A 57,671-nucleotide genomic window follows, 5' to 3' on the forward strand; every position below is an offset into this window, starting at 1 on the left:
CACCGAATACGGTAAAACACAACTCAATCTAGGGCATTTAGTTGATAATAAAAAAATCAAGCGAGGTGAAGGCTTTGAACTGCGCACCGATGAGTGGGGGGCAATACGAGCGGGTAAAGGGGTTTATTTAACATCATATAAACGAGAAGGTAACCAAGGTGTAAAAAAAGCCAGTTTAGATGGTGATGAAACAGCAATGTTATTAAAAACAGGCTTGAGTGTATCCAATCGCCTATCTAAACGTTCAGATAGCCACCGTGCAGGTAAATTGGAAGGCACAGATAGCTTTAATCTATTTGTGAGTTATACCGCAACAAAAATTGATGATAATTTATCATTTACTCAGCCAAGTATGGTGTTATCTAGTCCAAAAGGTATAGCAGCAGTCACTCCTGATAGTATTTATCAATTTGCTGAACAAAACATTTTGCTAACTAGCAAACATGATACGAATATTGCAGCCAATAATTCAGTGCATGTTAGCGCAACTAAAGATTATTCCGTTTTTGCCAAAGAAAATATTAAATTATTTAGCGGTGAAGCTAAAGTCCAACTGCAAGCCCATAATGGCGATATAGAGGTAATAGCCGACAAATCACTCAAAATAGTCAGCAACGACGATAAAATTAATATTAATGCTAAAAAAGAGATAACCATTGCATGTGGTGGTGCTTATATCCGTATTGCCGATGGCAATATTGAACTTTATGCACCAGGTATAATTAAACATGGTGCACAAGCCTTTCCATACTCTGGCCCACAAAAAATGTTACCAACACTTTATTCATTCCCAAAACAGCAACCACAAGCACCTTACGTTAGAAAATTTATATTGGTTGAAGAGGGAACCGGCAAACCGATTATGAATAGAGAATATCAAATCGTAAATAAAGATAATCAAGTAATTGCCGAAGGCAAAACCGATGCACAAGGTAAAGCGCAAATTGTAACATCAGGATATGAAGAAGATAAAGTAACATTTCGGTATAAATAGGTATAAAAAATTAGATTCTAGGAGTATTTTATGTATTGTACTGGAGCAACATCAATAACATGTGAATCTTCAAGCAACGATAAAACGATAGAAACTACGGTAAAAGCAGGAACACGAAAATTAGAAAATATTTTAATACGAAGAATTCCTAAAACAGCATGGAACAAACCAGGTCATTATTGGATAGAAATTGTTCATAAAGATGAAAATGAAATGGATGATTTTATAGTAGAAGCCAAACAGCAAGGCTTAAAAGAGGAAGATTTAATAAAATTTAATAAAACTCCGACTAAAATAAACGGTTTCCGTGAAAGCTATGGTTGGTATCCAATATCCAATAATGGTCTTCACAATTTTAGTATTAGAGGCGCAGTTACATTTAATTCTAGATTTATAAAAAATGATGGTTGTCTAAATGGCGATCATATTGATAGAAGAGAAAAAGACAAAAACCTTGAGCTAGATTATAAAATAGAACGAACTGCAGGTAGGAGCAAACTTAATAATGAACTGTCAACAATTGCGTTTGATTGCATGCAATATCGGCGTTTCGATTTAGATAATCCCATTTATTTAACAACAAACCCTTACTTATTACCTAGGGATTTACGAACAGAAAAACAGGTTATAGTAGATATTAGAAATTTTGTCGCTAAATTTGAAAGAGATGAACCTGAATGGAGTTGGAATGGTGATGGGTTTGATGAAACCAATTGCCATACCCTATTGTTTTTATTGCTAGCTAGTTGTGGTTTGGCTGATCCAGATGGAATCGGACAAGGTTATGATCAGCATTTCATAGATTATAAACAATCTTTAGATTCTAAATCAGAACCTGATGAAAAATATGAAAATAGAAAAAATTTAATTGATAAGTTGTTAAAAATATCTCAATCATTAAACAGTGTTTATTAGGGTTATCAATTCTATACTTAAAAATAATTAAGGATTATATGAAAACTTTCCACAAAATAAATTTATTACTCTTAGTAGTTAGCATAACAATTATTAAACCAGTTTTTGCGGAGATAACAATGAAACAACAATTTGAAATTATAAACCAATTAAAAACACAAGAAATTGAATCAGATAAAATATACTACCAGATAGATTTTAATTACTTTAGTAATAAAGAAAATAGTTTTCCTCAACAAAAATTATATTCCACGATTGATAATGCTTTGGATATTAATTCTTCAAAAAATCCTATACCAGCACACAAGATTGCACAGATTAAGTTAAATAATAATTATCAATATTATGATGTATTAAAACAAGATAGAAATATTATAGAAATCTTATACCCGACTGAAACTTTTCAAACTATTGAAGATGGTATTCATTATTATATTTTGGATAAATATAATCGATTACAAAAGAAAGAAAACTTTAAAGATGTCTTTGAAGAACCATGCTACCTTCGTGTTGAAAAACTAAATGGAAAAGTGATTAGTATCCAAAAGCGACCTATAAGTTCGATTAGTCATTTTAGTTATGATTATTGGCCTAATCAAAACCTAAAACACATTAAATTAGAAATATTTAATAATCAAAATAATATGATCTATCTATCGGAAAAATTTTATGATGAAAACGGAAATAAGTTAAAAGGTAATCAGAATAATCTATTAACTCAGCAAACCATGCGTTATACCGAAATCAACAAAGATCACATTGAACGTATTGAAGAATATTTTGATAATAATGGTATTAAAACCAACAGTGTTACTTATTTCGATAAATCTAAACCTTTTCCTCGAATTGAAAATAAGCAATTCAATAGCAAAGGAAAAATCATCAAAATAACAGGTCATAACCCAGATGAAATATTTGATGATGCCGCAAATGATTTAGTAGAGCCTTACCCTTATAATACATTAATGATGGATGTTGAAAAAACTAGCAGATTTGTGACAAGACAATTATTTAAACATACCTTAGATAAAAATACTAAACAATGGGACAATGAAGCAATAAACCGCACTAGATATTTAGAAATAAAACCGAATAAAACCTATTATGCTAAATTGCCTTATCCCTATTTTTTAGATGAACGTTATAAAAATTTCCCTCATCAAAAGCCGTTAACTTTAATCGAAGCCGAAAATCAACAATCTAACGCAAAATACTATGATTTAATCAAATTTGAAGTGGGCGATAACTATCAGTATAAAAATTTGATTAAAGAAAAGTGGCAGCAAACTCCAATCACTTTACCGTTAGAACAATTTAAACCGCTAGAAAACGGCATCTACTTTTTTGTTATGGATAATAATGGAAAATTATCTCCATTAGAAAACGTCGAACAAGCGGTAGAACAACCAAACTATATACGTGTTGAAAAAGAGATGGGTAAGATAATTTCGATAGTTAAAAAAACACGAATTTATAAAGTATTAAATGAGTTTGAATATCAAGATAATAGTTTGAAAAGTAGTAAATTTTTTGTGCTTGAAAGTTTGTTTTTGCCTCATTTTATTATTGAATCAAAATATGAAGATAAAAAAAATATTGTAACATATCAACAAATTAAAAATTCTCAAGGTATTATTATTAGAACTTATAATTATATAAACAAAGACCAACTTATTGCCGTATCAGATCGCTTTAATGATAACGGTATAAGAACTAATCATCTTGAGCTAAAACTATATGAATCATATGATAAATTTTATGAAAAAAATCAATTTTTTGATGAAAAAGGAAACTTGATATTCACTATTGATGATTCAGATAAGGAAAATAAAGATAACTCAATTATTAAAGGCAGAAATACGCCTCAACCATATGATAAATTACCCTTTATTCCTGATATGTTTGAGGAAGTTCTCTTTGATATTTATTTAGAACAATTAAAAGCAATGAACAACAATGAATATTAGAGAAAAGCAAGAAATCACCTAATAATTCAATGGAATATCAAAGATTACACAATCTAAATAAACTGGATTCTAAAAATTCGATTATGCAAATTTATACTAAAAATATTATAACAATTTCTATTTTATATTTTTTGGGTTCGGTCATTAATACTAATTTTACCTATGCGGATATAAACATGATAGTTCAAAAAACAATTATGAAAACACCACAACCTCTAGAAGCTAATAGAATTTACTACCAGTATGATTTTAAAAGTTTTCGTCATAAAGAAGATAGTTCTCCTGCAGAAGGAAAATTATTTTTATCTCCCGCAACGTTAGAAACAGACCCTGACGATGATATTGCATTACAGGAAATTTCTCAAATAATACTTAATGAAAATAAGCAATATCGTGAAGTTACAAAGATAAGAAGAAATATTATAGAAATACTCTATCCAACAGAGCCTTTTGAAACACTTGAAGACGGTATCCATTTTTATATTTTAAATAAAGACAACCAATTGCAAAAAAAAGAAAACTTTGAAGCGGTGTTTAAAGAGCCCGGTTATATACGTGTTGAAAAATTAGATGGAAAGGTGATCAGTATTCAAAAACGACCTATATATATGATTATCCATTTTAATTATGAATATTGGCCTAATCAAAATTTAAAGTATGATAAATTGGAGTATTATAATAATGAACATCAAATAATTTATTATGATGAAACATTTTATGATGAAAATGAAAAAATTATAGCGGGTAATAAAAAGAATCTGTTAACACGACGAAATATACGCTATACCTACATAAACAAAGATGGCATATCAAGAGTTGATGAATATTTTGATAGCCAGGGTAATAAAACCAATCATGTGATTTATTTTGATAACACTAATTCTCAACATAAAATCGAAAATCAAATATTGGATCATGAAGGAAAACTGGTAGCAATAAGTAATAAGGTGCCTGATGATATATTCGATCCTCTTAAAGAACAATTAGCTGAGAGTTATCCTTATAATAATTTATTAATGGATATTGAAAAAACAGACGAAGTTTTAACAGAGAAATTATTTCTTCATACTTTAGATAAAAATACAACACAATGGGATAACGAGGCGATAAACCGCACCAAGTATTTAGGAATTACCCCCAATCAACCGTATTACGCAAAAATGCCTTATCCCCTTTTTTGGGCTAATCGTTATAAAAATTTTCCCCACCAAAAACCTTTAACATTAATTGAAGCGGAACATCAACAACCTAATGCCAAATACAGTGATTTAATCAAATTTGAAGTGGGCGATAACTATCAGTATAAAACTTTGATAAAAGAAAAGTGGCAACAAACTCCAATCACTTTACCGTTAGAACAATTTAAACCGCTAGAAAACGACATCTACTTTTTTGTTATGGATAATAACGGAAAATTAATTCCATTAGAAAACGTCAAACAAGCGGTAGAACAACCAAACTATATACGTGTGGAAAAAGAGCTGGGTAAGATAATTTCGATAGTTAAAAAAACACGAATTTATAAAGTATTAAATGAGTTTGAATATCAAGATAATAGTTTGAAAAGTAGTAAATTTAAATTACTAGAAAGCACAATGTTACCAAACTTAGTCATTGAAACAAAATGGGAAAATTATTTGCCCAAATACCAAGTGATTAAAGATAATCAAGGAATAACGGTAAGAACAATTACAGTTATCAATCCAATAGATTTTCATGCTATTTTTGAAGAATTTAACTCAAATGGAATAAAAACCAATCGTATTGAAATAAATAAGAATAATAATCCTGACATAATAAACCAATATCTAGACGAAAAAGGACAACTGATTAAAACAACGGATGATTATCCCGAAAAAGATTCAGTCTACGATAAAATTTATAAAGAACCTTTCTATCCTATTTTTATAGATCAGCTGGAATATCAACTTTTTAAGCTTTATCAAAGAGAGTTAGAAAATGATTAATCCCAATCATGTCTACGGTAAATAATACAGTAACAAATTAGTGTAATTAATTTAAGTTATGTTTTTTTGGATAATTAGTACTGAAGTATAAAGGCATTACCATGTATAGCTTTAGGCAAAACCAATGCACAAGGTAAAGCGCAAATTATAACATCAGGATATGAAGAAGATAACGTTATTTTTAAATATAAATAATTAATGGAGAAAATATTTATGAGTGATTGGGGCGACTTAGGTACTGATATTATGGGGAATACTGTTCCTTATGATCCTAATAATCCTTGTACTTCGTATAAATATGTAAAAGCAGGTTATAGAGAACTTGATTGGATTCGGATATGTAGAATTCCATTAGCTTTTTTTGGGAAAAATGGTGCTTTTCCTGGTCATTATTGGATTGAAATTATCCATGATGATGAAGATATTATTGATAAACATATAAAGGTAGCTAGAGAAGAATATAAAACCGAAGCAGAAATAATTAGTTTAGGAAATGTTAAATCTGCTAATGGTTTTAGAGAAAGTTATGGATGGTATCCTGTTGATTTCCCTGTGACAATAACTCCTAATGAAGACCCTAAGACAACCGCTAATGTTCCTATCAAATTGATTGAATTTAAAGAAGCTGGGACTTTAAATGGTGATTCAACGGTAAGGCGAAAAAAAGACGAATCTGAATTTCTTATTCATATAACACCACGAGAAGCTGGAAGGAAAACAATGAATAATAACTTATCTATTTATGCTTTTGATCCTCATCAATGTTCACGATTTCATAAAGGTGAAATAAAAATGATGTCACACCCTTATTTACTCCCCAATGATAACAGAACGAAAGAAGATATTATTAAAGAAATTAGAGAATTTGCAAACTCATTTTACGATGAATATTCAAAAGAATGGAGTTGGTATAATGATGGCTATAATGAAGTCAATTGTCACACCTTTCTATTTTTATTATTAGGTCATGTTGGTTTAGCTGATCCAATTATTGCTGAAGATAAAGATAAACATTTTCGTAAATATTTTGAAAATATCAAAAAAAGGAAAAAAGAAAAACCTATTTATTTTCAAGTATTAACCAAGTTAGAGGATATTTCGAAAAAAATCAAAGAAAATTATGAGTATAAAGTTACTTGTTAAGTATGAAAAATAATGGCGTTACTGATGAGAAAAAAATTTCTAAAATTAATTTACCTTTTTATTTTATTACCAAATGTATTTTATTCGACTTTAGGACTAACAATGCAAAAAGAAAATTTATCCGATGATATCATCATTAACCAATTAAAAGCACAAGGAATTAAGCCCCATATCACTTATATTCACTCTGACTATAATTATAGTAAATATAAAAATTTTCCAACACAACCATTTATCACTTTGGCTGAAGCAGAAAAAATAAACCCCAACTCTCCTGATAATATAATTCAAATTATTGAATTGGATGATAATTATCAATATAAAAGTATTCTCGAAAAAGACAGAGATTTGATTGATATTTTATTTCCCATTGCCATGTTTGATGATTATCCAGATGGTGAACACTTTTTTACCTTGGACGAAAAGTATCAACTTCATCACTTAAACTCGGCTGAAGAAGCATTAGCACAAGACTGTTATCTCAAGGTAATCATCCAACAAGGTAAAGTGATAAAAATGCAAAAACGTCCTTTAACGTATATTAATAAAAATATCTTTACATATTGGCCAAATGGTAATATACAAACAGATATTAGTGAAAAACTCGATTTAAATAATAAGCCACTTGTTCGCTACGAAATTGAAAATGATCAAACTGGCAAGCGAATTAAAATGTTAAAACATAACCTAGTGACAAATTATAAAGCGGTTATGACTTATTTATATACAAACGATGTTTATTCAATAATGGATATTTTTAATGAAAAGGGGGTTAAGGTTAATCATACCATTATCCATGATAAAACAGGTAATGTTGAAAGCCAATATTTAGATGAATCAGGCAATATTGTAAAAACCACAAATTCTGAACCAGAAATTTTCTATGATCAGGATTTACCTCAACCCGCTATTTATCAATCTATTCCTATGGATTTTAAAAGGGCACATCATTTCCATATAAGTAATTTCATTCAACAAATGGCATTTAATAAAGATACCACACTAGCAGATCAAGAAGCCATCACTCGAGCCAAATTTTTAGGTATAAAACCGAACAGTAGTTATTACCACCCAACTCCATTTCCAAAATGGGCGGAAGAACGTTATAAAAATTACCCACATCAATTTGCAATGAGCTTATCTGAAGCTGAATTTCAGTATCCTAAAGAAGAGTATGTTGACTTAGTCAAAGTAACTGTGGGCGATAATTATCAATATCAAACAATTTCAATGGAAAAATGGCAACAAGTTCCGTTATCACTGCCTATAGAACAATTTAAATCGTTAGAAAATGGTTCCTATTTTTTTAGCCTAGATGATAAAGGTCAATTAATCCCATTAGATGGCATTGAACAAGCTATTTTGTTGCCTAGGTACGTTCGAGTAGAAAAAGTAATGGGGAAAATTGATTCAATACTACAAAAAACGAGGATACAAAAGACGTTACAGCAGTATGAATATAGTGATAGCAATCAAATGTATAAACAGATTTTGAAAGTATTAGAAAGCCCTGTTATGCCATCAATAACCATTGAAACGATCTATGATGATATTGGTTTATATGCAGTGTCGCAAACAATCAAAGATAATGAAAATAGAAAAATCGCAGTTTTTAGTAAAGTTCAGAAAGATAGGATTTATGGCGTAATAGAACGTTTTACCCCTGATGGTGTAAAAACCAATCATATTATTCGATATTACGGTAATGATGTTGAGAATCAATATCTGGATAATGAAGGCAATATCAAATTTACAACAAGGGATATTAAAAATAAAAATAATCCTCAACTTTACGATATGTTACCAGTTTATTCTGATGAATTTATTGGTCTAATGTTCAACAAATTTTTAGATAATAAATGAGTATCAATAAAAGATTAACAGCCATTTATTTTTGCAAAATGTGAGGTATTATTTTTGACTATTATTTAGAACAAAGGTAAACAAATAATAAAGCTCAGAAATATATGTAATATATTTATAAGGAGTAAAAATGGGTTTTGAGACTTGGACGCCACCTCCTGGTTGGGTTGATGTAGTTGGAAGAACGGTTTCTGATTCACAAGATAATCTACGCAAACAAATTGTTATAGCTGGCCTTAAAGAGTTAACACGGATCCGAATTTGTCACCTTCCAACCCTAATACTTGGTGGACGTATAGAATGGGATACAGAAACAGCACCTGGCCACTATTGGATTGAAATAATTAATGATTTAAGCAAAATGGATGGCAGCGAAGGATTTATTGAAAGTTATGGGTGGTATCCAAAAGAACCCGCAACTTTCTTAAAAAATTTTACCGCTGATGGCTGTTTAAATAATGATTGTAAATATTTTCGGGATAAGGATAGAAAAGGCGAAGGAGAAGGAGAGCCTAATGAAGCAGGCAGAGCAATCATTAAAGAAGAAGATAAAATTTATTCTTTATATCCTTTTGATCCCCATCATAATGGAAGATATACTATCCCTAATAGTGATAAAGGTGAAGTTAATCATCCTTATCTTTTTGTCAATGATCCTCGAACCGAAGAAGACGTCATTGAAGAGATAAGAAACTTTGCAATAAGTCATATTTCTGAAGAAGAAAATAAAGCAGTAAAAAAATGGTCTTATGCATTTGAGCGTTACACAGAATATAACTGTCATACTTTTCTATTTAATTTATTATATGAGGCAAATTTGGCAGATAGATATATTTTAAAAGATGTACATTTTATGAGGTTTTTAGCCTCAGCTAGTGATTACAAAGATGAATATCGATATACTACTGATTATCATGGACATGTAATTAAATTAAAAAACCCAGAAAGTATCAGAAAACAAGCTAATGAAATTTATAAAAAAATGAAGCAAGTTAATGATAATGCAAAAAAATTAGCTGATATACTGAAAGCGTAATATATAAAAAATAATATCTATGAAAAAAAAATTAACATTAACCTTAATAATGATGCCATTATTAATCTATGTATTAGGAGCAATTATGACTGGCTTAATCAATCCATTAGATGTTGCTAAATGCATTAAAGTTCGCACAATGGGGATTAAACCTCACGTGCCTTATTATGGCTCGACCAGAATAATACTTAATCATTACCGAATGCCTACCAATTATCCTGATTTTGCCCCAATTTCCCTTGAAGAAGCTGAAAATGCGCCCTATCGCGTTCAATCTCCGTTTAGTACTAAACTTAAAATCAATGAAGTTGGTGATAATTATCAATTTAAAGAGCGTTGGAGTTATAAACGTAAACCACAATATATTTTACTTAATGAGCGGCAATTAAACAGTTTAAAAGATCTTGAAAATGGCTCTCACTTTTTTATTTTAGATACGCATTTACAACTGCAACCGATCACCATTGAACAAGCAATTACATTACCCAATTATATTAAAGTAACAAGAGAAATGGGCAAAATTATTGCTATTGAAAAAAAACCTTTGCTTTCGATTTGTAAATGGGAATATGGTTACTGGCCCCATAGCGCTAATATGCGTTATTTAAGATTTTTTATCTATGCAATAGATAAAAAAACACTATTACAATCTCTTTATGTGGAATATGACGAAGAAGGTAATGATTTAATGGCCATAAGAAAAGATCAAAATAATAAACTAATAAGTGTGGAAAAATATTATCCCAAAGGAAGTCAATATTATTCTGAAACTACGTTATTTAATGAACAAGGTGATAAAACAGCTATCTTTTATACCCCTAGTTCTGGGAACAGCAAAATTGTTCATCTTGATAAACAAGGAAATATAACTGACGTAACATATGGCAGTGTTCCATATCATAGAATTCCTGATTTCCCTGAGGAAGAACGCTATAAAAATCTTACAATTGATACTAGTAAAGAGTACAAAGCCGTTGATAGATTAGAATCTGAAAAATAGATTTTTGACTAAATTTTAGAAATTATATGTGCTATTTTTTAATAAATTATCAAAGTCAAAGGAAATAAAATCATGAAAGGGGTAATTAGATTAGGCGATTTAACTAACCACGGAGGTAAAGTTATTTCTGCTTCATCAAAACTTGTCGTATTTAATAAAGGTGTTGCGCGTGTTGGTGATATGGTCAGTTGCCCAATAAAAAATCATGGTGTTAATCCTATAATTGAAGGAGATCCTCAATTTATAGAAAACGGTAAACAAGTTGCTTTTCATGGACATAGATCAGCATGTGGCTGTACACTAATTTCATCACTAACTAATTTTGGTAAAAATAATTAATGGCTATCGATTTAACTTTACTTCCAAAACCAATAGTTCTAAAAAAAGGGCTGTCTCGCCTATTTTGGTTTATTGCTTTAATTGTATTTATTGCTATTGGCTTATTTTTTACCTGCATGAAGCAACTCAATAGTAATTTAACACAAAAGCATCTAATGATTGGTATTACTTTTTCAGTCTTAAGTTGGTTGATATTATTATCCATATGGTTTTTTATTCAAGGGTGTAAAAAAAAATATGCTGAAATTTGGAATCAATTAAGAGAAGAACGGAAACAACAGCTCATTGAGTATGGTCAAAGACCATTATATGCTATTTTCCATCACTTGTTATCTGAATTTGGTGATGATAATCATGCGCAGGCGCTTGTAGGCGGTCTAATGTCACTTGAAACGAGAACGACTAACTTGTCAAATCATTATGAAAATCCAATGTTTTATTCAAAATTTCTATTTAATGATTTAAAATCAGACGATTTTAATCAAAAACTAGATAACTTATTTGATAAGTTGCATAAGACTTTATCAATTTTAAACGATAACGCTTTTAATGGCGTTCAAAAACATATTCGCTTATTTATTGATGTCCCCATATTAACCGAAGATATAAAAAAAATTTGGGAGCATAAACTCGGGAAAACAAACTTATTTGATTCTTGGCAGGTTATTGATGCAAAACAGAGTACTATTTTTTTAGATGACTGGTTAGATGATTTTGCAAATGATGATTATTTATTATGTTGTATTAGTTTGTATTTATTTGAAAAACCTGCAGCGTATAGTGCTGAGGCTATGACAAGTATGATTTTTTTAGGTAAAAATCTTATTAATAAACAAAATACTATTCAATATATACAAAAAAGCAAATCGGTGGTAGTTGCCTTGCATCGAACAGAAGAAGGTGAAAAACTTGAGCATGTTCTTGAGCACGCTGAATTATGGGGAAAATTAGACAATGATGAAAATAATAAAACTCAGTTAGGTGCTATTTGGCTATCGCAATTATCACCAGAAACTAACGTCAATGTTTTAACACGATATATTGATAAGCGGTGTTCAATTAAAAATATTTATAATGTTGATTCAGCATTCGGTAAATCCGGAGATTGTGATTATTGGGTTGCATTAGCTTTTGCTATCGAATATGCCTCTCAGATTGACAATAAACAAATGGTTATTGGTGAAAAAAATACATGTTTTAATGCCACCATTTTAGATAAAATAAAATTTGAGATAAAAAAGGACACATAATGGAAAGACTGATGCTTGGTTAGACTTTTATTTGTTATATTGTAGCAATTTGTTGTGTAGTATTTGTTTGGCTTTCAGATAATACACAGCTACTGACTGCACGCATAAAAGTGGAGTATTCTTTCAAAATATTATTTGTAAGTATGTTATTTAGCTTATTTGCCATCGTAATAAAATTGATTATTAATTTTATCGTTAAAGATATATTTAAAGGCGAAGAAGGAAACTATTTTGTGAAAAAACTAAAATAAAAATTTTTTATGTCAACAAAACCCCATATAAATGCCTAAGTGCTATCCCTATTAAAATAAATTTAATTACAAAACGTAATTATTTGCATTCAGTAAAGTATATAGGGATTCGTTAACTTTTTAGTTAAAAAGCAACAATTCCTAATACAACTTTTTTGTATTGGCTGGGGTACCAGGATTCGAACCTGGGCGTGGCGGGATCAAAACCCGCTGCCTTACCGCTTGGCTATACCCCACTATAGAAAGTGAAAATCACCTTTGATACGAGCTGTGAGATTCGAACTCGCACACATTTCTAAGCTAGACCTTGAATCTAGTGCGTCCACCAATTCCATTATGCTCACATAAAAATAGTGAATAATTAATACACCAAACATTGATACAAATCAAAGGATGAAATACCAAAATTATGCATATTGGAATGGCTGGGGTACCAGGATTCGAACCTGGGCGTGGCGGGATCAAAACCCGCTGCCTTACCGCTTGGCTATACCCCAATAAAGGATAGATATTAAGATTAAATGGTGCGGGTGGAGAGACTTGAACTCACACGCCTTGCGGCGCCAGAACCTAAATCTGGTGCGTCTACCAATTTCGCCACACCCGCACTGAACACTTTCGGTAAAAGTACTACCTAATCTTAATGGTGGCTACGACGGGATTCGAACCTGTGACCCCATCATTATGAGTGATGTGCTCTAACCAGCTGAGCTACGTAGCCATTTATTCGCAACGTCGTAAGCAACACTGCGAGGCGCATTATGCTTGTGTTACGCCAAATCGTCAACCCTTTTTTTAAGATATTTTGAAAAAAAGTGATGATTGATTAAGATGCAATCAAATCCAGTTTAATAACGCTTCAATTCTCCTTTTTTGTAACTCAACATGGATTTGTTTTCCTGTATAACCTTCCGCAATAATGTGTTGTACATTGACATTATTGGCAATTTTATAAGCTTCTTTCAAGTAATTTGCTTGTGCAAATGATGTTGTTTTGACAAACGCTTCGCTTGCAATAATTAATTGTTCAAGGTGCAAAGGATTGCGCCATACATCTATACTATTTAGTAAAGAAACAATTTGCTCAGCAGATAGTGTCTGCACTCGCTCAAAATCGCTATGATATTGTTGAACCATCATGGCAATTTTAGTGTAGTTGTTTGGCGCTTTAATTTTTCTACATAACGCTTCGACTGCTGACTTGTTAGCTAACAGAGCACACAGCACGGCGAAACGGATAGTTAAATCGTCAGTTAACAAAGTAGATTTTTTTAGTGCATCAATAATATTGGTTGATAAGTCTAATGATGGAAACAGTAACGTAAGCGCTCCACATTGCTCTAACACTTGAAAATAGATTTGAGGATTTGAAGTGGACAATGCCTTTTCTGTTTCTTTCCATACTCGCTCTGGTGTTAGATAACTAACCTCACCGTCTGATACCATTTGTTTCATTAATGCTAGCGTTTGTGGCGCGACAGTAAAATCCAATTGCTGAAAACGGGCAGCAAAACGTGCCACACGCAATATACGTAGTGGATCTTCTCGAAAGGCAGGTGAGACATGGCGCAAAATTTTATGATTAATATCATCAACACCATGATAAGGATCGACGATATTACCATTTTCATCCATGGCAATGGCGTTAATGGTTAAATCACGGCGAATCAGATCTTGTTCTAATGTGATTTCTTTACCAAAATCGCAAATAAATCCTGTATAACCTTTACCTGATTTTCGCTCAGTGCGAGCCAATGCGTATTCTTCTTTTGTGTCGGGGTGCAAAAATACTGGGAAGTCTTTACCAACTTGTTGATACCCTAACGCCAAAAGCTCGTCTGGCGTAGCGCCAACAACAATCCAGTCATGGTCAGCAACGGGCAGATGCAATAATCTATCGCGTACACTTCCACCCACAAGATAGATTTTACTCACAATCACATCCAACGATCTTTTTTACGTCGGCTAGGTATAATTCTTGGCAATATAAGCCCTAAAATAAGACCACCGCCCGCAACAAGACCACCATAAGTAAACCAAGTTACAATAAGATCACGACGTTTATCATCCACTTGATTTAGCATTGATTCAATTTGTGCTCCCTGCTCTTTGACTTGTTGTTCTAAAGCTTGATTTCTATTTTGTAGTATTTCAATTGATTTTTCAGCCGATTGCAATTTTTGGACATAATCACTCACTAATTTTTGTTGATTAGCTTCGGCATTATCAATTTTATCTTGGTATTCTGCCAGTTTTGCTTCTAACGCAGGAAAGCGTTCTTTATAGCTAGGCTGCTCATTTAGTTTACTCGTTTCAATCCAAGCAGCATTGCCATTATTAAGTTGAATGCGGGTATATTTACCATCCGCACTTTTTTCAAGTTCAACAACTTTTTCACCAGCTTTAGCAGAGTTAGAATACGCATATTGCGAGCCTGGGCCACGTCGCAAATAGATATCAACATTATCAGTCACATATTTGTCTATAGCATAACCATCACACGAAATGGCAAAAAGCGAAATTAGCCCAATAATATTTTGTTTTTTCATTATATTACCAATAATTACCCTTAAATAATCACATAATAACATAAAAAAATGGCAATTCGCATATTGATCTTATAATAAATGGTTTTAAAGCTTGAAATAGAATTAAGCAACTTATGGGTGAAATCGTTTACACTTTATGGGATATTAATTACCGTAGGGATTATTCACGTTATTTACACCCTAAATTAGTCACCACCCGTTATCCATCACTGACAATAGCAAAACTGGCTGCAAAATTATTAAAGCTTGCTAAAGAAGAAAATATTCCACCAAATTTAATGAATGTCTATATACCAATCTTAACTAAGCGTTATTCAGTAAACAGGATTAATTAATAATATTTACTGAATAACGTAGGTAAACATCAACAAAGTATTCATTTTACATCTAAACTAAGTAAGGTAAGTGGTATTACCTTACACCTATAATATAGTTTAGATATTATATTTATGAATTTGCACTTAAAACCAAACTTCTGTTTGTACACCAAAACTAATTTGATGATCTTTACCATTAAAATCAAATTGACTAATATCATTTTGTAACGCTTCTATATAAGAAACATAAAAACGAATATCAGGTCTTGAAGACAAAATACTTTTTCCAACTTTGAATGAATGATAAAGTGTTGTTTTGTAGCCCTCTTCAACATAAGTTTTACTTTTGACTTTATTCTTTTGCCTAAAGTAACCTAGTTCAATACCGCTTTGATTATAAGTATCCCATATATAAGCAGGTCTTATTGCTGATTTAAAACTCGTAAAATCGGTATGAGCAAGATGAAGATCATAAGAATAAACATCATTGCCCGAAGTTAACGCCAAAGCATGAGCAACAATAATATCATCACTTAAATAGGCTTCACCTTCTGATACAAAGCGATAAACTTTACCGCCAGTATGCGTTCCAATATAGTCATTATCCGAATTACTGGCAAACTCTGGATTATTAGTATTAATGTTAGCTAACTGTGAAGCTACAGAATTGGTTGCTGTCTGTAATGTAAACTGATTAAATCCACCAAAAAACTGATTTTGTCGCAAAACAAAGCTACCAAGCCAAGCATTTTTAACAGATACATTATCTTGGATTTTAGATTTATTTGGCGCTGAATAACGCGCATTCACACCAAGCGTTGCATCTTTCCATAATGGAATATCGCGATAGCGGATTTCTATTTCGTTTAAATCAACTTCTTCTTTTTTATACTGGGTAATTTTATTTCCATTACCATCATCTTTAATGACATCTTGTTTATTTTTTACATTTACATCTGCTCTAACTAAAGCTAAATCAAGAGTACCAATTCCGAATTTAAGATTTTCAACACCAACTCCCCCGCCTGCTGGCGTTTTTTGCGTTTTCCAATCAAGCATTTGTATTTCATTATAAGGTAAAGAGTGTTTACCAACCCATAATTTCGCATCAGGAAAACGCGGTACAAAACCTTTAGTTTCTAGATAGATATCTGAAAATTGCATAAGATTATCATCTTGAGTATTAAATAAACCCGCAGCTTTATTGGTCGCCACGTTTCCATCAATCATAACAATTGCATCAACTCTTCTGCCCTCTTGATCATAGACTTTTTGCTTAAAGATAAGATCATACCAACCACCATATTCATTACCAAATCGACCTAATGCACCTTCAGCATAATTTTTAGGTTTGCCATTACTTGAAGTTGACCAACCACCACGGAAGTAGCCGTTATAAGAAAATCCAATTTCATCTTTAATATAGTCTTTAAATTCAGCTAAAGTAAATGATGTCTTTTCTGGAGCGCTTTCACCTTGTCTGGTTTCGGCTTTTGGTGTGTTAATAAGTACAATTTGTTGATTATTAATTGTTTGTACTGCATTAACAGGCGCCTGTTGCTTTGTAATTGTTGCTTTTTGACTATTTTTAAGCGCTTTTTTCTGATTATTGATAACAATTTGTTGTTTTTGAAGATGATTATTTAGTTGAGCAAGCTGTTTATTAGACTCTATTACTTGCTTTTTCAAATCATTAGACTCTTGACTAAGTGCTAATAATTTTTGCTCTAATAACGCAATTCTTGCTTCTAACTCATCTTGAGTTGCTGCCAAAGCATTTGGTAAATAACATAACCCCAGCATAGTCATTAAAACAATTCGTTTTGGCTTGCTTTTACATACTATTTTTTTTGAAATTTTCATTTTTCCCCCTATTCATTATTTTAAAAATAGATAAATATTTTTTAAATTTGAGACAAAAAAAAACCTAAAGAATAGTTATAACTATTCTTTAGGTTTTGCCCGCTATAATTCGGTAACAATCCAATACCTTTTAATAGGTAATTTCAATATAACTAATAAAAACGACTATTCAAAAACTAAATACTAATATTGTGATTGATATCACATTAAAAATTGTCATTTTATATACAACATCAGCCAATAGAATAGCCAATCTTTAAATCAACTAAAAACGATAAAAGGTATACTTAATAGCATGTATACGATTACATAAATGTTAGTCAGGCCGCTATTTTTAATCACATATAGCTTATAATTGATAAAAATCAATAAAGATATTTGTATCAGTATTACATAGTAAACCGAATACGTTGGGGGGAAATATATGAACACTGATCTAAATGAGATTATAAATAGGCATGAGTGGAATAATTTATCCGTTTTAAGCCTCAACCGATTTGCCAAAAAAATTTCACAGTTAGGGAAGTAAGTAAGATACTAAAAAATGTTTATTTAGAAGCAATATTATCGTGAAACAGAGATTGTTTTTGATCGGTTTTAGTATATCTCTTTTTTATCTAATTGTATCCATTCTTTAACCGCTGTCACGAGGATTTGAAAATAATAAGCAATAAAACCATATTTGTCATGAATATTAACATAATGATTAATAACTTATTTTTTAGTCGAATAAATATTTTGTTATCATAATTGGTTTTCTGATCGCCGATTAAAAATATTCAACTGTTAGAAAGCCGTTCATGTTAATTAAAACAACTAATTAGATAAAAAATAAGGCACTCATTATTTGTGCCTTATTTTTAGTTATTTAATCTATTTTCAACACTGAAAGTTTTAACGGCTTATAGCTCATTTAACACTTCCCCCTCAAATAGCTTATCAAGCTCTTCGATAAACGCTTGCTCAGGTAGATGGTAAAAGATGCCATGCTCTGGCATACCACGCAAAAAGAGATAGTAAACACCCCCAAAATGGGTTTGATATTGGTAATTGGTTAAACGACCTTTTAAAAAGCGATGCAAGGCTAAACAGTAAAGTTGGTATTGTAGGTCGTAGCGATGTTCACACATCACTTTTTCTAGTGCTTCTTGATTATAAGAATCAACGCATTCACCTAACCAATTTGATTTATAATCAACCACATAATATTTCCCTTCAAATTTAAACACTAAATCAATAAATCCCCTTAGCATGCCTTTTACCGAATCAAAATCTAATTTAGGGCATAATCTTGATAAACGATCATATTGTTTGCAAAGATTATCTAATTGCTGGCTAGTTACGGTTTTTCGTATAGGAAGATAAAATTGTAATTCGTTAATATGTTGCCCCATTAACACTTGCGATAATATTAAATTTGGAGCATGCAGTTGTGTAGTCAATACTTGTTGCATCCAATTCGTTACTACACCACTCCATGCTGGCTCTAAATTGAGTTTTTTTACCATTTGATTACATAATTCATCAAGGTTATCTGGTGTGATCTCTTCCATAATGCTGTGCATTAATGTACCCACATATGTCCCTTTCGGAAAGTGGTGGATATCATATTGTATATCGGTTGACGGAGCATTAGCAGGTTCAAGTTGGAGCTCATCCCAATCATTAATAATATCGGGATTGTAAGTCAATATGGCATGATTATGTTTTTGTAATTCAGTATAACTTGTGACTCGCCAACTGCTTGATAGCTTACGCGAAAACTCATTCGCCGATAATGATTGGCTTGGTAAAATTTGAGAAATATACTGTTCGTTTTCTATCGGTAATTGTACTTCAACTAAATTGGCCATATTGGCAATTGATCTAAGTTCATTTTTTAATAAATGATTAATCGCTGATTGACTTTTCTTCAACGACGCAAGCCCAATACTGCAATGATAAACCGATCGGGTCATTGCTACATATAATAACCGCAAATCTTCAGCAAGGCGTTCATTTTCTATCTGTTGTTTAATCTCGTCGGTCAGTAACCATGCATAGGTTGTTTGATAGTCATTGTCTTTATCATGATAAAATTGACTATCCGCCTCACGATACATCGAAATAAATGGCAACCAAACAATTGGGAATTCTAGCCCCTTGGATTTATGAATAGTAATTATTTTGACAAGGTTTTCGTCACTTTCAAGGCGTTGCTGGTGATTTTCTAAATTAGGATCGGGGCTAACTATTTGTTTTGTCAACCAACGAATTAACGCATGCGGACTATCTAATTCATTTGATGCTTCTTGGAGTAACTCGCCTAAATGCATTAAATTGGTTAACGTTCGTTCACCATCTTGGCGAGCTAATATGTTTTCAGCTAAATGACGTTTTTTCATCATTCGGCGTAACATCACTAATACACCATAATATTGCCAAATTGCTTGGTATTGTTTGAATTCTTCAACTAAACTTTCCCATCTGTCTTGATCGTCAGTGATTTGTTCAAGTTCAGTCATGCTTTGCCCTAATAATGATGTCATTAATGCTAGCCTTAATGTTGTTTCGTTTTCAGGCATTAAGACGGCTTGCAATAAACTCAATACATCATTGGCCTCAATTGAAGAAAAAACACTACTATTATTTGATAAATAGACGCTTTTAACACCGTAATTGGACAATTTTTGTTGAATAATTTCGGCTTCACGCCCTGTGCGCACTAAGATCGCAATATCAGCTGTAGTTACAGGACGTTGTTTTTCTTCATTATCAATTAATATTGAAGAATTAGACAATAAAGACACAATTTGATTAGCACAACAACTTGCTATATGTTCTTGATAATCTGTATTGGTTGCAATGCCATCAGGCAGTAAATAAGCTGTGAGTGCGGCAACTTCTTGGTTATTCACTTGCAAAGACTTTTGTTGATTCCTTTTTGCCGCATCCATGGGTAAAAACGGAATATCTTCAAATATAAATGGATTATTACAATTAGCGAACAATTGATTAACCGCTTTAACCATCGAAACCGATGAACGATGGTTGACATCCATAGTAAAATAATTTTCTCCAGTCGATTGTTTAGCTTTTAAATAAGTGAATATATCAGCGCCCCGAAAGCTGTAAATCGCTTGCTTGGGATCGCCAATAAAGAGTAAACCTCGATCTGGCTGTTGGTTATCATAAATACGGTCAAAAATTTGATACTGCGTGGGATCGGTATCTTGAAATTCATCAATCAAAGCAACGCGGTATTTTGATGCTATAGATTGCGCTAATCGTTTACCTGTTTTTGCTTGTAACGCGCGATTAAGTTGCCCAATAAGATCATCAAAGCTCATTTCACCATGTTTGAGCTTTTCGTCATAAAGCCCTTTTTGAATCACGCTAACAATATCCATTAAGATTTGGCTACGCAAGTCCAACGACTGTGTATATAAATCGTCAATTTGTTCAAAAACAAAATGACATGGCGCATTCTTTCCTTCTTTTGTCTTTTCGATTAATACCGATTGCTTAAATTTTTTAAGTTCATCTGGTAATTCAAACGTTTGAGTTGCGCTATTAGCCCATGCTGATACTTTAATGACCCAATTGGGTAAATGTCGGCTATTATAAGATTGTTTGCTGACACCTGATTGAGTAATGATATTGACTAATTCATCAGATAAATCTAACCAAGACTTTTTAACATTTTCAATTATTTCATAATTTTTTAGATAAAACGCCTTAATTGTTGTACCGATATCTGGATTTAGTTTGTTAGTATTGTTAAGATTTAAACCTAAATAAGGTGTGATATCTTTTAATAATGCGGCTGGATCTTGCCATGTAGCAAGTACCAAATAAGCAAGCTGTTTATCAAGTGGCGTAAAATAGTGACGCCAAAACTCTTGTGTTACCCTTAATTTCAGTTGAGATTCATCAGAAATTAACTTTTGTTCAAATAAAACACCTGACTCAAACGCATGGCTAGTTAATATACGCTGACAAAAACTATGAATAGTATAAATTGCCGCGTCATCCATTGATTGTTGAGCTACAGTAAGTTGTTGTATTGCTAATTTGTGATCATCAATTAACTCAATGAGTTGCTGATAAATCGGATCTTTATGCTGCTGTTGTTGTAGTCCAATTCGTAATTCTTGAATATTTTGTCTTATCCGTGAACGTAGCTCTTGAGTTGCAGCTTTAGTAAAAGTAACAACCAAAATTTCATTAACGTCTAAAGGTCTTGGATAACTATTTTGACCAATACCAAGCAATAATCTTAAATAAATAAAGGCGAGCGAATAAGTTTTACCTGTTCCTGCCGATGCTTCAATTAAGGTTCGACCAGTTAAAGGTAAATCAAAAAGATTGAGTTTTTTTACTCTGCTTGATGAAACCATTCAAGCTTTCCTGCAGAATCTGGCAATAAATTAACACAACCAATTGCAGCAGTAGGAAACATAGGCGGAGAGACATGTGGACAAAGTTCATTAACTAAATATCCTACTAATGGCAAATGTGATACCACAATTACATTTTCAATCCCATCGGCTAACAATAATGTTAATACGTCAACAATATGAGATGGGCTACCACTAGGTACTAAAAATCGATTAGTTTCAACTTTGTCGACACGAACATGCGATGATAATTCTGTCAATGTTTGTTGTGCTCGTAGATAAGGACTCACTAAGCCAAAATCAAATTGATAATTTTGCTGTTTAAGCCATATTCCAGCTTGATTTGACTGAATAATACCATAATCTGTTAATGTTCTACTTGAATCTGATGAAGCAGAAAATCCTGCTTCACCATGTCTCATAATACAAACTTTCATCAATATTTAATTAACGTAATTTTAATTGGAAAATCATGGATTCTGCACCACAGCAAAAAGTGAATTTTACTGATAATTTAAAGCCATCATTAATTTTTTCAATATTACTCTCAATTTTGCAAGGCTCAGTTTCAACATCTTTGGCAGCTTGCGTTAATGATGCCAACTTTTGTTGAGCTTCAGATTCTGTCGCAAAAACACGCTCATATTCAGCGCTACAATCCTCGTTGTCAATTATTGTACCAACATCCACGCAACAACATGCTGCTGTTTCGTTTGCTTTACATTTGTTTAAAGAATCTGTCATGCTCTACACCTCTATTTACCAGTTGATATGGTCAATAGTATACTCTCAATCATAACTTAGGGCAAAGTGCTAACTCTGTTTTGTTTTAGTTTAGTTATTTATAATAACTCGATAACTAACCGCTTTAACAAATTTTGATTGAGTTTGTAAGTCATATATCAGAATTATTCGCGCTGTTTAGCGTAAGTTGAAAAACGACTGTATAACGCGTCTCCCAAACAAGCGATACGGCGCTTATATCATAAAAAAATCACCGTCACCGATTTGGCCAACTGCTTTATGATCAATCGTCCAACTATTTATCGCACTGAAAGACCTCATTAAACATTCAATAACATGACTCACATTGAATATTAAATACGAAAACAGATAGCATCATTTTCTAGGTGAGTTGTGTGCTCAATATCGGATATTCACCTTTTGGGTTATATTTTTTGTAAAAAATATTCAGGATTCTATACCGTTTCAGGATAAATTGAGGCTTTGCCATCTCTCATTTGTTCAAACGTGTGCTCGCATCGTATCCATTAGAAATTCACAAAACCAGCTAGCCCTAAAATAAATGGGTAAGTCAAAAGATAGAAAACGAAAAGTTTAAGCGATTGCAGGTAAAACGTTTTATGAGCTTTTTGAATGATTCATCATGAAGTGTAAACAACCCATTGTTTTCCTAGCTGTCATATAATTAGTTTTCTGAATAAATGTTGGCAGAATATAACAATAAACTACTTTGACAATAGTTGTGCAAATAAGATGGAATGAACAGACCTCTGCCAGACGGCAGAGGTTACATTATTAAAATTTAGGCGCTGAAGGACGACCACGTTTTTTAGCAAATCCTTTATCTGATGTTTCAGATTTGCTACCTTTACGACTTCGCTTAGATTCAGACATGGTGCCATTAACCAAACTCATTTTCATTGGCTGATTAAGAACTCTTACTTTTTCAAAGTGTTTTAACATGTCTTTTGGCATGCCTTTTGGTAATTCAACAGTTGAATAAGTATCATAAAGTTTAATATTACCAATATAACGGCTACTAATATCGGCCTCATTGGCAATTGCACCAACGATATGCCGCACTTCAACACCGTTTTCTTTACCAAGTTCGATACGATACATATCCATATCGCCCACATCGCGACGCTCACGACGTTTTGGTGTTTCGCGATTATCTCCTCGTAGACGGCGCTCACCACCACGGTTATCTCGATCACGAGTGTCACGAGATGGTTTAAATACCGGATCAGGTGGAAGAATCAGTGGACGTTCACCTTGCGCTAATTTGAGCAATGCAGTGGCAATTGTTTCAAGATCAGTACCACTTTCGGCTTGTATTTGCGCTAATAAATTTTGGTATTGATCTAAATCACTACTTTCTAACTGTTTTTGGACTTGCTCCGTAAATTTAGCTAAACGACGTTTTTCGAGCAACTCTTTAGATGGCAATCCAACTTCTGGTATTGGTTTTTTTATGGTATGTTCGATATTTTTAAGCAAGCGACGTTCACGACTATCAACGAATAAAATAGCACGACCTGCTCGGCCAGCTCGGCCAGTACGTCCGATACGGTGAACATAAGATTCTGAATCTAACGTAATATCATAATTGATAACTAAGCTGATGCGCTCAACATCTAAACCACGAGCCGCAACGTCTGTTGCAATTAAGATATCTAATCGACCATTACGTAAACGATCTAATGTTTGTTCACGCAGTTGTTGTGTCATATCGCCATTTAAAGCGGCACAACTAAAACCGTGTTTTTCAAGCACTTCTGCCACATCTAAAGTAGCCGATTTTGTTCGAACAAAAATAATCGCTGCATCAAAATCTTCAGCTTCTAAAAAGCGAACAATCGCTTCATTTTTACGCATACCTCGAACAAGCCAATAACTTTGGTCAATATCAGGCGCTGTTTGATTAGTACCTTTAATTTGAACTTCTTTTGGATTATGCATAAATCGTTTAGTAATACGACGAATTGGCGCTGGCATCGTTGCTGAAAATAATGCTGTTTGATGATTTTCGGGAATGGTTGCCATGATGCTTTCAACATCATCAATAAAGCCCATTCTTAACATTTCGTCAGCTTCATCAAGCACTAAACCTTTCAAATTAGAAAGATCTAATGTTTTACGATTTAAGTGATCAAGCAAACGCCCTGGTGTACCAACCACTATTTGTGGCCCTTGTTTTAACGCACGTAATTGCACGTCATAACGCTGCCCGCCATATAAAGCTAATACTTTTACACCTTTCATGTATTTTGAATATTCAGAACAAGCATCTGCAACTTGCATAGCTAGCTCGCGTGTTGGAGCTAGAACTAAAAGTTGTGGTGCTTTTAAGTTTGCATCAATATTCATTAAAAAAGGGATTGAAAATGCGGCAGTTTTACCACTACCAGTTTGCGCCATTCCCAATACGTCGTTACCTTCTAATAATAGAGGTATACATTCAGATTGAATAGGTGATGGTTTGCTAAAACCAAGATCATTTAATGCATTAAGGATATCCTCGGATAAACCAAGGTCAATAAAAGAAACGTCTTTTGTCATGTAAACTCGCTTATAAACTTTGAATATATAAGCTTGCTTAATTAGTTAGCAAAAAATTGATAATGATTAACTAATATCAATTAAGATTTCTCTTATTTTTGCTAAACAAAATAAAGAAAGCAGATATAAATTTATGCCAGCTCACTAAATTGAAAATTTACAACTCACCCCAATAACTAACTGCCGATATTGACTCAACAACTATTCGATATAGAAACAACTTAAATTTAAAGCTAATTAATGCTTATATAATCTAAGATAAAGTTATCTGCATGACAAATGTTGAGAATATATTATTTGGCAAATCAGAACTACGCTATAACAATATTTTCACTTTTAAAACTGGCATGACCCTTGTTACTTTTCTTCAAGTAACTTCATTTCATAGAGTGCCTGTTGATGTTCAACATAGTTATAAATATTATTGGCTAAAGCATATTTAAATAACATTTTGGCACGCTCGTTGTCACCTTTACTTTGATAATACTTACCTAAGTAAAAATAGACTTCACAAAGGCGCTCGGCTAACTGCCGATTATTTTCAGCACCTTGTTGAAGGTTCTGCATTAATTTAGACTCACTTATTTTGTCTAAATAAAATGCAATAATATTGCCACTATAAATCGTTTTATCATTAATCAGATCATAACGTTTTTGTAGCTCATTTTGGGCAGCTTTATTGTTGATCTCCTTCTCAATCAGATAAAGCCATAAAATCCTGATAGGTTCATTCACATCATATTGATAAAACTGCAATGCATCGCGCTCAGCAGCTTGATAATGCCCTGTACGATATAACGCAATTGCACGATTTAAGTAAGCATAAGCATAAGCAGGATCAAGCTCCAACGTTGTATTAAACGATGTTAAAGCTTCATCAAAATTACCTTCTCTGAGCGCATAAGTCCCTAAAAAATTATAAACATCAGGGATTTCTGGATTAAAATTTAACAAATACGAAAAATCGCTTTGTGCAAAGGCTTTAAAACCTAATGAATCGTAAACAATACCACGCTCAAAAATAAGTTGCATTCGCGTTACAGTATCAAGATCTTTTCGTGATAACTGTTGGCTGATCTGAGCAATTTTTAATTCGTCATCATATGAAACCTGCTCAGGAACAGCCAGCAAAGGCTGAGAGTGAGAACAACCCGACAAAAGAATAACAGCTAGCAAAAAGCAGTATACAGTCCTCAGGCTGAATAATTTCACTTTTACCCCCTAGTGAAGTGAATCACAGTTTTATTCTGCTGTCGGAGCAACGTCTACTGCCGACTCAACAGCATCTTTCATGCTTAAACGGATTCTACCTTGGCGATCAATTTCGAGTACTTTCACATTCACTTCTTGACCTAATTTTAAATAATCAGCCACTTTTTCGACTCGATGATCAGCAATTTGAGAAACATGAACAAGTCCTTCTTTCCCACCAATAACAGATACGAAAGCACCAAAATCAACGATTCTAGTAACTTTTCCTGTATAAATTTTACCAATTTCGACATCAGCAACTAAATTAGTAATGCGTGCCATGGCATCTTTCGCTTTATTGCCATCTGAAGCTGCAATCTTGACTGTACCATCGTCAGTAATTTCAATAGTAGTCCCTGTTTCTTCAGTTAAAGCGCGAATAGTTGCCCCACCTTTACCGATAATATCGCGGATTTTATCAGGATTAACATTCATCGTATAAATACGCGGTGCAAATTCCGAAATTTCTTGACGAGGTTTATTAATTGCTTGCTCCATTACACCTAAAATGTGTAAACGTGCACCTTTTGCTTGATTAAGCGCTACTTGCATAATTTCTTTAGTGATACCTTCAATTTTGATATCCATTTGTAATGCACTAACGCCTTCACGCGTACCTGCTACTTTAAAGTCCATATCACCAAGATGATCTTCATCACCAAGAATATCTGACAATACCACAAATTGATCGCCTTCTTTGACTAGGCCCATCGCAATACCAGCAACAGATGATTTAATTGGCACGCCAGCATCCATAAGCGCAAGTGAAGCACCACAAACAGAAGCCATTGAAGATGAACCATTTGATTCGGTAATTTCTGATACCACTCGGACAGTATATGGAAATTCTTCACGACTTGGCATTACTGCCGCAACGCCACGTTTAGCTAAGCGACCATGGCCGATTTCACGACGTTTTGGAGATCCAACCATACCTGTTTCGCCAACAGAATATGGAGGAAAATTGTAATGAAGTAAAAAACGTTCAGTATATTCACCCGTTAGTTCATCAATGATTTGTGCATCACGTTCTGTACCTAATGTTGCCGTGACTAATGCTTGGGTTTCGCCACGTGTAAACAGTGCACTACCATGTGTTCTTGGTAAAACACCCGTACGGATATCAAGTGCACGAATCATATCTTTTTCGCGACCATCAATACGAGGTTCACCCGCAATAACACGTTTACGAACAATTTGGCTTTCTAAATCGACGATAATATTAAGCACTTCGTTTTCATCAACTTCTTCATTTTGTTCTTTTAGTGCGGCTAATACTTCTTCTTTGATTAAATCGATTTGAGCATAACGTGCTTGTTTTTCGGTTATACGATAAGCTTCACCTAAACGTTCTTTAGCGAGTTCAACAATGGCATTATATAGCACTTCGTTTTTAGCCGGTGCAACCCAATCCCATTTTTCGCAATTGGCTTTTTTTGCAAATTCATTAATATTATCAATAACAACTTGTTGTTGTTCATGACCAAATACCACCGCTGCTAACATTTGATCTTCAGTAAGTAAATCAGCTTCAGATTCAACCATTAATACTGCACTTTTAGTTCCAGCAACTACTAAATCTAAACGACTTGTAGCCAGTTCTTTTACAGATGGATTTAAGACAAATTCATCATTAATAAAGCCTACACGCGCAGCACCGATAGGGCCATGGAATGGCACTCCTGATAAGCAAAGCGCAGCAGAAGCGCCAATCATAGCAACTAAGTCTGGGCTCACATCAGGATTTACTGAAACAACGGTTGCAATAATTTGGATTTCATTAACAAATCCTTCAGGGAATAATGGGCGAAGTGGACGGTCAATCAAACGTGCAATTAAGGTTTCGCCTTCACTTGGACGACCTTCTCGTTTAAAAAAACCACCGGGAATACGCCCTGCTGCATAGGTACGTTCTTGGTAATTAACTGTTAGCGGGAAGAAGTCTTGACCTTCTTTCACTTTTTTATTGGCAACAACGGTAACAAATACGGCGGTATCATCCATATTAACCATAACCGCAGCAGTTGCTTGACGAGCCATAATACCTGTTTCTAAAGTAACAGTATGACGACCATATTGGAATTTTTGATGAGTCGGATTAAACAAAATAATGTCCTCTTGTTATTTATTATGTTGAAGTTTGATATTTCGACAGGAAGCAGCATTATGCTGCACTTATTGATACTCTCTTCAACAATGTGGGGGTAAATTCAACAAAAAGATTATTTCACTGTCACGACTAATGACAAATCTATAAATTATAGAGCTCTCATTAGTCGCGCGAAACATGAGATACAATCTTTACTTTGTTGGCTTACATAAAATATTAATTTTTTCGAGCTCTGTATTATATCAGAGTGTCAATTTTTCACAACGAAAAAGAGGCCTAAGCCTCTTTTCAAGTAGATGATGAATTAGCGACGTAAACCTAGCTTTTTAATTAATTGGCTATAACGTTCGATATCTTTACGACGTAAATAATCTAATAATTTACGACGGCTAGACACCATACGTAATAGACCGCGACGGCTATGGTGATCTTTTTTGTGCTCAGAAAAATGACCTTGTAAATCATTAATACGTGCAGTTAAAAGAGCAACTTGAACTTCAGTTGAACCTGTATCGTTAGTACCACGACCATATTCAGCAACGATTTTCGCTTTAGCTTCTACAGTTAGAGACATAATAAACCTCTTTAAATAAATATAAAATATAGAATGACCGATCTCTAATTCAGACATTCCTCAATATTCATATAGGAATATATGAACTGCGTAATTATACTGAAATTTGTTAAAATAGCAATTTGATTTACTTAGTTAACCACAGGATTTACTTAAGTTGAAAACCATATTCTTCTTGAATAAGTTTTTTTAATGCCTCAATATAATTTTGGGCTGATAGACTCAATTGAGCTTTTTGTGATGTGATCCAACCAATTAGGATTTTTTCATCTACATCTAAAGGTATTGATAAAATATCAGAACCATTTAAATCCGTACTTAACACCCCTGTACTAATGGTATAACCATTAAGTCCATGCAATAGATTAAACAAAGTTGCCCTATCACTCACATGAATACTTTTTTTATGGTAAACCGTACTTAAAATCTCTTCTGAAAAATAAAACGAATTATACTCCCCCTGCTCGAAAGAGAGATAAGGATAATTCTCTAAATCATCTAACGTTAATGACTTCATTCCCGCTAATGGATGATGAGTACTAATAAATACATGAGGATGCGCTTCAAAAAGTGGATTAAAAGTCAATCGATGTTCTTTCAGTAGTCGCAAAATTACCTTTTGGTTAAAATCAGTCAGATATAAGATGCCAACTTCGCTGCGTAAATTGGCGACATCGGTGATAATATCATATGTTCTTGTTTCTCTGAGTGTAAATTCGTATTCATCCGTATGATTTTTTTTTATTAAATTAACAAAAGCATTGACCGCAAAAGCATAATGTTGGGTAGATATACTACATAGCTGCTTAGACGGTGCTTTTTTTGAATAGTGTTGTTCCAATAACTCAGCCTGATCTAAAACTTGTTTAGCATAACCTAAAAACTCAACACCATCGGTCGAAAGTGAAACGCCTTTGGAGGTACGTACAAAAATCTCAATACCAAATTCAGCTTCTAAATCTTTTACCGCCGTTGATAAACTCGGTTGTGTAATGTACAAATTTTTAGCTGCCTCATTAATTGAGCCTGAACGTGCAATTTCTAAAATATAACGTAGTTGTTGAAGTTTCATAATATCAGTTAATGTCTTAACACAAACTATCTTGCTTAACACAAATATATACTAAATCATATTTAAGTGAAGTAAATAATTGTTATCGTTTTTATACTCAAACACATACTTTCCTGAAAGTTTTTAACAACGATTTTGTTGTGCTATTGGAAAATAGTGATGAAAAATAAATATTAATGATTAAAATGGTGAGCAATTAAAAGAAGTTTTCGTAAATTAATTTTATACTCATAAGCGTTGAAACAGTAATTAGCATTGGTCTGATTAATTTGCGACCTTTAGCAATGACCATCTTAGCACCAAGTCTTGCACCTATAAATTGACCAACTAACATGATAAGTCCAATTGACCATATCACTTCGCCACCAACAATAAAAAACAGTAAACCGGCTAAATTTGAAGTGAAGTTTAATACTTTGGTATGTGCTGTTGCTTTAGTTAAATTAAAGCCAGCCAGTGTAATATAGGCTAACGCATAAAATGAACCCGCGCCTGGTCCAAAAAATCCATCATAAAAACCAATTGCCAAAGCTGGTATTAGTGCAAATTGGATAAGTGAAAAGCGACTTTTACGATCGTTTTCACCAATGGTTGGAGAAAGCAAGAAATAAAGTCCCACGCCAATGGTTAAAATAGGCAGTAATAGCTTTAGAAAATCAGCTTGGACATGCATAACCGACAATGTTCCAACTGCCGATCCAACAAAAGCAAACATGATTGAACACTTTTGCTGCTTTAAGTCGACCATTCGCTGACGAATAAAATATAAACTAGCAGAAAATGAACCACCGCAGCTTTGTAATTTATTAGTCGCCAAAGCACTGGCTGGCGGCAGTCCAACAGCAAGTAAAGCAGGCACAGTTAATAAACCACCACCACCTGCAATTGAATCAATAAAACCAGCTAAAATAGCAATAATAAACAGTAAGATAAGTATTTCACAACTCATAGCGAATTGACATCATTACATTGAGCTCGATAGCGAAGATAATGATCCATTAGCACTATAGCAACCATCGCTTCAGCGATGGGCACGGCTCGTATTCCTACACATGGATCATGTCGACCATGGGTCGATACTGCAACAGTTTCGCCATGGATATTAATTGATTGCCCTGCAATTTCAATGCTTGGTGTTGGCTTTAAGGCGATACTAGCTAATATCGTTTGTCCTGAGCTAATACCCCCTAAAATACCGCCAGCATGGTTAGATAAAAAACCTTGCTTAGTTATTTCATCTCGATTTTCACTGCCTCGTTTATTAACAACCGCATAACCATCACCAATTTCAACGCCTTTCACTGCATTAATACTCATTAACGCATGTGCAAGTTCAGCATCTAATTTGTCAAATACGGGTTCGCCAAGTCCTACAGGAACGTTTTCGGCAACAATACAGACTTTAGCACCAATTGAGTCACCCTCTTTTTTCAGTGTTCTGAGCAACTGATCAAGTGCCTCTAATTGGCTTTCGTCAGCGCAAAAAAATGGATTTTGTTCAACTTGTTGCCAATCTTTTAATTCACATTTTACATCGCCCATCTGAGCCAAATAACCACGAATGGTTATACCAAGCTTTTCTTGCAGATATTTTTTTGCAATCGCGCCAGCGGCAACACGCATGGCAGTTTCACGAGCAGAAGAACGACCGCCACCACGATAATCGCGTATGCCATATTTATTTTGATAAGTATAATCTGCATGGCTTGGTCTAAAGATATCTTTAATTTTGCTATAATCTTGAGAACGTTGATCAGTGTTTTCAATAAGTAATCCAATACTTGTACCTGTTGTCACACCCTCAAATACACCTGATAAGATTTTGACTCGATCGGCTTCTCGGCGTTGAGTAGTATAACGAGAAGATCCTGGCCTACGACGGTCAAGGTCATGTTGCATATCTGATTCAGTTAATGCAAGTCCTGGTGGAACGCCATCGACAATACACCCTAATGCTACGCCGTGTGATTCACCAAATGTGGATACTTTGAATAATTTTCCGATTGAGTTTCCAGCCATAATAAATTTATTCCAATTATTAAAGGTAGCTTATTTAAAACAGTAATGATATTGAATCAACTCTTCACGAGTGATCGCAAACACGCCCAGACCACCATGCTTAAATTCAATCCAATTAAATGGGACATCTGGATATTGTTGCTTTAGGCTAATCCAGCTATTGCCAACTTCACAGACTAATATGCCCGCAGGTGCTAAATAATCTATCGCATCTCGTAAAATTGTTTTTACCAAATCTAAACCATCAAAACCCGCCTCTAATGCTAATTTAGGTTCATATAAAAACTCATCTGGCAAATCACTCATATCTTCACTATCAACATAAGGTGGATTTGTGACAATGAGATCATATTGTTTTACAGGCACATCCTTAAATAGATCTGACAAAATAGGGGTAACTCGAAAATCCATTTCGTGCATTTCAATATTTGTTTGTGCAATATCTAATGCTTCTAATGAAATATCGGTGATATCAACTTGAGCATCAGCAAACTCATAAGCACAAGCAATACCAATACAACCACTGCCTGTGCACAAATCTAAAATATTTTTAGGCTCAGCAAATATTAGCTGTTCAAAATGGTTATTGATGAGTTCACCAATAGGAGAACGAGGAATTAATACGCGCTCATCAACGTAAAAAGAATGGCCACAAAACCAAGCTTGATTAGTTAAATAAGGGGTTGGCACACGATCTTTAATTCGTTTTTGAATAACATCAAAAAGTTGATTTTTTTCATCATTAGTTAGATGTGCAGAATAAAATTCTGTAGGAATAAACAACGATAGCCCTAATGTTGCTAAAATGAGTTGTTTAGATTCATCAATAGGATTATCCGTACCATGTCCTAAAAAGACATCTGATAGATTAAGTTGCGATGCTGTCCAGCGTATAAAGTCCTGAACTGTGCGTAAGTTTTCCATAATGACTCCAAATGCTTTAGGAGAGGAAGGCGTTATTTGTCATTCTAGGCGACTGCCTGCAATGGGGTTTTGCTAGAGTAATCTTGACAGTATGCTTCTAACAACAATGTTGAACCTAATGTTCCACCCTTTAATGACTAACTATTTATGGCGGTGAGGAAGGGATTCGAACCCTTGATACGTTGCCGTATACACACTTTCCAGGCGTGCTCCTTCAACCACTCGGACACCTCACCTAATTATTAGAACCTGCTTTTTCAAGCAGGCTGCATACTATAATGATCACAAGATAATTAATCAAGCTTTTTTAATTCATACAAACAATAATACCAAATGTGGCTAAAACAGCGAGTATACCAACTGTTGTGATCAAAGCATATTTTATATCTGAACACATTTTATTATCTCCAATTATTTTTTATTATTAATTAGTCTTCTCGATTGGCAAATCAAACGAAATAATGTTGTTAATAGAACCATTACTTTCAATTTTTGGATATTTAGCCGCAAAATCAAGAAGTATCTCGATTGATTCATCTAAGTAAGCATCGGGTTGTTTATAATCCTTAGGTAAATCATCTAATTTAGTAATTGATGGTAAACCAGCTTTCTTTAGACGTTCATTCATTCTTGTTAAATCACGATCATCATTAGTTTTTTGTTCTGCTTCTCGTTTTTTCTTATTAAGCGAAACAATATATTGACGATCTTTTTTATCATTAAACCGCTTAATATCTTCATCAATATAGATAAATTCAGGATTTTTTGAAATCCTAGTCAAATGTTTCGCTTCTAAATCAGGTAACAACGGCTTAATATTGGCAAGAGTCAAATAATTAGCTGATGGTATTTTATCCCAAGGTAACGCATTGTCTAAGAACCGTTCACCTGTCTCATCAACATATTTCACTCTATTCATTTCAATATCTGGCTCAACACCTTTCAATTGTGTACTACCGCCATTAATACGATAAAACTTCTGTATAGTGTATTGAGCACCGCCCAGTTCAGGCCAATTTGGATGTAACCTTGCATCAACTGGATAAGAAATGTTACGTGATGTTTGTACAGTTCCTTTACCATAAGTCGTTTCACCAACGATTAATGCACGTCCATAATCCTGCATAGCGGCAGAAAATATTTCTGATGCTGATGCACTATAGCGATTAATCATCACAACAAGTGGACCAGTATATTCGATACCTTTATTTTTATCATCATAAGTAATGACTTTTTGCAAATTATCTCGAACTTGAACAACAGGCCCGCTATCAATAAACAAACCAGTTAAAGTGATAACTTCCGCTAATGAACCACCACCATTATCACGTAAATCAATAACCAAACCTTGTAAATTTTCTTTATTTGCTTTCGATAAAAGAGATTCTACTTTTTCGGTTAATCCCATGTAGAAACTCGGTATTTCAATAACCCCTACTTTACCGCGCTGATTATCAATGATCTTCAATTTCGCTTCACGATCTTCAAAATGAATTTTATCACGAGTAAGCTCGATGACTTTGGCCTTACTATTGTTACCTACTGGTAAAATTTCTAACTTAACTACAGTCCCTTTTGGTCCACGAATTTTATCGACAATATCATCTAAACGCCAACCAATAACATCTTCAACGGCTGAATTGCTTTGACCTACGCCAATAATCTTATCCCCGACACTAAGTAGCTTACTTTTTTCAGCGGGCCCGCCAGTGACAAAAGACATAATCACGGTATAGTCGTCTTGCTGACTTAATGTTGCACCAATGCCTTCGAATGATAAACTCATTTCAGAGTCAAAATCGCGTTTTTTACGTGGCGCTAAGTAACTAGTATGGGGATCGATCTCTCTTGCAAATGCATTCATAAACACTTGGAAAGCATCTTCATTATTTGATTGCATTATCGTTTTCAAAACACGTTTGTAACGTTTAGTTAATATTTCTCGGATCTGTTTTTCATTTTTCCCTGATAAGGATAAACTGAGCTCGTCATATTTAACGCGTTTGTCCCAATAGGTATTGAGTTCAGCTTCAGAAGTCGGCCATGCAATTTCTTCACGATTGAAATCAACTTCATCATTGGCAGAAAAATCCATAGGACGCCGTAAAACTTCAAGAGCATATTGATAACGGTTATAGCGCTTTAGTAAAAAAAGATTATAGATGTCATAAGCCGTTTTTAGATCACCATCAATTAATTCCTGACCTAAAAACTCTTGTCTGTTTCGGAATTTATCAACATCACCTTGAATAAATATAGATTTATTCCCATCTAATAGTTTGAAATAGCGATCAAAAATCTGAGCAGAAAAAACGCCATCTAAGGCAAAATTGCGGTAATGTGATTGTGTAAAAAAATTGGTTACACGTTTAGCGACAACCTGATGAATCTCATCTTGCTTCAAAACGGGGATTTGTTCTTTAGCTTGTGGTTTTGCCTGAACGTTTTGGCTAACAATTCCAAAAACAAGACTAAGTGCAATAATACCTTTCAGTAATTTATTCATTCAAATTCTCTACTTATTGATAATGTGTTCAGGTTTAACCGTTAACTCCATACCTACACCAACCTTTACTTTAATTTGCTCTTTCTCAATATTAATAATTTGTACTTTTATAGGTTTATTGCCTACAATAACTTTAACAAAATCACCAATTTTTGGAGTTTTAGATTTTTTAAAGGGTGCACGTGTCGTTTTACGTTTTTCTTTTGCGCGTTCTTTAAAGCGCGCTTTAGCCTTTTCTTTGCTCTCTTTTAATTGTTGTTGAGCATGATCCATCTGTTCTTGGTTAATGACTTCATGAGGGTTGCCATCTAAGTCAACACGGTTAGCCCCTTCTTTTATACTATACAAGTAGCGCCAACTCATGGTGTATGCGCGCAATGCAGCACGAAGTTTAGTTTTACTAATTACGTCACTGTTATCCAAACGAGACAGGATATCTTGAAAAATACCAATTTTTAATGGTTTTGCTTCACCTTCAAGGGTAAAACAATTCGGGAATTGTTGAGCTAAATAAGCAATAATCTCTTTACTATTTGTTAATTGAAACTGACTTTCCATTATTATATTCCATAGCAACTAAATTTTACGGACGTTAAAGTATATCGCAGCTTATACAATAACACTAATCATCTTTTTTCTGTTTATTAATAAAAGTAATAAAATCTTTAATACCGTTTCGCATCAACCATGAGGAGACAATAGATTGTTCATCAGCGGATAACTGTTCAAATGCAGTTATCCAAAGTTGTAAAGGTTCGATCGGCGAAATGATATAGTTAGCACTTTCTTCTTCACTATATAATGCTTTTTTAACACTAAGTGGTAAGCTACCAATATGATATTCCAAAGCTTTACCTCGAACACCCGCTCTTTTTCGAGCAGTCCAATTTTCAGCTCTGGCTTTACGATTAACACCTTGTATCGTTGACGGCATCCCTGCAATACTTGATAGCTCTTTTGATGAAAACCACTCTTTCATTTTTACTATCCCATTTTAACACATTTAAGAAAAAGTTATAGAAATTAAAGAAACTTTGATACAATGAATAAGAAACGCATAATTATTAATAATTCAAGTTCAATTGCAAACTTACTCGTTTTAGTAACTTTGGAGCATAACATAGATATACAAGGTTATAAACTAAGAGGAAATAAAAAATGAAAAAAAAGTCTAAAGATTGGCATCCAGCAGACATTATCGCCGCCCTAAAAAAGAAGGATACAACCCTTGCAAAGCTATCGCGTCAATCAGGTTTAAGCTCATCAACACTCAGAAATGCATTAGTTAGACCATGGACGAAAGGAGAGATCATTATTGCCAAAGCATTAAATTTAGAACCCCATAAAATATGGCCTAGCCGTTATATCGATTCGAAAACAAAACAACCAATAAAGCGTGTAATACGAAAGAGCAAAGAATAAATTTTACAATAAGCTGTAGGCAAGAAATGAATTTAAACAAAAAAATAGAAAATATGGAAACATATAGAAACAAAAATCGTTGTTTCCATGTTTCTAGCTTAATAACAATTTTACTATAATTGAATATCAGTTAATTTTTCCCATAAATATAAATATTTCTTCATCTTGAACGTTGCCCAACATGTGCTATTATTAACGATTATCAATAAAAGCATTACCCATCTCAGGCAACAATATAATGAAAAATGTAACAAAATACCTTATCGCATTATTTTCAATTGTCATATTATCAAGCTGTTCACAAAAGAATTTTGTAGAACAAGGAACTCCGTTAAATAAAGAAAAAGTAAAAAATATAGTGGAAGGTTCAACGACAGAATCCCAAATCATTAATCTATTTGGTAAACCTACAAGCCAAAAGGAACTTAATTCAAATGAAACACAATGGACTTATCAATACACGAAAAAGAGTTCAACCAGCCATATGTTAATTGGTGAAACTCAATACGATATTATTGAAGGAAAACTCGATATTATTATCTCTAAAGGTGTGGTAATTTGGTTTAATTATGACGAACACCAAAAACAGAAAAAGTGGTAATTAAAATTATCCAGTTTTATAGCACATCGTCAAGGTGTGCTAATCGCTTAATGTTTGCTCTTTATTGAACATACTTACCTTAAAAAACGTTTAAACTTCATTCAACTATTTTCTACATGATATACAATTCTGGACAAAATTGCGCATTAGGTTATACTCATCCAAGAAATTAACCAGACAATCGCTGCTTTGTTGCTGTCCTTGTATTAAAGGAGACAAACAGAGGGGAGGAAAGTCCGGGCTCCATAGGGCAGAGTGCCAGGTAACGCCTGGGGAGTTTTGGCGAGAGCTAAAATTCACGACTAGTGCAACAGAAAGTAAACCGCCGATGGCTTATTTTATAAGATCAGGTAAGGGTGAAAGGGTGTGGTAAGAGCACACCGCGCAACTGGTAACAGTTGTGGCACGGTAAACTCCACTCGGAGCAAGGTCAAATAGGGATTCATTGGCGCGGCCCGCGTTGAATCCGGGTAGACTGCTTGAGCTAATGCGTGAGCATTAGCCTAGAGGAATGATTGTCCACGACAGAACCCGGCTTATCGGTTAATTTCACTTTCTATTTTTTATTGTGGTTTGATGTCGCTTTAGATTGTCTTTTATTATTTATCGAGCGTTTGACAGCAAGAAAAACTGAAAATAGCAATCCTAATACCAATAAAAAAACAGGTATTAACATTAGCAAAGACATAATTTGCTTTTCATACTCTTTGAAAATTGGCGATAATCCAAATAAATAACCTAACGTCACAATCAAGAAAATCCATAATGTTGCACTGATCAAATTATAGATATGGAATTTTCGACTATGTAATCCTGATAATCCTGCCATCATTGGTAATAATGTACGTACGAAAGCAATAAATCGTCCAATAAATAGCGCCTGTAATCCATACTTATGGAATAATACTTCAGATTTATGATGATATTTTTCAGGTATATGCGCCATCCAACCTTGTACAAGCTTAGTATTGCCAAGCCACAAACCTTGTGCATAACCTAACCAAGTTCCTAAAGCTGCGCCAGCAATTAAAATAAGATTAATTAGACCAAAATGAAATACATTTTGACTAATTAATACACCCGTTAAGAATAATAGGCTGTCTCCAGGCAAAAAAGCTGCTGGTAAAACGCCATTTTCTAAAAGGATAATAACAAACAACATACCATATAGTGCCCATAGCACATTAGGATTTGAAAGCGTTGCAATATCCAAATTAACAAACGCATGATAAAGTGTCATTATTGTTTCCATCTATTCTAAAATCCCATTGATGTATATTTATTAGTGGTTAATGGTACCACCAACGGTTAAATTATTCACTTTCAAAGTGGGTTGCCCAACCCCAACAGGAACACTCTGGCCAGCTTTACCACAAATGCCTACACCTGAATCGAGTTCAAGGTCGTTACCCACCATTGATACTTGTTGCATAGTTTCAATACCAGAACCAATTAGCGTTGCGCCTTTTACTGGCTTTGTTATTTTGCCTTTTTCAATCAAATAAGCTTCTGAAGCAGAAAAAACAAATTTACCGGAAGTGATATCAACTTGCCCACCAGCAAAATTCGGTGCATAAAGCCCGTAATCAACACTGCTTATGATATCGTCAAAAGAAGAACTGCCCGCCAACATATAGGTGTTTGTCATTCTTGGCATAGGTAAGCAAGCATATCCTTCACGACGCCCGTTGCCCGTTGAATATGTATTCATCAATTTTGCGTTGAGTTTATCAAATAGATATCCTTTTAGGATACCATTTTCAATAAGTACTGTTTTTTGACTTGGTGTTCCCTCATCATCAATTGAAATTGAACCACGCCGATTTTCAATCGTGCCATCATCGACAATAGTACAAACTTCTGAGGTGACTTGCTCGCCCATTTTTCCGGAAAATACTGAGCTATTTTTACGGTTAAAATCGCCTTCTAAACCATGGCCTACAGCTTCATGTAACAAAACACCTGGCCAACCTGCACCTAAAACAACTGGCATTGAGCCAGCGGGTGCCGCTTTAGCTGAAAGGGAAACGAGTGCTTGGCGTACAGCCTCTCGCGTGTAACTATCCGCATAACTTTCTGATGTTTTAGGATTGATCGTTAAGAAATATTCATACCCAAATCGTCCTCCTCCGCCACTACTTCCACGCTCGCGTTTACCCTCTTTTTCAACCAAAACTGAAACTGACAAACGAACCAAAGGACGAATATCGGCACATAGTGTACCATCCGTTGCTGCAATTAAAATGTCTTCGTAACTACCCGTTAAGCTAGCTGATACCTCAATAACGCTTGGATCAATTGAGCGCGCTAACTTATCAACTTGCTGCAACAACGCTATTTTCTGCTCTTGAAAAAACGAATTGATCGGATTTATTGATGGATAGATTGATACTGCTTGAGTCGATTTAAATGGCGTGACAGCGATAGGGGTTTGTAGTTTAGTGATAGAATTTGCAGCTAATACACTTTGTTCTAAACGTGCCAATGAAAGCTGATCAGTATAGGCAAAGCCCGTTTTTTCACCCACAACAGCCCTAACACCAACGCCTTGATCACGATGAAACGAGGCATTTTTTATAATACCGTCTTCAAGTAACCAACTTTCATAATAACCAGATAAGAAATATAAATCACCAAAATCAATTCGCCTTGAACTTAGCATATCAAGCAAATGCAGAAGATCTTGTTGGCTTAGATTGTTTGAATTGAGCAATCGTTCACTCACTTGAGTTAGTATCATAAATTCCTTAAATTTTAATTGCGGATGCTAGCTTTTTTGATGTTTGATTAAAAAACTCGAACATAATGATTGTTTAGCTTTCATCATTTTTATACTAAAACGCATAGTTTCCTAAAACTTTTTTACAAAATAGTGCTTATTACATTAACACCACGTCGTATTGTTCTTGAATATAAAGTGGTTCAACTTTTACTTCAACACGTTTGCCTACAAATACCTCAACTTCGGCTAAAGCATGAGACTCATCATGAGTTAAAGCATTAGCCACAGCGGCTGAGGCATAAACTAAAAAGTATTCTGAGTGATGCGCTTTATAAATACGAACTATTTCACGTAAAATTTCGTTGCAAACTGTTTCTACCGATTTGACCATACCACGGCCTTTACATGCTGGACATTCCTGACACAAAATATGCCCGATACTTTCGCGTGTTCGTTTGCGAGTCATTTCGACCAAACCTAAAGTCGAAAATAAATTAACAGTCGTTCTGGCTCTATCTTTAGATAAAGAATCTTGCAACGATTGTAACACCCGCTCTCGATGCAGCTCCTCTTGCATGTCAATAAAGTCGATAATAATAATACCACCTAAATTACGTAATCGTAACTGGCGTGCAATAGCAATGGTTGCTTCAATATTAGTATTAAAAATCGTTTCTTCTAAATTTCGATGACCAACAAATGCACCGGTATTAATATCAATTGTTGTCATGGCTTCGGTTTGATCAATAATTAAATATCCGCCTGATTTCAATTTAACTTTACGATCTAATGCTCTTTGTATCTCGTTTTCGGTATCATAAAGATCGAATATCGGTATATTACCACGATAATGTGATAATTTACTGGTCACTTCGGGCATAAATTCTTGCGTAAACTCAATCAGTAAATCATACGTCAACTTCGAGTCGACCAAAATTCGCTCAATCGGATCACCAACAAAATCACGTAATACACGCTGTGATAATGCCAATTCACCATAAACTAGATTTTTACTTACTGGACGAGCCATACGCTGTTGAATTTTAGTCCAAAGTCGTTTTAAAAAATTGGCATCTTGCTCTAACTCATGCGCGCTCGCACCTTCGGCTGCCGTTCTAACAATAAAGCCTCCTTCGCATGTCACATATTGCTGAACAATATTTTTTAACCTTTCCCGTTCTTGTTCACTTTCTATGCGTTGCGACGTTGCCACATGTGCAGAATTTGGTCCAGGCATTAATACTAAATAACGCGACGGCAAAGTAATATCGGTTGTCAGTCTAGCGCCTTTGGTTCCTAGTGGATCTTTAACCACTTGCACCATTAAGTCCTGTCCTTGACGAACAAGTTCAGAGATATCTTTTACTTGAAATTGTTCTTGTTCAGAATCAGATACACACTCAGTATGAGGCATAATATCTGATGCATGTAAAAAAGCCGCTTTCTCAAGCCCAATGTCTACAAAGGCAGCTTGCATACCTGGCAAAATACGAATCACTTTACCTTTATAGATATTTCCAACAATACCACGCCTAGATTCGCGATCAACATGGATTTCTTGCAATACACCATCTTCTATATAGGCAACTCGTGTTTCAGATGGCGTCACATTCATTAATAGTTCAACAGACATAAGATTCCCTTTTAATTGATAGCAAAGCTTCGCCTTATTAGCCGCAATAATAGATAGATGACAATCCATAATAAGCCATCAATACAGCTTGATAGTAAAATTAATGGTGATATTGTTATTGTATGATAAATACTAACTTGGAATAAAAATACCAGTAAATTGTAACATACCGAAACACCAAAGATGATAAACGATTGTTGCCATAACGCTAAATTGCGTATTACTTGGAATTTAAAAATAATTAAATAAGCAATAAATGAATAAATAAAAGCATGGATCCCCAAAATCGAACCAGTACACAGATCCATCATAGCGCCAAATACAAAAGCGGTGCCAATCCCAACCCGATGAGGAAGAGCAATCAGCCAATAAGCAAAAATGAGGATCAGCAAATGGGGTTTAAACATATTATATAATGGCGACCACGGAATAATTTGTAAACATAAGCCAATGAATAGCGTTATCCAAATAATTAATATTCGATTACGACCCCTCATGTTTTACTCCTTGATTTCCCCACAATAACAATAAATAACGCAGCCGTTTCAAATCAGCGGTTGGTGTAGCTGAAATAATAGGGGTTGAATCGGTAATATCAAGTTTTACTGAACTGACTACGGCTACCGGATATCCCTCAGGAAAACGACCATCAAGTCCTGAGGTCACTAAAACATCACCGACTTTTATATCAACATTATTAGGCAAAAATTCTAACGTTAAATCATTACTACACCCATTACCTACAGCAACCATACCAATATCATTTCTCAATACTTGTACTGGAATGGCATGTTGATAATCACACACTAAAATTGCGCGACTTGTTGATTGCGCGGTTTCATAAATTTGTCCGACTATTCCTTTCTCATCGACAACAGGTTGCCCAACATAAACGCCATCTTGTTTGCCTTTATTGACAACAAATTGATAAACATACGGATCTGTATCTGCTAGCAATACTTGCGCAGCCATTTTATGCTCATCATGCCTTAATGGGGAACCAAGTAATTCACGAAGTCTACTATTTTCATGTTTTAAGTGCTCAAGTAATAATAGATCGTTTTTTTGTTGCAATAACTCTGCATGCAATTTTGCGTTTTCATTTATTAGGCTTTCTCGCGTTTTTGACATCTCGTAAAGCGAATCAAACGAAGATCTTGGCGCATTCGAAACATGATAAAGAGGCGAAATAATGGTATCGAGATAATAACGAACTTCTTTAAATGGGCGATAATTGACATCTAATACAATTAGAGCCAAGGCTAACGCTAGAGAAGTAAATAATTGCACACTGAGAGGCGAACGTTTAGAAAAAAGTAATTTCATTGTCCAGTACTTACCTGTTTTATGCTCAAGATCTAATTATTTCAAGATATGACTCCGCCGACAAAGTCGGCGGAAGAAAATATGAGATGTTTACTGACTAATTGTTTCATCAATATGAAACTAATTTACTTAACAATAAGGCAGCAATTACTCTTCACTAAATAGATCGCCACCATGCATGTCTACCATATCTAGTGCTTTGCCACCACCTCTTGCAACACATGTTAATGGATCTTCAGCCACGACAACATGAATACCGGTTTCAGCTGATAATAATTTATCAATATTACGTAATAAAGCACCACCGCCAGTTAAAACCATACCATGTTCTGAAATATCAGAAGCAAGTTCAGGAGGACACTGTTCTAATGCAACTTTGACCGCACTAACAATTCCACTTAATGGTTCTTGCAGGGCTTCTAAAATTTCGTTAGAGTTTAAAGTAAAGCTACGCGGAACACCTTCAGCAAGGTTACGTCCACGGACTTCTATTTCAAGCACTTCATCGCCAGGATAAGCACTACCAATAAAATGTTTGATTTTTTCGGCTGTTGCTTCACCAATTAAGGCACCATAATTACGACGAACATAGTTAATAATCGCTTCATCAAAGCGGTCACCACCAATACGTGCAGATGCAGAATAAACAACACCATTTAATGAAATAACAGCAACCTCTGTAGTACCACCACCAATATCAACGACCATTGAACCTGTCGGTGCAGATACTGGTAAATCAGCACCAATAGCCGCTGCCATTGGTTCTTCAATTAAATATACTTCGCGCGCACCTGCACCTAATGCTGACTCACGAATAGCACGACGCTCAACTTGTGTAGCGCCAACAGGTACACAAACAAGAACACGGGGGCTTGGTCTTAAAAAACTATGGCTATGAACTTGGCGAATAAAATACTGTAACATTTTTTCAGTGACAGAAAAGTCGGCAATAACGCCATCTTTCATTGGTCTAATAGCAGCAATATTACCAGGCGTTCGCCCTAACATCAGTTTCGCAGCTTGCCCAACAGCAGCAACACTTTTGGGCGTGCCAGTGCGATGATCTTGGCGGATCGCTACAACCGAAGGTTCGTTTAATACAATACCTTGTCCTTTTACATAAATAAGTGTGTTTGCTGTACCTAAATCGATCGATAAATCATTTGAAAACAAGCCGCGAACTTTTTTGAACATAATAAAAACTCTTCCTAGAATAAATCTTGTTTAAGTATATTTTAGTATTTAAAAACAAACCATGGAATCAAAAATATATATTTTCAGCTTTATTCAAGCTAAATAAGATATTATTTGACCTTTCCAAACCATAGCCAAACCCAATAGTAACTCACTTTCGTTATTGTATCGCAATTATAAAATAATACCTAGAAAATAGTATAACAAGTGTTTGTAAAGGAGATATATAATGACAAATTCAGTTTTACAGTGTATTCTTCCGCGTTAATGTTGAGTTACAACCTTATTATCGGCGAAAACAACACAGTTAGCCATTAATAAGGATGCATTAAAATCATTGTTACTTATATCAAATAAACACGGTGTAATTCATGGATATACGCAAAATTAAAAAATTAATTGAATTAGTTGAAGAGTCAGGTATTTCTGAACTTGAAATTTCTGAAGGTGAGGAATCAGTTCGAATTAGTCGTTCTGCTCCTACTACAAACTATTCGGCGCCAGTACAAAATATTCAAATTCCTCAACCCGCTCCTGTCGTTGTAGCTCCAACAGCTCAAACTGAAGTTGTAACAGAGACTGTTGTAACTGATGGCACAACAATCAAATCCCCAATGGTTGGAACTTTTTATCGTACACCAAGTCCAGAATCAAAAGCTTTTGTTGAAGTTGGTCAAACAGTAAATGTTGGCGATGTACTTTGCATCGTTGAAGCGATGAAAATGATGAACCAAATCGAGTCAGAAAAAGCTGGTACAATAAAAGCCATCTTGGTTGAAAATGGTCAACCAGTTGAATTTGATCAGCCACTATTCATTATTGAATAATCTGAATTTATTAATGACTATACGATTAAGAGATTGAATATGCTTGATAAAATTCTTATTGCGAATCGTGGAGAAATAGCTCTACGTATATTACGAGCATGTAAAGAACTTGGAATTAAAACTGTTGCAGTTCATTCTACGGCAGATAAAGATTTAAAACATGTATTACTAGCAGATGAAACCGTCTGTATTGGCTCAGCAGCTTCCGTAAAAAGTTACCTTAATGTGCCAGCACTAATTTCAGCTGCTGAAGTAACCGGTGCTGCTGCTATTCACCCAGGATATGGATTCTTATCTGAAAATGCAGACTTTGCAGAGCAAGTTGAGCGTTCAGGCTTTATTTTTGTTGGTCCAAAACCCGATACCATCCGTTTAATGGGCGATAAAGTATCGGCGATTCATGCCATGAAAAAAGCCGGTGTGCCTTGTGTGCCGGGTTCAGATGGACCACTAGGTAGTGATATTGAAGCCAATAAACAAATCGCTAAACAAATTGGCTATCCTGTGATTATTAAAGCTTCTGGTGGCGGTGGTGGTCGCGGTATGCGTATTGTTCGGGAAGAAAAGGATCTTGAACAATCCATCAAAATGACCAAATTGGAAGCCAAAACAGCTTTCAATAATGATATGGTTTACATGGAAAAATTCCTTGAGAACCCACGTCATATCGAAATTCAAGTCCTTTCTGATGGTCAAGGTCATGCTGTTTATTTAGGTGAACGAGATTGCTCAATGCAAAGACGTCATCAAAAAGTGGTAGAAGAAGCACCAGCACTTGGCATCACACCTAAAATGCGTAAATTCATTGGTGAGCGTTGCGTTAATGCTTGTATTGAGATCGGCTATCGTGGTGCAGGTACTTTCGAATTCTTATTTGAAAATGGCGAGTTTTATTTCATTGAAATGAATACCCGTATTCAAGTAGAGCATCCGGTTACTGAAATGGTAACTGGCGTTGATTTAATAAGAGAGCAAATTTTGATCGCAGCTGGCAAACCACTGTCAATTAAACAAAGTGATATTGTCATTAAAGGCCACGCGATTGAATGCCGAATTAATGCTGAAGATCCCAAAACCTTTATGCCATCACCAGGAAAAATTACCCGTTTTCATGCACCAGGTGGCTTTGGTATTCGTTGGGAATCACATATCTATGCTGGTTATACTGTCCCGCCTTACTATGACTCAATGATTGGTAAATTAATCGCTTATGGTGAAACACGCGAAGTTGCCATTGCGCGGATGAAAAATGCCTTAGCAGAGCTAGTGATTGATGGAATCAAAACCAATATTGATCTTCATATTGAAATCATGAATGATGAAGGCTTCCAAAAAGGTGGTACCAATATTCATTATTTAGAAAAGAAATTAGGCATTTATGAGTAACAAAATAATCCCTATCTATTAGGGATTATTGCTATATTTAAGTATCAATAAGGTATGGGTAGATATAAATGAAAAATTGGAAAAAAAGCGCTGAAGAAATTTTAACCATGGGACCTGTTGTTCCGGTTATTGTGATTGAACGTATTGAAGATGCGGTACCGCTAGCCAAAGCGCTCATTGCTGGTGGAGTAAAAGTACTGGAAGTGACGTTACGAACAGCTTGCGCAATTGACGCAATAAAGAAAATCATCAAAGAAGTTCCTGAAGCTGTGGTTGGTGCAGGAACAGTGACAACTGTTGAACAACTAAAACAAGTCACCGAAGCTGGCGTTGAATTTGTCATTACTCCTGGTATTACTGACGCTATTTTAAAAGCTGCGGTTGAAGGTCCTATCCCTGTTATTCCTGGTATTGCAACTATTTCTGAACTATTAACAGCACAAGAATATGGTCTAACGGCACTAAAATTCTTCCCAGCTGAAATCAATGGTGGCGTTGCAGCATTAAAAGCTTTTGCTGGCCCTTGTGGATATATGAAGTTCTGTCCTACGGGGGGAGTAAACCCGAAAAACTATCGCGATTACCTTGCGCTTGATAATGTACTTTGCGTCGGTGGCACTTGGTTTATTCCAACCGATGCAATTGCAAAAGGGGATTTTGCTAAAATTACAGAAATGGCAAAACAAGCCGTTGCTGGTGCACAATAACTGCTATTATTCCGCCGATATAATATCGGCGGTTAACCACTCGTTGTCGATGCTTCTTAACTTCTTAACCCTCGCCCACTTTCAATAAGTCGCCATGCAATTACATAAAGTACGGTAACAAACAAAATCAGCATTGAAAACGTTATCCATAACGGCACATCTGTCACGCCCAAAAATCCATAACGAAAACCGTTAATCATATAAACGATTGGATTAATTTTTGAAATCCACTGCCAAAAGTCTGGTAACATAGCAATGGAATAGAAAACACCTCCAAGATAAGTTAATGGTGTTAATACAAATGTTGGAATAATGCTTATATCATCAAATGTCTTGGCAAATACCGCATTTAATAAACCAGCTAATGAAAACAGAATTGAGGTCAATAGTAATGTACAAACAACAAATAACCAAGAATGCACTTCATAACGAACAAAAAATAGTGATACGATCGTCACTAAAATACCAGTTAAAATACCACGCATCACACCACCACCAACATATCCCAAAATAAGAATATGCGTGGGTACAGGCGCTACCAATAATTCTTCAATGTTATGTTGAAATTTAGCGCTAAAAAAGGATGAACAAACATTGGTATAAGAATTGGTAATAACGGACATCATAATTAATCCCGGCACAATAAATGCCATATAGCTAAATCCCCCCATGTCACCAACACGAGAGCCAATTAAATTACCAAAGATGATAAAATAAAGAGACATTGTAATAACGGGCGGAATTAGCGTTTGAACCCAAATTCTTAAAAATCGTGTCACTTCTTTACGCCAAATACTTTTTAAGGCAATCCAATATAAATTATTCATCAAATATCACCTTTTTGTTTGGTATCATTGTGCAATAGATCAACAAATAACTCTTCTAACCGATTTGCTTTATTTCGTACGCTGATCACTTTAATACTTTGTTGATTTAGTTGTTCAAATAATTGGTTTAATCCATGTTGCTTATCTACTTTGACTTCTAACATTCCGGCTTCAACATCAGAATAATTGTAGCCTTGTAATTTAATTGGCTCAGATGTAGGGACATAATCAATAACAATTGTTTCAGATTGGCTTTTAGCCAATAGATCACGCATTGAGGAGTTCGCAATCAATTGACCTCTCTGAATAATACCGATATTTCGACATAGCATTTCGGCTTCTTCTAAATAATGGGTGGTTAAAATAATTGTGATACCTTGCCGATTGATTTCACGTAAAAAATCCCACATAGAACGGCGTAATTCAATATCAACACCTGCGGTTGGTTCATCAAGGATTAATAATTTAGGCTCATGCACAAGCGCTCTGGCTATCATTAATCGCCTTTTCATGCCACCGGATAACATGCTAGCTCGACTGTGGCGTTTGTCCCATAAATCTAAAATTCGCAAATACTTTTCAGCACGCTCTAATGCAAGCTTTCTGGGCAATCCATAATAACCACCTTGATTAGTAACTATTTGTAGTACTTCTTCAAATTGATTAAAATTAAATTCTTGTGGCACAAGCCCTAATTGTCTTTTAGCATTGACAACATCTTTATCTAAATCATAACCAAAAATTTTAACTTGTCCCGCTGTTTTGGTGACTAATGAGCTAATAATGCCTATGGTTGTTGACTTCCCAGCACCATTAGGCCCCAATAAGGCATAAAAATCGCCAGCTTGTACAGTTAAATCGATACCTTTTAATGCTTCTATACCATTTTTATAAATTTTTTTGAGTGATATTAGCTCAAGTGCAGGAATTGATGGCATAAATATATCCTAAGTGAATCAATTGCTATTTGAATAATATGATATCATGTTAAATCAATTGACAATAAAATCAATCAATGTAAAGGTCTTTTTAATTTTATTTATATCAATGCGAATAAATTATCATTGTAAGATCATAGCGCATATTATTATTGGTTGGGCACAAACAGTGTAGTTTTAATTTTCAAGCTGTGTGCCTTTATCGTTGAAGGAATAAGTAGCATGTTTAAAATTGGGTTAGTTTCAGTATCAGATAGAGCTTCAAGTGGCGTTTACCAAGATGAAGGCATTCCATCATTAGTTTCATGGTTACAAACCGCATTGAAAACGCCTTTTGTAACCGAAAATCGTATTATTCCCGATGAGCAAGCTATCATTGAACAAACATTATGTGAGCTTGTTGATAATCTACATTGCCATTTAATTTTAACCACCGGAGGCACTGGTCCTGCAATTAGAGATGTAACACCTGATGCAACACTGGCGATTTCCGATCGGGTGATGCCGGGATATGGAGAGCAAATGCGTCAAATCAGCTTACATTTTGTACCAACCGCAATTTTATCAAGACAAGTTGGTGTTATTCGCAAAAAATGTTTGATCATAAACCTACCAGGCAGACCAAAATCAATAAGAGAAACCCTTGAGGGAGTTAAAGATAACCAAGGCAATGTCATTGTTAGTGGCATTTTTTCTAGCATCCCCTATTGTATACAGCTATTAGAAGGACCTTACATTGAAACCCATGAACAAGTTATAAAGTCTTTTCGCCCTAAAGATGCAATAAAACCAACTCTTTAATTTTATGCCAATTTAACTCATAATTATCTATAACGAAATTATTATTCATGCTATCTAAAATTGCTGGCGTTATTTTAGTTTGAATAGCAAGCAAATTTTATTATAAGTATTATGACTGCATATATTGGCACAATATCAGTAACAAATTAAAAACCAAGGAACATTATGAAACAAGCCGATCTCACTAAAACATTTAAAGAGATACTTCGTCAAGAGAAGTTTAGTTCACAAGTAGAAATCGTACAAGCGCTACAAGAACAAGGTTTTGATAACATCAATCAATCCAAAGTTTCGCGTATGCTAACCAAATTTGGCGCAGTGAGAACCCGCAATGCAAAATCCGAAATGGTCTATTGTTTACCTGCAGAAATAAGTGTGCCTACAACGAGTAGTCCATTAAAAAATTTAGTGATTGATATTGATTTCAATAGTTCAATGGTGGTGATAAGAACCAGTCCTGGTGCTGCTCAACTCATTGCTCGATTACTTGACTCGATTGGTAAATCAGAAGGCATTTTAGGTTCAATTGCGGGCGATGACACTATATTTAGTACACCTACTAAAGAATATACAGTAAAAAAATTATATCAAACCATTATTGAATTGTTTGAACGTGAGTTATAGGTTTTTCCATTTCGCCCTATTTCGAGCAAATAATTTTAATATTTAACCTATTGACACAATTAAAAAAATCGTTAATCCTATATAACGCTGATTTCGTAACTGAAGTTGCAAAAACGAAGAGGCGCATTACTCAGGTAAATCATTTTAGGGACTGGAACCACGAATAAATGATCGAGGGGATGTAATGCCGAGGTTTGATTGCCAATCCAGAAGCGATCAAATCGACTGCAAGGGCTGAATCCCTTGGGTTGTCACCTTAACAGGTGGAGCGCTTCATGGTCTGTATTTTTTAATTGTAAATAGGACACACCCGCTCTAACTCTGTTAAAAATAAAAATTTTTAATATGAGGAATTTATGGAAACATCATTTGTAATTGCTAAATTTGGTGGTACTAGTGTTGCCGATTATCCATCAATGGTAAATAGTGCCAATATTGTAATAGCTAATCCTAACGTAAAAGTTGTGGTACTATCGGCATCTGCTGGCGTAACAAATTTACTAGTCGCATTAGCAGAAGGACGTGATGCCGATGTTCGAACCCAACATATTGCCAAAATCCAATCAATCCAATACAACATTTTAGAACAATTACCTGAAAATCCCGAACTACGAACTGAAATTGACAAAATCATTGCTAATATAGCCTCTTTGTCTGAAGCCGCAAGTTTAGCTACATCACCAGCATTAACTGATGAGCTAGTTAGTCACGGTGAAATTATGTCTTCAAAACTGTTTGTTGAAATATTGAAAGAAAAACAAAAAAATGCCATATGGTTTGACGTCCGTAAAGTTATGCGCACCGATGATAAATTTGGTAAAGCCACACCTAAAATTGAAGATATTAAACAGCTTTGCTGTGCACATTTAAAATCACTAAACGATCGTAGCGTCATTGTAACACAAGGGTTTATCGGTAGTGAAAGTTCTGGTAAAACGACCACCTTAGGCCGTGGAGGAAGCGATTATACCGCAGCGTTATTAGGTGAAGCATTGAATGCCACTCAAATTGACATTTGGACTGATGTTGCAGGGATTTATACTAACGATCCGCGCATTACACCTGCGGCTAAACGCATTGATGAGATATCTTTTGCTGAAGCAACCGAAATGGCAACGTTTGGCGCGAAGGTACTACACCCAGCAACACTAGTCCCAGCTGTGCGTAGTAATATCCCGGTTTTTGTTGGTTCAAGTAAAGCGCCTCAAGAAGGAGGAACCATTGTTTACAACACTAATAGCATTACATCTAAATTACCCGTATTTAGAGCGTTAGCCCTGCGTCGCAAGCAAACATTATTAACACTTACTAGTTTAAATATGCTGCATGCACAAGGTTTTTTAGCTAATGTGTTTACGATATTAGCCAAACATAATATTTCGGTTGATTTAGTCACAACCTCTGAAGTCAGTATCGCATTAACTATTGATACCACAGGCACTAACACTAACGGCAACAGTTTATTAACAAAAGCATTATTTGATGAACTGTCAACAATGTGTCATGTCACAGTTGAAGAAGACTTAGCACTAATTGCTATTATTGGCAATAACCTAACATCAACACAAGGTATAGCAAAAGAGGTGTTTGGTGTATTAGATGATTTTATTATTAGACTTTGCTGTTATGGCGCAAGTACTCACAATCTTTGCCTATTAGCAAAAAGCAATGACGCAGAATCCATTATTAAAATTCTACATAACACAATTTTTGAACAATAATTTTATAAGGGAGATTTAATCTCCCTTATACTTAGCGCTAATTATCAGCTTATCTTTTTTAATATATGTTAAGAGAACGAAAACAGGGCAAAACATTATTAACTTTTATTATCCATAATTATAAAATGCAAAATAATTTATGAATTCACAATATTTTATTGGTATAGTGAGTTTTTAAATTAAATCCCTATTTTCTTTAGTAGTATTAGTTATTAATATATTTTGCATATTATTTATGACTCTTAATTAATCGATTAAAACTATTTCATTGAACATTATCTTCTGTTAGATTTTTTAATTAATTTAAGTAAACTAAAGTTAATTTCAATCACAAGAGGAAATTATCATGGGTATTATAAGTTGGATAATTCTAGGATTAATTGCCGGCTGGATTGCCAAGTTTTTTATGCCACTAGGAAGTGTAGGTGTATTTAAAACTATTTTATTAGGCATTGCAGGTGCTTTAGTGGGTGGCTATATTAGCACCTTCTTTGGTTGGGGTAGTGTGACTGGATTTAACTTCCCTAGTTTGTTAATTTCAGTACTTGGTTCGATTATACTCATTTATATCTATCGTCACATAAAAAAATAATTTGTTCCTGTTAAATTGGCGGGTTTCCCGCCAATTTAAATACACTTCATGCTTAATATTTCTAGATATATCATCCTTATCTCCATTTGTAGTGCTTGCCTTACTTGCGTTGTTTCCCCCCTAACTTGAGCAACGACTGTAATAAATACTTATAAAAACGAAACTAATACGAAAAGACCTGGTGAGGCATTAAATAACATAATACCTATTGAATATAAAACACTAAAACAGGCAGCGTAATTTTCTATATCAGTTTTGTACTCACTATGAGGTATTTCCCCAGTGGTTCACTTCTTAGGTTCTATTTTTTGTAAAAAATATTCAGGATTCTATACCGTTTCGTGATTAATTGAGAATCTGCAGTACCTATCGTTTAAAACATGAGATAACTATCGTATCAATCAAAAATTCACAAACTCAGCCTACCCTCTAACAAATAGGAAAGATAAAAACACGATATGCATTTTAATGAAGATATGGCATAATCAGAAAATAGTTGGCGATGCAAAAGGTAGAAAAGATTTATTCTCTAAATAAAGCAATTTTGGGAAAAACGCCTTATGCGTTATTAAAGAATTATTCCACACATAAAGTGTAAAAAAACTGAGCGACTTACAATATATTATTTTTAATTAAATCCATTATATTGAACACCAGCATCTATTAGATTTTTTAATTTAGTAAACTAATTATAATTTCAATAACCAAAGGAATTTATTATGAAAATTATAAGTTTGATAATTGCTCTAGGATTAGTTGCTGGCTTTATTGCCAAGTTTTTTATGCCACTAGGACGTATTGGTATAATTAAAACGACTTTATTAGGCTTGACAGGAGCCTTAATGGGCGAGTGTATTAGCTCCTTATTTGGCTGGGGTAGTATAACAGGTTTTAACTTTCCTAGTTTGTTAATTTCAGTACTTGGGGCGATTATGCTCATTTATTTCTATCGAATTTAAAACAATAATGCGTTTTAAGCTTATATTTTTACTTTCAGATATATCTTCTTTATCCTCATTTATTAAGGCACATACCAAAACGATAAACCAAAAGCTATTATTTTGGTTTATGCATATTCACACTATTTCTTTACAAAGTTTAGAATAAGTAATTTCGCCATATCCAAATTTTTGTTATATTATTTAACAAAATCCATTAATTTTAACCTGTAGATAATAATGTTAAAAATATTCAATACATTAACTCGCGAGAAAGAAACATTTCAACCTATTACCCCTAATAAAGTTGGGCTTTATGTTTGTGGAGTAACCATTTACGATCTTTGCCATATTGGTCACGGGCGTACTTTTGTTGCATTTGATGTTGTCACTCGTTATTTACGTTTTTTAGGTTATGATTTAACTTATGTGCGTAATATTACTGATATTGATGACAAAATCATCAAGCGTGCACTCGAAAATGGCGAAAGTTGTGATCAACTTACTGATCGAATGCTTCAAGAAATGTATGCAGATTTTGATGCACTTAATATAAAACGCCCGGATATAGAACCACGTGCAACTAATCACATGCCACAAATCATCCAATTAGTTGAAGAATTAATTGCCAAAAATCATGCCTATATTGCCGATAATGGCGATGTGATGTTTTCAGTAGACAGTGATCCAAATTATGGTATTTTATCGCGACAAAATTTAGAACAGCTACAAGCCGGTGCGCGTGTTGATGTAGTTGATGTTAAACGTAATCCAATGGATTTTGTGTTATGGAAAATGTCAAAACCGAATGAACCAAGTTGGGATTCGCCATGGGGTAAAGGTCGCCCAGGTTGGCACATTGAATGTTCGGCGATGAATAGTTATCAGTTAGGTAATCACTTCGATATTCATGGTGGTGGTTCTGATTTAATGTTTCCACATCATGAAAATGAAATTGCCCAATCAACCTGTGCGCATGATGGTCAATATGTCAATTATTGGATGCATTCAGGCATGGTTATGATAGACCAAGAAAAAATGTCAAAATCACTTAATAATTTTTTCACAATTCGCGATGTACTAAAACATTATGATGCCGAAACAGTGCGTTACTTTTTACTATCAGGTCATTATCGTAGCCAACTCAATTATAGCGAAGAAAATTTAAAGCAAGCGAGAATAGCACTAGAGAGACTCTATACAGCCCTACGAGGCACTGATCCAACTCATCCACACATGACGCCTGACAGTAATTATTATCGCCAATTTTGTGATGCTATGGATGATGACTTTAATACGCCAGAAGCTTATTCAACTCTTTTTGATTTAGCTCGTGAAATTAATAAAGCCAAAGCTGATAATAATATGTCACTTGCTAATGAATTAGCTGCTGAATTACGTTATTTATCCGCTGTACTTGGACTATTAGAGCAAGATCCCATTAAATTTTTACAAGGTGATCAGCAAGATGATGTTGATGTTGCATTAGTTGAGGCATTAATAAAACAACGCAATGAAGCCAGAGTAAGTAAAAATTGGGCACAAGCCGACGAAGCTCGCGACAAATTAAATGCAATGAATATTGTGCTTGAAGATGGCGCGAATGGAACAACATGGCGCAAAAAAAGTTAATATTCTCAAAATCGAAATTTTGATGAATAAATAAAATAACGCACTAAGCAGTGTCAATTAAAAATAACACCCACAATTCTGTGGGTGTTTCTATTTGTGATCATCGTAACGTTTTATCAATCGAAGTTAAAATACCACGCAAAATATTCAGTTCTTGTTGTTCAATGCGTGCGCGAGTAAACAATCGTCGCAAACGTCCCATAATTTGCCCCGGATGGTTGGCATTAATAAAGCCTGTGTGTAATAAAGTTTGTTCTAAATGCTGGTAAAAACGCTCTATATCGGCATCAATAGGAAATTCAGTTTCGGACAGATTTGCATTTGTTTGCTCTGATATGTTATTTTCAAGATTTAACATTGACATACGAATTTCATAACACAAAACTTGTACCGACATAGCAAGGTTTAAAGAACTATAATCAGGATTAGCAGGAATGCCAACATGATAATGGCACTTTTGCAATTCTTCATTGGTTAAACCGACTCGCTCGCGACCAAAGACCAAAGCAACCTGAGCGCTGGCATTAGTTGCTTCTTGAATAATCTTATCACCACATGTTTTTGGGGTTAAGTGTGGCCATTGCAAACTACGAGAGCGGGCGCTAGTGCCAATCACTAAAGTACAGTCGGCAATCGCTTGTTCAAGTGACGAAAAAATTTGCGCGTTTTTAATAATATCACTCGCACCTGCCGCTAACGAAATCGATTGAGAATCGGGCTTGATGACTGGATTAACTAAACAAAGATTCGTTAATCCCATGGTTTTCATTGCTCTTGCAGCAGAGCCCATATTACCTGTATGAGATGTTTCAACCAAAACAATCTTTACATTATCTAAATAACTCACATTATCCTCATTCATTGAAAATATCTTATAACGCATAATAAACTAAATACTTATTGACACAGTATATAGTAAAATCAGTTTCAGCCCCACTGTTATGCAATAGCTAATTAATAGAATCTATTTTTAAATTAAATTCACAAAAATGTGATCAATAATAAATATCTTATTGACGAGAATAAAATAATTTGCCAATGTAGTAATAACAACATTTAAAAATGTTAGATTTATTGATAAAAAACGGAGGTCAACTATGGCTTTAAGTATTACCAGTAAACAAATGGATATTACCCCTGCAATTCGTAGCTACCTAGAAGATAAGTTTTCGAAGTTAGATAAATGGAGAGCACAGCTAATCAATCCTCATTTTATTTTATCCAAAGAACCAGATGGATTTATTGTTGATGCAACAATTGCTACTAAAGGAACGCCATTAGTTGCGTCTGCCAAACATATTGATATGTATGCCGCAATTAATGATCTTATTGATAAACTAGAAAAACAACTCAATAAACTGCAACATAAAGGCGAAGCTCGTCGGGCATTTAATAGCATAAAAGAAGCCATACCAGAAGGGGAATAATTCCCCTTTTATACAGTAAATCACAATAACAGTGATATTAAATATAAGTATGTTCGGATAAAACGATAACAATACTCATTCTCAATTTAGAAAATATAGTATTATGGGCTCACACAGACATCGCCGACTTTATCATATTGGTCTTTTTCGATTACTCTAGTGGTATATGCCGAGCAATTAACGTTACCAAACATTGAGTTAGCAAATAGTATTTCAGAATCAGATCGGCAGATGTTATTCGACTGGGTAACCCAATATCCATGATTCAAGAAAGCGTTGTTAGGGGTATCAGTAATATAGCCCCACTCATTAAGTATCCCGCCAATCCAGCGATTACTATCACGATAACTTAAACGCCTTTGGTAACTGTTAACATTTCTGCTCGGTATACCTCCGGTCCAACCATCCCCATTTGCATTAGTTAAATCATTCGCATCAGGAACTCGATAGCCATTACCTAAATTACGACAAAATTTTTGGATATCGTCATAAGTGCGACTCCGTTGAATCGGAATTATATACCAACGCTCTATTTTGAAACTGTATAACAATTCTAAATGGGTACTATCTGCATAAATATTAAATAATGAAGGGGTAAATGCCTTATTATTTGAGCTTATATCAGGTCCATTTAGTTCTATCTTTAATGCTGCTTCACTTAAAGGTGTGTCTCGCCAACCTGTTGTACTCTTGCTTAATGATAATGTCACACCCATACCATTTGTTGCACTTACCTTTGTACCATTTGCAGCTATAAC

The 57,671-nt window shown here is 34.5% G+C and carries 51 protein-coding genes, 5 tRNA genes, 1 other RNA gene and 1 riboswitch (1 of these 58 running past the window's edge); of the genes, 24 read left to right on the plus strand and 33 right to left on the minus strand.

What is annotated here, in order from left to right; translation table 11 throughout:
- The 10 genes from GYY69_RS08500 to GYY69_RS08545 form a co-directional block, all read left to right on the plus strand.
- Positions 1-994, plus strand: a 994-nt coding sequence (locus GYY69_RS08500) for a DUF2345 domain-containing protein (protein ID WP_174797291.1), incomplete at its 5' end; no start/stop codon positions are given.
- A 30-nt stretch (positions 995-1,024) separates the two neighbouring features.
- Positions 1,025-1,909 (plus strand): hypothetical protein, encoded by an 885-nt coding sequence (locus GYY69_RS08505; protein ID WP_174797292.1) that lies wholly within the window; start codon positions 1,025-1,027, stop codon positions 1,907-1,909.
- Between the two features lie 119 nt (positions 1,910-2,028).
- The gene (locus GYY69_RS08510) at positions 2,029-3,876 is read left to right on the plus strand and encodes a hypothetical protein (protein WP_174797293.1); all 1,848 of its coding nucleotides are present in this window, start codon (positions 2,029-2,031) and stop codon (positions 3,874-3,876) included.
- A 176-nt stretch (positions 3,877-4,052) separates the two neighbouring features.
- A complete protein-coding gene (locus tag GYY69_RS08515) occupies positions 4,053-5,843 on the plus strand; it encodes a hypothetical protein (protein ID WP_174797294.1) in 1,791 nt (596 codons plus the stop codon).
- 213 nt (positions 5,844-6,056) lie between these two features.
- Positions 6,057-6,986: a hypothetical protein gene (locus tag GYY69_RS08520; RefSeq protein ID WP_174797295.1), complete on the plus strand. Its 930-nt coding sequence runs from the start codon at positions 6,057-6,059 to the stop codon at positions 6,984-6,986.
- A 102-nt stretch (positions 6,987-7,088) separates the two neighbouring features.
- A complete protein-coding gene (locus tag GYY69_RS08525; protein ID WP_174797296.1) occupies positions 7,089-8,849 on the plus strand; it encodes a hypothetical protein in 1,761 nt (586 codons plus the stop codon).
- 130 nt (positions 8,850-8,979) lie between these two features.
- Positions 8,980-9,885, plus strand: a complete 906-nt coding sequence (locus tag GYY69_RS08530; RefSeq protein WP_174797297.1) for a hypothetical protein — start codon at positions 8,980-8,982, stop codon at positions 9,883-9,885.
- A gap of 85 nt (positions 9,886-9,970) precedes the next feature.
- A complete protein-coding gene (locus GYY69_RS08535; protein WP_174797298.1) occupies positions 9,971-10,885 on the plus strand; it encodes a hypothetical protein in 915 nt (304 codons plus the stop codon).
- A gap of 72 nt (positions 10,886-10,957) precedes the next feature.
- Positions 10,958-11,224, plus strand: coding sequence for a PAAR domain-containing protein (locus GYY69_RS08540; protein ID WP_174797299.1), 267 nt, complete (start codon positions 10,958-10,960; stop codon positions 11,222-11,224).
- Complete coding sequence (locus GYY69_RS08545) at positions 11,224-12,474, plus strand: hypothetical protein (protein ID WP_174797300.1); 1,251 nt, start codon at positions 11,224-11,226, stop codon at positions 12,472-12,474. The genes GYY69_RS08540 and GYY69_RS08545 overlap by 1 nt, the downstream gene beginning before the upstream one ends.
- 412 nt (positions 12,475-12,886) lie before the next feature.
- On the opposite strand, the gene GYY69_RS08550 is transcribed toward GYY69_RS08545, so the two are convergent.
- The 6 genes from GYY69_RS08550 to GYY69_RS08575 form a co-directional block, all read right to left on the minus strand.
- Positions 12,887-12,961, minus strand: a tRNA-Gln gene (locus GYY69_RS08550).
- Positions 12,962-13,147: 186 nt separating this feature from the next.
- Positions 13,148-13,222 (minus strand) — tRNA-Gln (locus GYY69_RS08555).
- Between the two features lie 25 nt (positions 13,223-13,247).
- Positions 13,248-13,332 (minus strand) — tRNA-Leu (locus tag GYY69_RS08560).
- Between the two features lie 37 nt (positions 13,333-13,369).
- A tRNA-Met gene (locus GYY69_RS08565) sits at positions 13,370-13,446 on the minus strand.
- Between the two features lie 116 nt (positions 13,447-13,562).
- Positions 13,563-14,660: a multifunctional CCA addition/repair protein gene (locus GYY69_RS08570; RefSeq protein WP_342354072.1), complete on the minus strand. Its 1,098-nt coding sequence runs from the start codon at positions 14,658-14,660 to the stop codon at positions 13,563-13,565.
- Positions 14,661-14,662: 2 nt separating this feature from the next.
- Positions 14,663-15,274: a TIGR04211 family SH3 domain-containing protein gene (locus tag GYY69_RS08575; protein ID WP_174797301.1), complete on the minus strand. Its 612-nt coding sequence runs from the start codon at positions 15,272-15,274 to the stop codon at positions 14,663-14,665.
- Between the two features lie 113 nt (positions 15,275-15,387).
- On the opposite strand from GYY69_RS08575, the gene GYY69_RS08580 reads away from it, so the two are divergent.
- Positions 15,388-15,609, plus strand: a complete 222-nt coding sequence (locus tag GYY69_RS08580; protein WP_174797302.1) for a hypothetical protein — start codon at positions 15,388-15,390, stop codon at positions 15,607-15,609.
- 126 nt (positions 15,610-15,735) lie between these two features.
- Here the strand turns inward: GYY69_RS08580 and GYY69_RS08585 are convergent, their stop codons facing one another.
- The 17 genes from GYY69_RS08585 to GYY69_RS08665 form a co-directional block, all read right to left on the minus strand.
- Positions 15,736-17,454, minus strand: coding sequence for a carbohydrate porin (locus GYY69_RS08585; protein ID WP_174797303.1), 1,719 nt, complete (start codon positions 17,452-17,454; stop codon positions 15,736-15,738).
- Positions 17,455-18,356: 902 nt separating this feature from the next.
- The gene (gene recB, locus GYY69_RS08590) at positions 18,357-21,833 is read right to left on the minus strand and encodes an exodeoxyribonuclease V subunit beta (RefSeq protein WP_174797304.1); all 3,477 of its coding nucleotides are present in this window, start codon (positions 21,831-21,833) and stop codon (positions 18,357-18,359) included.
- Positions 21,812-22,255, minus strand: coding sequence for a phosphohistidine phosphatase SixA (gene sixA, locus GYY69_RS08595; protein ID WP_202984982.1), 444 nt, complete (start codon positions 22,253-22,255; stop codon positions 21,812-21,814). The genes recB and sixA overlap by 22 nt, the downstream gene beginning before the upstream one ends.
- Before the next feature lie 25 nt (positions 22,256-22,280).
- Positions 22,281-22,577 (minus strand): YfcZ/YiiS family protein, encoded by a 297-nt coding sequence (locus tag GYY69_RS08600; protein WP_085247387.1) that lies wholly within the window; start codon positions 22,575-22,577, stop codon positions 22,281-22,283.
- A 795-nt stretch (positions 22,578-23,372) separates the two neighbouring features.
- Positions 23,373-25,139: a DEAD/DEAH family ATP-dependent RNA helicase gene (locus GYY69_RS08605; protein WP_174797306.1), complete on the minus strand. Its 1,767-nt coding sequence runs from the start codon at positions 25,137-25,139 to the stop codon at positions 23,373-23,375.
- 357 nt (positions 25,140-25,496) lie between these two features.
- On the minus strand, positions 25,497-26,351 hold the full coding sequence (nlpI, locus tag GYY69_RS08610) for a lipoprotein NlpI (protein ID WP_174797307.1): 855 nt from the start codon (positions 26,349-26,351) through the stop codon (positions 25,497-25,499).
- A gap of 30 nt (positions 26,352-26,381) precedes the next feature.
- Positions 26,382-28,496 carry a polyribonucleotide nucleotidyltransferase gene (gene pnp / locus GYY69_RS08615; RefSeq protein ID WP_174797308.1) on the minus strand — a complete coding sequence of 705 codons (2,115 nt, stop codon included), beginning with the start codon at positions 28,494-28,496 and terminating at the stop codon, positions 26,382-26,384.
- A gap of 308 nt (positions 28,497-28,804) precedes the next feature.
- Complete coding sequence (rpsO, locus tag GYY69_RS08620; RefSeq protein ID WP_065567223.1) at positions 28,805-29,074, minus strand: 30S ribosomal protein S15; 270 nt, start codon at positions 29,072-29,074, stop codon at positions 28,805-28,807.
- Positions 29,075-29,222: 148 nt separating this feature from the next.
- Positions 29,223-30,146 (minus strand): LysR family transcriptional regulator, encoded by a 924-nt coding sequence (locus GYY69_RS08625; RefSeq protein WP_174797309.1) that lies wholly within the window; start codon positions 30,144-30,146, stop codon positions 29,223-29,225.
- Positions 30,147-30,342: 196 nt separating this feature from the next.
- Entirely contained in the window at positions 30,343-31,095 is a 753-nt protein-coding gene (locus tag GYY69_RS08630; protein ID WP_174797310.1) for a TSUP family transporter, read from the minus strand.
- Positions 31,092-32,165, minus strand: coding sequence for a chorismate synthase (gene aroC / locus GYY69_RS08635; RefSeq protein WP_174797311.1), 1,074 nt, complete (start codon positions 32,163-32,165; stop codon positions 31,092-31,094). The genes GYY69_RS08630 and aroC overlap by 4 nt, the downstream gene beginning before the upstream one ends.
- A gap of 30 nt (positions 32,166-32,195) precedes the next feature.
- Positions 32,196-33,089: a 50S ribosomal protein L3 N(5)-glutamine methyltransferase gene (gene prmB, locus GYY69_RS08640; RefSeq protein ID WP_174797312.1), complete on the minus strand. Its 894-nt coding sequence runs from the start codon at positions 33,087-33,089 to the stop codon at positions 32,196-32,198.
- 148 nt (positions 33,090-33,237) lie between these two features.
- Positions 33,238-33,325 (minus strand) — tRNA-Ser (locus GYY69_RS08645).
- Between the two features lie 71 nt (positions 33,326-33,396).
- Entirely contained in the window at positions 33,397-33,486 is a 90-nt protein-coding gene (cydH, locus tag GYY69_RS08650; RefSeq protein WP_174797313.1) for a cytochrome bd-I oxidase subunit CydH, read from the minus strand.
- A gap of 27 nt (positions 33,487-33,513) precedes the next feature.
- Positions 33,514-35,595: a carboxy terminal-processing peptidase gene (gene prc / locus GYY69_RS08655; protein ID WP_174797314.1), complete on the minus strand. Its 2,082-nt coding sequence runs from the start codon at positions 35,593-35,595 to the stop codon at positions 33,514-33,516.
- A 9-nt stretch (positions 35,596-35,604) separates the two neighbouring features.
- Entirely contained in the window at positions 35,605-36,153 is a 549-nt protein-coding gene (gene proQ, locus GYY69_RS08660) for an RNA chaperone ProQ (protein WP_174797315.1), read from the minus strand.
- Between the two features lie 64 nt (positions 36,154-36,217).
- Positions 36,218-36,574 carry a DNA-binding protein gene (locus GYY69_RS08665; RefSeq protein ID WP_174797316.1) on the minus strand — a complete coding sequence of 119 codons (357 nt, stop codon included), beginning with the start codon at positions 36,572-36,574 and terminating at the stop codon, positions 36,218-36,220.
- 179 nt (positions 36,575-36,753) lie between these two features.
- On the opposite strand from GYY69_RS08665, the gene GYY69_RS08670 reads away from it, so the two are divergent.
- The 3 genes from GYY69_RS08670 to rnpB all read left to right on the plus strand — a co-directional run bounded on the left by GYY69_RS08670 (position 36,754) and on the right by rnpB (position 38,173).
- Complete coding sequence (locus tag GYY69_RS08670) at positions 36,754-37,017, plus strand: helix-turn-helix domain-containing protein (protein ID WP_174797317.1); 264 nt, start codon at positions 36,754-36,756, stop codon at positions 37,015-37,017.
- 238 nt (positions 37,018-37,255) lie between these two features.
- Positions 37,256-37,618, plus strand: a complete 363-nt coding sequence (gene bamE / locus GYY69_RS08675; RefSeq protein WP_174797318.1) for an outer membrane protein assembly factor BamE domain-containing protein — start codon at positions 37,256-37,258, stop codon at positions 37,616-37,618.
- 165 nt (positions 37,619-37,783) lie between these two features.
- An RNA gene (rnpB, locus tag GYY69_RS08680) (RNase P RNA component class A) lies at positions 37,784-38,173 on the plus strand.
- A gap of 1 nt (position 38,174) precedes the next feature.
- Here rnpB and GYY69_RS08685 read toward each other — a convergent pair.
- The 6 genes from GYY69_RS08685 to GYY69_RS08710 all read right to left on the minus strand — a co-directional run bounded on the left by GYY69_RS08685 (position 38,175) and on the right by GYY69_RS08710 (position 44,493).
- On the minus strand, positions 38,175-38,870 hold the full coding sequence (locus tag GYY69_RS08685; RefSeq protein ID WP_174797319.1) for a DedA family protein: 696 nt from the start codon (positions 38,868-38,870) through the stop codon (positions 38,175-38,177).
- 30 nt (positions 38,871-38,900) lie between these two features.
- Positions 38,901-40,358, minus strand: a complete 1,458-nt coding sequence (gene tldD / locus GYY69_RS08690; protein ID WP_174797320.1) for a metalloprotease TldD — start codon at positions 40,356-40,358, stop codon at positions 38,901-38,903.
- Between the two features lie 139 nt (positions 40,359-40,497).
- Positions 40,498-41,973, minus strand: coding sequence for a ribonuclease G (gene rng, locus GYY69_RS08695; protein ID WP_174797321.1), 1,476 nt, complete (start codon positions 41,971-41,973; stop codon positions 40,498-40,500).
- A gap of 11 nt (positions 41,974-41,984) precedes the next feature.
- On the minus strand, positions 41,985-42,470 hold the full coding sequence (gene mreD, locus GYY69_RS08700; RefSeq protein WP_174797322.1) for a rod shape-determining protein MreD: 486 nt from the start codon (positions 42,468-42,470) through the stop codon (positions 41,985-41,987).
- Complete coding sequence (gene mreC, locus GYY69_RS08705; protein WP_174797323.1) at positions 42,457-43,299, minus strand: rod shape-determining protein MreC; 843 nt, start codon at positions 43,297-43,299, stop codon at positions 42,457-42,459. The genes mreD and mreC overlap by 14 nt, the downstream gene beginning before the upstream one ends.
- A 147-nt stretch (positions 43,300-43,446) precedes the next feature.
- Positions 43,447-44,493: a rod shape-determining protein gene (locus GYY69_RS08710; RefSeq protein WP_174797324.1), complete on the minus strand. Its 1,047-nt coding sequence runs from the start codon at positions 44,491-44,493 to the stop codon at positions 43,447-43,449.
- A 371-nt stretch (positions 44,494-44,864) separates the two neighbouring features.
- Here GYY69_RS08710 and accB point away from each other — a divergent pair, with 371 nt between their 5' ends.
- The 3 genes from accB to GYY69_RS08725 all read left to right on the plus strand — a co-directional run bounded on the left by accB (position 44,865) and on the right by GYY69_RS08725 (position 47,413).
- Complete coding sequence (gene accB / locus GYY69_RS08715) at positions 44,865-45,320, plus strand: acetyl-CoA carboxylase biotin carboxyl carrier protein (RefSeq protein ID WP_160430128.1); 456 nt, start codon at positions 44,865-44,867, stop codon at positions 45,318-45,320.
- A gap of 39 nt (positions 45,321-45,359) precedes the next feature.
- Positions 45,360-46,706 (plus strand): acetyl-CoA carboxylase biotin carboxylase subunit, encoded by a 1,347-nt coding sequence (gene accC / locus GYY69_RS08720; protein WP_174797325.1) that lies wholly within the window; start codon positions 45,360-45,362, stop codon positions 46,704-46,706.
- Positions 46,707-46,774: 68 nt separating this feature from the next.
- Positions 46,775-47,413 (plus strand): bifunctional 4-hydroxy-2-oxoglutarate aldolase/2-dehydro-3-deoxy-phosphogluconate aldolase, encoded by a 639-nt coding sequence (locus GYY69_RS08725; protein ID WP_174797326.1) that lies wholly within the window; start codon positions 46,775-46,777, stop codon positions 47,411-47,413.
- A gap of 56 nt (positions 47,414-47,469) precedes the next feature.
- Here GYY69_RS08725 and GYY69_RS08730 read toward each other — a convergent pair whose 3' ends face one another.
- Positions 47,470-48,240: an ABC transporter permease gene (locus tag GYY69_RS08730; protein WP_174797327.1), complete on the minus strand. Its 771-nt coding sequence runs from the start codon at positions 48,238-48,240 to the stop codon at positions 47,470-47,472.
- Positions 48,240-49,178 carry an ABC transporter ATP-binding protein gene (locus GYY69_RS08735; RefSeq protein WP_174797328.1) on the minus strand — a complete coding sequence of 313 codons (939 nt, stop codon included), beginning with the start codon at positions 49,176-49,178 and terminating at the stop codon, positions 48,240-48,242. The genes GYY69_RS08730 and GYY69_RS08735 overlap by 1 nt, the downstream gene beginning before the upstream one ends.
- 222 nt (positions 49,179-49,400) lie before the next feature.
- On the opposite strand from GYY69_RS08735, the gene mog reads away from it, so the two are divergent.
- The 6 genes from mog (at position 49,401) to cysS (ending at position 55,486) form a co-directional block, all read left to right on the plus strand.
- On the plus strand, positions 49,401-49,979 hold the full coding sequence (gene mog, locus GYY69_RS08740) for a molybdopterin adenylyltransferase (RefSeq protein ID WP_174797329.1): 579 nt from the start codon (positions 49,401-49,403) through the stop codon (positions 49,977-49,979).
- A gap of 165 nt (positions 49,980-50,144) precedes the next feature.
- The gene (argR, locus tag GYY69_RS08745) at positions 50,145-50,603 is read left to right on the plus strand and encodes a transcriptional regulator ArgR (protein ID WP_065637320.1); all 459 of its coding nucleotides are present in this window, start codon (positions 50,145-50,147) and stop codon (positions 50,601-50,603) included.
- 108 nt (positions 50,604-50,711) lie between these two features.
- A riboswitch (Lysine riboswitch) is annotated at positions 50,712-50,885 on the plus strand.
- Between the two features lie 74 nt (positions 50,886-50,959).
- Positions 50,960-52,324 (plus strand): lysine-sensitive aspartokinase 3, encoded by a 1,365-nt coding sequence (gene lysC, locus GYY69_RS08750; protein ID WP_174797330.1) that lies wholly within the window; start codon positions 50,960-50,962, stop codon positions 52,322-52,324.
- 346 nt (positions 52,325-52,670) lie between these two features.
- On the plus strand, positions 52,671-52,916 hold the full coding sequence (locus GYY69_RS08755; RefSeq protein ID WP_065637322.1) for a GlsB/YeaQ/YmgE family stress response membrane protein: 246 nt from the start codon (positions 52,671-52,673) through the stop codon (positions 52,914-52,916).
- Between the two features lie 719 nt (positions 52,917-53,635).
- Positions 53,636-53,875 carry a GlsB/YeaQ/YmgE family stress response membrane protein gene (locus GYY69_RS08760; protein ID WP_174797331.1) on the plus strand — a complete coding sequence of 80 codons (240 nt, stop codon included), beginning with the start codon at positions 53,636-53,638 and terminating at the stop codon, positions 53,873-53,875.
- A gap of 219 nt (positions 53,876-54,094) precedes the next feature.
- Entirely contained in the window at positions 54,095-55,486 is a 1,392-nt protein-coding gene (gene cysS / locus GYY69_RS08765) for a cysteine--tRNA ligase (protein ID WP_174797332.1), read from the plus strand.
- A 100-nt stretch (positions 55,487-55,586) separates the two neighbouring features.
- Here cysS and trmJ read toward each other — a convergent pair whose 3' ends face one another.
- Entirely contained in the window at positions 55,587-56,348 is a 762-nt protein-coding gene (gene trmJ / locus GYY69_RS08770) for a tRNA (cytosine(32)/uridine(32)-2'-O)-methyltransferase TrmJ (RefSeq protein ID WP_174797333.1), read from the minus strand.
- Between the two features lie 235 nt (positions 56,349-56,583).
- On the opposite strand from trmJ, the gene raiA reads away from it, so the two are divergent.
- A complete protein-coding gene (gene raiA / locus GYY69_RS08775; protein WP_160430117.1) occupies positions 56,584-56,913 on the plus strand; it encodes a ribosome-associated translation inhibitor RaiA in 330 nt (109 codons plus the stop codon).
- 101 nt (positions 56,914-57,014) lie between these two features.
- Here the strand turns inward: raiA and GYY69_RS08780 are convergent, their stop codons facing one another.
- A protein-coding gene (locus GYY69_RS08780) for a hypothetical protein (RefSeq protein ID WP_174797334.1) crosses the window boundary here: on the minus strand, positions 57,015-57,671 show its final stretch. The gene runs 960 nt beyond the window's last position; only the last 657 of its 1,617 coding nucleotides appear in the window; the start codon falls outside the window, past its right edge — the gene reads right to left on this strand; its stop codon occupies positions 57,015-57,017.

The sequence above is a fragment of the Gilliamella sp. ESL0250 genome, assembly GCF_013345045.1.
GTDB classification, from domain to species: Bacteria; Pseudomonadota; Gammaproteobacteria; order Enterobacterales; family Orbaceae; genus Gilliamella; species Gilliamella apicola_H.

Excerpts from the sequence above, each read along its gene's own strand:
- GYY69_RS08505 (WP_174797292.1), top strand. The coding sequence starts at position 1,025 with ATGTATTGTACTGGAGCAACATCAATAACATGTGAATCTTCAAGCAAC.
- GYY69_RS08510 (WP_174797293.1), top strand. The coding sequence starts at position 2,029 with ATGAAACAACAATTTGAAATTATAAACCAATTAAAAACACAAGAAATT.
- GYY69_RS08515 (WP_174797294.1), top strand. The coding sequence starts at position 4,053 with ATGATAGTTCAAAAAACAATTATGAAAACACCACAACCTCTAGAAGCT.
- GYY69_RS08520 (WP_174797295.1), top strand. The coding sequence starts at position 6,057 with ATGAGTGATTGGGGCGACTTAGGTACTGATATTATGGGGAATACTGTT.
- GYY69_RS08525 (WP_174797296.1), top strand. The coding sequence starts at position 7,089 with ATGCAAAAAGAAAATTTATCCGATGATATCATCATTAACCAATTAAAA.
- GYY69_RS08530 (WP_174797297.1), top strand. The coding sequence starts at position 8,980 with ATGGGTTTTGAGACTTGGACGCCACCTCCTGGTTGGGTTGATGTAGTT.
- GYY69_RS08535 (WP_174797298.1), top strand. The coding sequence starts at position 9,971 with ATGACTGGCTTAATCAATCCATTAGATGTTGCTAAATGCATTAAAGTT.
- GYY69_RS08540 (WP_174797299.1), top strand. The coding sequence starts at position 10,958 with ATGAAAGGGGTAATTAGATTAGGCGATTTAACTAACCACGGAGGTAAA.
- GYY69_RS08545 (WP_174797300.1), top strand. The coding sequence starts at position 11,224 with ATGGCTATCGATTTAACTTTACTTCCAAAACCAATAGTTCTAAAAAAA.
- GYY69_RS08575 (WP_174797301.1), bottom strand. The coding sequence starts at position 15,274 with ATGAAAAAACAAAATATTATTGGGCTAATTTCGCTTTTTGCCATTTCG.
- GYY69_RS08580 (WP_174797302.1), top strand. The coding sequence starts at position 15,388 with ATGGGTGAAATCGTTTACACTTTATGGGATATTAATTACCGTAGGGAT.
- GYY69_RS08585 (WP_174797303.1), bottom strand. The coding sequence starts at position 17,454 with ATGAAAATTTCAAAAAAAATAGTATGTAAAAGCAAGCCAAAACGAATT.
- recB (WP_174797304.1), bottom strand. The coding sequence starts at position 21,833 with ATGGTTTCATCAAGCAGAGTAAAAAAACTCAATCTTTTTGATTTACCT.
- sixA (WP_202984982.1), bottom strand. The coding sequence starts at position 22,255 with ATGAGACATGGTGAAGCAGGATTTTCTGCTTCATCAGATTCAAGTAGA.
- GYY69_RS08600 (WP_085247387.1), bottom strand. The coding sequence starts at position 22,577 with ATGACAGATTCTTTAAACAAATGTAAAGCAAACGAAACAGCAGCATGT.
- GYY69_RS08605 (WP_174797306.1), bottom strand. The coding sequence starts at position 25,139 with ATGACAAAAGACGTTTCTTTTATTGACCTTGGTTTATCCGAGGATATC.
- rpsO (WP_065567223.1), bottom strand. The coding sequence starts at position 29,074 with ATGTCTCTAACTGTAGAAGCTAAAGCGAAAATCGTTGCTGAATATGGT.
- GYY69_RS08625 (WP_174797309.1), bottom strand. The coding sequence starts at position 30,146 with ATGAAACTTCAACAACTACGTTATATTTTAGAAATTGCACGTTCAGGC.
- GYY69_RS08630 (WP_174797310.1), bottom strand. The coding sequence starts at position 31,095 with ATGAGTTGTGAAATACTTATCTTACTGTTTATTATTGCTATTTTAGCT.
- aroC (WP_174797311.1), bottom strand. The coding sequence starts at position 32,165 with ATGGCTGGAAACTCAATCGGAAAATTATTCAAAGTATCCACATTTGGT.
- prmB (WP_174797312.1), bottom strand. The coding sequence starts at position 33,089 with ATGGAAAACTTACGCACAGTTCAGGACTTTATACGCTGGACAGCATCG.
- cydH (WP_174797313.1), bottom strand. The coding sequence starts at position 33,486 with ATGTGTTCAGATATAAAATATGCTTTGATCACAACAGTTGGTATACTC.
- prc (WP_174797314.1), bottom strand. The coding sequence starts at position 35,595 with ATGAATAAATTACTGAAAGGTATTATTGCACTTAGTCTTGTTTTTGGA.
- proQ (WP_174797315.1), bottom strand. The coding sequence starts at position 36,153 with ATGGAAAGTCAGTTTCAATTAACAAATAGTAAAGAGATTATTGCTTAT.
- GYY69_RS08665 (WP_174797316.1), bottom strand. The coding sequence starts at position 36,574 with ATGAAAGAGTGGTTTTCATCAAAAGAGCTATCAAGTATTGCAGGGATG.
- GYY69_RS08670 (WP_174797317.1), top strand. The coding sequence starts at position 36,754 with ATGAAAAAAAAGTCTAAAGATTGGCATCCAGCAGACATTATCGCCGCC.
- bamE (WP_174797318.1), top strand. The coding sequence starts at position 37,256 with ATGAAAAATGTAACAAAATACCTTATCGCATTATTTTCAATTGTCATA.
- GYY69_RS08685 (WP_174797319.1), bottom strand. The coding sequence starts at position 38,870 with ATGGAAACAATAATGACACTTTATCATGCGTTTGTTAATTTGGATATT.
- tldD (WP_174797320.1), bottom strand. The coding sequence starts at position 40,358 with ATGATACTAACTCAAGTGAGTGAACGATTGCTCAATTCAAACAATCTA.
- rng (WP_174797321.1), bottom strand. The coding sequence starts at position 41,973 with ATGTCTGTTGAACTATTAATGAATGTGACGCCATCTGAAACACGAGTT.
- mreD (WP_174797322.1), bottom strand. The coding sequence starts at position 42,470 with ATGAGGGGTCGTAATCGAATATTAATTATTTGGATAACGCTATTCATT.
- mreC (WP_174797323.1), bottom strand. The coding sequence starts at position 43,299 with ATGAAATTACTTTTTTCTAAACGTTCGCCTCTCAGTGTGCAATTATTT.
- GYY69_RS08710 (WP_174797324.1), bottom strand. The coding sequence starts at position 44,493 with ATGTTCAAAAAAGTTCGCGGCTTGTTTTCAAATGATTTATCGATCGAT.
- accB (WP_160430128.1), top strand. The coding sequence starts at position 44,865 with ATGGATATACGCAAAATTAAAAAATTAATTGAATTAGTTGAAGAGTCA.
- accC (WP_174797325.1), top strand. The coding sequence starts at position 45,360 with ATGCTTGATAAAATTCTTATTGCGAATCGTGGAGAAATAGCTCTACGT.
- GYY69_RS08725 (WP_174797326.1), top strand. The coding sequence starts at position 46,775 with ATGAAAAATTGGAAAAAAAGCGCTGAAGAAATTTTAACCATGGGACCT.
- GYY69_RS08730 (WP_174797327.1), bottom strand. The coding sequence starts at position 48,240 with ATGAATAATTTATATTGGATTGCCTTAAAAAGTATTTGGCGTAAAGAA.
- GYY69_RS08735 (WP_174797328.1), bottom strand. The coding sequence starts at position 49,178 with ATGCCATCAATTCCTGCACTTGAGCTAATATCACTCAAAAAAATTTAT.
- mog (WP_174797329.1), top strand. The coding sequence starts at position 49,401 with ATGTTTAAAATTGGGTTAGTTTCAGTATCAGATAGAGCTTCAAGTGGC.
- argR (WP_065637320.1), top strand. The coding sequence starts at position 50,145 with ATGAAACAAGCCGATCTCACTAAAACATTTAAAGAGATACTTCGTCAA.
- lysC (WP_174797330.1), top strand. The coding sequence starts at position 50,960 with ATGGAAACATCATTTGTAATTGCTAAATTTGGTGGTACTAGTGTTGCC.
- GYY69_RS08755 (WP_065637322.1), top strand. The coding sequence starts at position 52,671 with ATGGGTATTATAAGTTGGATAATTCTAGGATTAATTGCCGGCTGGATT.
- GYY69_RS08760 (WP_174797331.1), top strand. The coding sequence starts at position 53,636 with ATGAAAATTATAAGTTTGATAATTGCTCTAGGATTAGTTGCTGGCTTT.
- cysS (WP_174797332.1), top strand. The coding sequence starts at position 54,095 with ATGTTAAAAATATTCAATACATTAACTCGCGAGAAAGAAACATTTCAA.
- trmJ (WP_174797333.1), bottom strand. The coding sequence starts at position 56,348 with ATGAATGAGGATAATGTGAGTTATTTAGATAATGTAAAGATTGTTTTG.
- raiA (WP_160430117.1), top strand. The coding sequence starts at position 56,584 with ATGGCTTTAAGTATTACCAGTAAACAAATGGATATTACCCCTGCAATT.